This is a genomic window from Gluconacetobacter sp. (genome assembly GCF_047721585.1).
In the GTDB taxonomy this organism is placed as follows: domain Bacteria; phylum Pseudomonadota; class Alphaproteobacteria; order Acetobacterales; family Acetobacteraceae; genus Gluconacetobacter; species Gluconacetobacter dulcium.
Genome location: NZ_JBDNXE010000002.1, coordinates 68,204 through 108,656, shown reverse-complemented (window position 1 = coordinate 108,656; position 40,453 = coordinate 68,204). Strand labels below are relative to the sequence as shown.

General features: G+C 58.9%; 55 protein-coding genes and 1 pseudogene. 38 read left to right on the top strand and 18 right to left on the bottom strand.

Translation table 11 applies throughout. The annotated features are described in order from the left end of the window. The 5 genes from ABF821_RS01195 to ABF821_RS01175 form a co-directional block, all read left to right on the top strand. Window positions 1–771, top strand: a 771-nt coding sequence (locus ABF821_RS01195) for an MBG domain-containing protein (RefSeq protein ID WP_415528792.1), incomplete at its 5' end; no start/stop codon positions are given. A gap of 12 nt (window positions 772–783) precedes the next feature. Further along, window positions 784–2,559 (top strand): ShlB/FhaC/HecB family hemolysin secretion/activation protein, encoded by a 1,776-nt coding sequence (locus ABF821_RS01190; RefSeq protein WP_415528791.1) that lies wholly within the window; start codon window positions 784–786, stop codon window positions 2,557–2,559. Between the two features lie 335 nt (window positions 2,560–2,894). Beyond that, entirely contained in the window at window positions 2,895–3,704 is an 810-nt protein-coding gene (locus ABF821_RS01185) for a hypothetical protein (RefSeq protein ID WP_415528790.1), read from the top strand. A gap of 130 nt (window positions 3,705–3,834) precedes the next feature. Next, entirely contained in the window at window positions 3,835–4,686 is an 852-nt protein-coding gene (locus ABF821_RS01180) for a phage Gp37/Gp68 family protein (protein ID WP_415528789.1), read from the top strand. A gap of 36 nt (window positions 4,687–4,722) precedes the next feature. Continuing rightward, window positions 4,723–4,989: a hypothetical protein gene (locus tag ABF821_RS01175; protein WP_415528788.1), complete on the top strand. Its 267-nt coding sequence runs from the start codon at window positions 4,723–4,725 to the stop codon at window positions 4,987–4,989. Window positions 4,990–4,997: 8 nt separating this feature from the next. Here the strand turns inward: ABF821_RS01175 and ABF821_RS01170 are convergent, their stop codons facing one another. Genes ABF821_RS01170 through ABF821_RS01155 form a run of 4 tightly spaced genes read right to left on the bottom strand, consistent with a single transcriptional unit; the run spans window position 4,998 to window position 10,635 of the window. Continuing rightward, window positions 4,998–8,171 (bottom strand): error-prone DNA polymerase, encoded by a 3,174-nt coding sequence (locus ABF821_RS01170; RefSeq protein WP_415528787.1) that lies wholly within the window; start codon window positions 8,169–8,171, stop codon window positions 4,998–5,000. After that, entirely contained in the window at window positions 8,164–8,412 is a 249-nt protein-coding gene (locus ABF821_RS01165) for a hypothetical protein (protein WP_415528786.1), read from the bottom strand. The genes ABF821_RS01170 and ABF821_RS01165 overlap by 8 nt, the downstream gene beginning before the upstream one ends. Then, window positions 8,412–9,944: a DUF6504 family protein gene (locus ABF821_RS01160; RefSeq protein ID WP_415528785.1), complete on the bottom strand. Its 1,533-nt coding sequence runs from the start codon at window positions 9,942–9,944 to the stop codon at window positions 8,412–8,414. Before ABF821_RS01160 ends, ABF821_RS01165 begins: the two co-directional genes overlap by 1 nt. Next, a complete protein-coding gene (locus tag ABF821_RS01155; RefSeq protein ID WP_415528784.1) occupies window positions 9,835–10,635 on the bottom strand; it encodes an ImuA family protein in 801 nt (266 codons plus the stop codon). Before ABF821_RS01155 ends, ABF821_RS01160 begins: the two co-directional genes overlap by 110 nt. 138 nt (window positions 10,636–10,773) lie before the next feature. Between ABF821_RS01155 and ABF821_RS01150 the strand changes: the two genes are divergently transcribed. Further along, the gene (locus ABF821_RS01150; protein WP_415528783.1) at window positions 10,774–11,418 is read left to right on the top strand and encodes an SOS response-associated peptidase; all 645 of its coding nucleotides are present in this window, start codon (window positions 10,774–10,776) and stop codon (window positions 11,416–11,418) included. A gap of 100 nt (window positions 11,419–11,518) precedes the next feature. On the opposite strand, the gene ABF821_RS01145 is transcribed toward ABF821_RS01150, so the two are convergent. Further along, complete coding sequence (locus tag ABF821_RS01145; protein WP_415528782.1) at window positions 11,519–12,121, bottom strand: hypothetical protein; 603 nt, start codon at window positions 12,119–12,121, stop codon at window positions 11,519–11,521. A 420-nt stretch (window positions 12,122–12,541) separates the two neighbouring features. Here ABF821_RS01145 and ABF821_RS01140 point away from each other — a divergent pair, with 420 nt between their 5' ends. From ABF821_RS01140 to ABF821_RS01130, 3 genes are read left to right on the top strand one after another with little or no spacing between them, the layout of a single operon-like run. Then, window positions 12,542–12,994, top strand: coding sequence for a hypothetical protein (locus tag ABF821_RS01140; RefSeq protein ID WP_415528781.1), 453 nt, complete (start codon window positions 12,542–12,544; stop codon window positions 12,992–12,994). Beyond that, the gene (locus ABF821_RS01135; RefSeq protein WP_415528780.1) at window positions 12,991–13,815 is read left to right on the top strand and encodes a hypothetical protein; all 825 of its coding nucleotides are present in this window, start codon (window positions 12,991–12,993) and stop codon (window positions 13,813–13,815) included. Before ABF821_RS01140 ends, ABF821_RS01135 begins: the two co-directional genes overlap by 4 nt. Window positions 13,816–13,818: 3 nt before the next feature. Next, on the top strand, window positions 13,819–14,127 hold the full coding sequence (locus tag ABF821_RS01130) for a type II toxin-antitoxin system RelE/ParE family toxin (RefSeq protein ID WP_415528779.1): 309 nt from the start codon (window positions 13,819–13,821) through the stop codon (window positions 14,125–14,127). A gap of 38 nt (window positions 14,128–14,165) precedes the next feature. Here ABF821_RS01130 and ABF821_RS01125 read toward each other — a convergent pair whose 3' ends face one another. From ABF821_RS01125 to ABF821_RS01105, 5 genes are all read right to left on the bottom strand, one after another. Further along, on the bottom strand, window positions 14,166–14,390 hold the full coding sequence (locus ABF821_RS01125) for a hypothetical protein (protein ID WP_415528778.1): 225 nt from the start codon (window positions 14,388–14,390) through the stop codon (window positions 14,166–14,168). A gap of 25 nt (window positions 14,391–14,415) precedes the next feature. Next, window positions 14,416–14,673: a hypothetical protein gene (locus ABF821_RS01120; RefSeq protein ID WP_415528777.1), complete on the bottom strand. Its 258-nt coding sequence runs from the start codon at window positions 14,671–14,673 to the stop codon at window positions 14,416–14,418. Window positions 14,674–14,695: 22 nt separating this feature from the next. Next, window positions 14,696–15,265 (bottom strand): hypothetical protein, encoded by a 570-nt coding sequence (locus ABF821_RS01115; protein WP_415528776.1) that lies wholly within the window; start codon window positions 15,263–15,265, stop codon window positions 14,696–14,698. 310 nt (window positions 15,266–15,575) lie between these two features. Continuing rightward, a complete protein-coding gene (locus ABF821_RS01110; RefSeq protein WP_415528775.1) occupies window positions 15,576–16,121 on the bottom strand; it encodes a hypothetical protein in 546 nt (181 codons plus the stop codon). Window positions 16,122–16,258: 137 nt separating this feature from the next. Then, a complete protein-coding gene (locus ABF821_RS01105) occupies window positions 16,259–16,525 on the bottom strand; it encodes a hypothetical protein (RefSeq protein WP_415528774.1) in 267 nt (88 codons plus the stop codon). 298 nt (window positions 16,526–16,823) lie between these two features. On the opposite strand from ABF821_RS01105, the pseudogene ABF821_RS01100 reads away from it, so the two are divergent. Beyond that, window positions 16,824–17,033 (top strand): annotated as a pseudogene (locus ABF821_RS01100) (transposase); the annotation flags it as partial. A gap of 58 nt (window positions 17,034–17,091) precedes the next feature. Here the strand turns inward: ABF821_RS01100 and ABF821_RS01095 are convergent. Further along, window positions 17,092–17,724: a hypothetical protein gene (locus tag ABF821_RS01095; protein ID WP_415528773.1), complete on the bottom strand. Its 633-nt coding sequence runs from the start codon at window positions 17,722–17,724 to the stop codon at window positions 17,092–17,094. Window positions 17,725–18,173: 449 nt separating this feature from the next. Continuing rightward, window positions 18,174–18,395: a hypothetical protein gene (locus tag ABF821_RS01090; protein WP_415528772.1), complete on the bottom strand. Its 222-nt coding sequence runs from the start codon at window positions 18,393–18,395 to the stop codon at window positions 18,174–18,176. A gap of 137 nt (window positions 18,396–18,532) precedes the next feature. Between ABF821_RS01090 and ABF821_RS01085 the strand changes: the two genes are divergently transcribed. After that, entirely contained in the window at window positions 18,533–19,228 is a 696-nt protein-coding gene (locus ABF821_RS01085) for an autoinducer binding domain-containing protein (protein WP_415528771.1), read from the top strand. A gap of 74 nt (window positions 19,229–19,302) precedes the next feature. Next, window positions 19,303–19,932: an acyl-homoserine-lactone synthase gene (locus tag ABF821_RS01080; RefSeq protein WP_415528770.1), complete on the top strand. Its 630-nt coding sequence runs from the start codon at window positions 19,303–19,305 to the stop codon at window positions 19,930–19,932. An 835-nt stretch (window positions 19,933–20,767) separates the two neighbouring features. Here ABF821_RS01080 and ABF821_RS01075 read toward each other — a convergent pair. From ABF821_RS01075 to ABF821_RS01060, 4 genes are all read right to left on the bottom strand, one after another. Next, the gene (locus ABF821_RS01075) at window positions 20,768–21,340 is read right to left on the bottom strand and encodes a hypothetical protein (RefSeq protein WP_415528769.1); all 573 of its coding nucleotides are present in this window, start codon (window positions 21,338–21,340) and stop codon (window positions 20,768–20,770) included. Between the two features lie 98 nt (window positions 21,341–21,438). Continuing rightward, window positions 21,439–21,687: a hypothetical protein gene (locus ABF821_RS01070; RefSeq protein ID WP_415528768.1), complete on the bottom strand. Its 249-nt coding sequence runs from the start codon at window positions 21,685–21,687 to the stop codon at window positions 21,439–21,441. 16 nt (window positions 21,688–21,703) lie between these two features. Further along, window positions 21,704–22,120 carry a hypothetical protein gene (locus ABF821_RS01065; protein ID WP_415528767.1) on the bottom strand — a complete coding sequence of 139 codons (417 nt, stop codon included), beginning with the start codon at window positions 22,118–22,120 and terminating at the stop codon, window positions 21,704–21,706. 89 nt (window positions 22,121–22,209) lie between these two features. Further along, window positions 22,210–22,434, bottom strand: coding sequence for a hypothetical protein (locus ABF821_RS01060; protein WP_415528766.1), 225 nt, complete (start codon window positions 22,432–22,434; stop codon window positions 22,210–22,212). Between the two features lie 139 nt (window positions 22,435–22,573). Here ABF821_RS01060 and ABF821_RS01055 point away from each other — a divergent pair, with 139 nt between their 5' ends. From ABF821_RS01055 to ABF821_RS00935, 25 genes are all read left to right on the top strand, one after another. After that, complete coding sequence (locus ABF821_RS01055) at window positions 22,574–23,212, top strand: recombinase family protein (protein WP_415528765.1); 639 nt, start codon at window positions 22,574–22,576, stop codon at window positions 23,210–23,212. Window positions 23,213–23,234: 22 nt separating this feature from the next. Then, on the top strand, window positions 23,235–23,849 hold the full coding sequence (locus ABF821_RS01050; protein ID WP_415528764.1) for a hypothetical protein: 615 nt from the start codon (window positions 23,235–23,237) through the stop codon (window positions 23,847–23,849). A 259-nt stretch (window positions 23,850–24,108) separates the two neighbouring features. Continuing rightward, window positions 24,109–24,801, top strand: coding sequence for an NYN domain-containing protein (locus ABF821_RS01045; protein ID WP_415528763.1), 693 nt, complete (start codon window positions 24,109–24,111; stop codon window positions 24,799–24,801). 467 nt (window positions 24,802–25,268) lie between these two features. Further along, window positions 25,269–25,907: a hypothetical protein gene (locus ABF821_RS01040; RefSeq protein ID WP_415528762.1), complete on the top strand. Its 639-nt coding sequence runs from the start codon at window positions 25,269–25,271 to the stop codon at window positions 25,905–25,907. Window positions 25,908–26,382: 475 nt separating this feature from the next. Next, the gene (locus tag ABF821_RS01035) at window positions 26,383–26,751 is read left to right on the top strand and encodes a hypothetical protein (protein WP_415528761.1); all 369 of its coding nucleotides are present in this window, start codon (window positions 26,383–26,385) and stop codon (window positions 26,749–26,751) included. A 178-nt stretch (window positions 26,752–26,929) separates the two neighbouring features. Beyond that, entirely contained in the window at window positions 26,930–27,103 is a 174-nt protein-coding gene (locus ABF821_RS01030; protein ID WP_415528760.1) for a hypothetical protein, read from the top strand. A gap of 105 nt (window positions 27,104–27,208) precedes the next feature. Further along, a complete protein-coding gene (locus ABF821_RS01025) occupies window positions 27,209–27,484 on the top strand; it encodes a type II toxin-antitoxin system RelE/ParE family toxin (RefSeq protein ID WP_415528759.1) in 276 nt (91 codons plus the stop codon). 9 nt (window positions 27,485–27,493) lie between these two features. Next, window positions 27,494–27,817, top strand: coding sequence for a HigA family addiction module antitoxin (locus ABF821_RS01020; RefSeq protein ID WP_415528758.1), 324 nt, complete (start codon window positions 27,494–27,496; stop codon window positions 27,815–27,817). An 847-nt stretch (window positions 27,818–28,664) separates the two neighbouring features. Continuing rightward, window positions 28,665–29,696 (top strand): DUF4365 domain-containing protein, encoded by a 1,032-nt coding sequence (locus ABF821_RS01015; protein ID WP_415528757.1) that lies wholly within the window; start codon window positions 28,665–28,667, stop codon window positions 29,694–29,696. Between the two features lie 578 nt (window positions 29,697–30,274). Further along, a complete protein-coding gene (locus ABF821_RS01010) occupies window positions 30,275–30,598 on the top strand; it encodes a hypothetical protein (RefSeq protein WP_415528756.1) in 324 nt (107 codons plus the stop codon). 206 nt (window positions 30,599–30,804) lie between these two features. Then, the gene (locus tag ABF821_RS01005; protein WP_415528755.1) at window positions 30,805–31,047 is read left to right on the top strand and encodes an AbrB/MazE/SpoVT family DNA-binding domain-containing protein; all 243 of its coding nucleotides are present in this window, start codon (window positions 30,805–30,807) and stop codon (window positions 31,045–31,047) included. A gap of 1 nt (window position 31,048) precedes the next feature. Further along, window positions 31,049–31,378: an endoribonuclease MazF gene (gene mazF / locus ABF821_RS01000; protein WP_415528754.1), complete on the top strand. Its 330-nt coding sequence runs from the start codon at window positions 31,049–31,051 to the stop codon at window positions 31,376–31,378. 9 nt (window positions 31,379–31,387) lie between these two features. Further along, a complete protein-coding gene (locus ABF821_RS00995) occupies window positions 31,388–31,837 on the top strand; it encodes a GNAT family N-acetyltransferase (RefSeq protein WP_415528753.1) in 450 nt (149 codons plus the stop codon). 162 nt (window positions 31,838–31,999) lie between these two features. Beyond that, entirely contained in the window at window positions 32,000–32,275 is a 276-nt protein-coding gene (locus tag ABF821_RS00990) for a type II toxin-antitoxin system RelE/ParE family toxin (protein ID WP_415528752.1), read from the top strand. A gap of 9 nt (window positions 32,276–32,284) precedes the next feature. Continuing rightward, on the top strand, window positions 32,285–32,620 hold the full coding sequence (locus ABF821_RS00985; RefSeq protein WP_415528751.1) for a HigA family addiction module antitoxin: 336 nt from the start codon (window positions 32,285–32,287) through the stop codon (window positions 32,618–32,620). Then, complete coding sequence (locus ABF821_RS00980; RefSeq protein WP_415528750.1) at window positions 32,620–32,820, top strand: hypothetical protein; 201 nt, start codon at window positions 32,620–32,622, stop codon at window positions 32,818–32,820. Before ABF821_RS00985 ends, ABF821_RS00980 begins: the two co-directional genes overlap by 1 nt. Continuing rightward, window positions 32,810–33,049 carry a hypothetical protein gene (locus ABF821_RS00975; RefSeq protein WP_415528749.1) on the top strand — a complete coding sequence of 80 codons (240 nt, stop codon included), beginning with the start codon at window positions 32,810–32,812 and terminating at the stop codon, window positions 33,047–33,049. Before ABF821_RS00980 ends, ABF821_RS00975 begins: the two co-directional genes overlap by 11 nt. Further along, window positions 33,039–33,473, top strand: a complete 435-nt coding sequence (locus ABF821_RS00970) for a hypothetical protein (RefSeq protein ID WP_415528748.1) — start codon at window positions 33,039–33,041, stop codon at window positions 33,471–33,473. The genes ABF821_RS00975 and ABF821_RS00970 overlap by 11 nt, the downstream gene beginning before the upstream one ends. Next, the gene (locus tag ABF821_RS00965) at window positions 33,454–33,744 is read left to right on the top strand and encodes a hypothetical protein (protein WP_415528747.1); all 291 of its coding nucleotides are present in this window, start codon (window positions 33,454–33,456) and stop codon (window positions 33,742–33,744) included. The genes ABF821_RS00970 and ABF821_RS00965 overlap by 20 nt, the downstream gene beginning before the upstream one ends. After that, complete coding sequence (locus tag ABF821_RS00960; protein ID WP_415528746.1) at window positions 33,737–34,024, top strand: hypothetical protein; 288 nt, start codon at window positions 33,737–33,739, stop codon at window positions 34,022–34,024. Before ABF821_RS00965 ends, ABF821_RS00960 begins: the two co-directional genes overlap by 8 nt. Window positions 34,025–34,219: 195 nt before the next feature. Beyond that, window positions 34,220–34,603, top strand: coding sequence for a hypothetical protein (locus ABF821_RS00955; protein WP_415528745.1), 384 nt, complete (start codon window positions 34,220–34,222; stop codon window positions 34,601–34,603). A 196-nt stretch (window positions 34,604–34,799) separates the two neighbouring features. Beyond that, on the top strand, window positions 34,800–34,988 hold the full coding sequence (locus tag ABF821_RS00950) for a hypothetical protein (protein WP_415528744.1): 189 nt from the start codon (window positions 34,800–34,802) through the stop codon (window positions 34,986–34,988). Window positions 34,989–36,623: 1,635 nt separating this feature from the next. Next, window positions 36,624–37,097, top strand: coding sequence for a MucR family transcriptional regulator (locus ABF821_RS00945; protein WP_415528743.1), 474 nt, complete (start codon window positions 36,624–36,626; stop codon window positions 37,095–37,097). A 326-nt stretch (window positions 37,098–37,423) separates the two neighbouring features. Continuing rightward, entirely contained in the window at window positions 37,424–37,693 is a 270-nt protein-coding gene (locus ABF821_RS00940; protein WP_415528742.1) for an HU family DNA-binding protein, read from the top strand. Further along, window positions 37,694–38,512, top strand: coding sequence for a hypothetical protein (locus ABF821_RS00935; protein WP_415528741.1), 819 nt, complete (start codon window positions 37,694–37,696; stop codon window positions 38,510–38,512). It abuts the gene before it with no gap. Here ABF821_RS00935 and ABF821_RS00930 read toward each other — a convergent pair. Beyond that, window positions 38,465–39,634, bottom strand: a complete 1,170-nt coding sequence (locus ABF821_RS00930) for a hypothetical protein (RefSeq protein WP_415528740.1) — start codon at window positions 39,632–39,634, stop codon at window positions 38,465–38,467. The two genes, ABF821_RS00935 and ABF821_RS00930, sit on opposite strands and share 48 nt — an antisense overlap. A 62-nt stretch (window positions 39,635–39,696) precedes the next feature. Beyond that, on the bottom strand, window positions 39,697–39,954 hold the full coding sequence (locus ABF821_RS00925; protein WP_415528739.1) for a hypothetical protein: 258 nt from the start codon (window positions 39,952–39,954) through the stop codon (window positions 39,697–39,699). 301 nt (window positions 39,955–40,255) lie between these two features. Between ABF821_RS00925 and ABF821_RS00920 the strand changes: the two genes are divergently transcribed. Next, a partial coding sequence (locus ABF821_RS00920; protein ID WP_415528738.1) for a hypothetical protein occupies window positions 40,256–40,453 on the top strand: 198 nt, incomplete at its 3' end.

Genomic DNA, 40,453 nt, shown 5'->3' with positions numbered 1-40,453 from the left:
AACGGTGACACCGTGTCCAGCGTTTCGCTGGCCACGGCCGCAACCGGCGCCAGCAACGTCGGCGCCTATGGCATCACGGCCACGGGCGCGACCGGCAGCGGTCTGACGAACTATGCCGTCACCTACCGGCCCGGCACCCTGACGATCGATCCGGCTGCGCTGACCATCACCGCTCTCGACCAGACCAGCACCTACGGCCAGGCCCCGGCACTCGGCACCAGCCGCTTCAGCACGACCGGCCTCGTGAACGGTGATGCCGTCTCGGCCGTCAATCTGACCACGGCCGCCACGGGCGCGAGTACCGTCGGAACGTATGCGATCGCCCCCAGCACAGCGACAGGCACCGGTCTGAGCAACTACCACGTCAGTTACCGCCTGGGCTCCTTGACCATTGTGATGGGACCGTCGTCCGCTACCGCAGGATTGTCGGCAGATCTCCGGTCACAGGGTATCGACTCCCTCACCGGCATCGTTAGCCAGGGCCTCAATACGGCGTTCGTTGCCGATCATGTCAGCGCGATTGCGAATCTTTCTGGAATCTCATCCGCTCACGAAAATTCAGGAAGCTCGACAGTCGTGTCGCCACTTGATAGCGCGGCTCCTGACGAGATTCAGAAACCAGCAGCCAGATCGATCCTCACTCGACCCTCTGGTGCGGCGCGGACTGCGGCGCCGGCACGCGCAGTCTCGCTGTCTGCCAGGCTCACTTCCCGGAATAACGGGAACATCGTCACCCCACGCCCGTCCGCTCGCAACCAGATCGCGCGGTAAGGAAACAATCTCATGCCAACTCTAAAACGGGCCTTATTGGCGACGTGCGCGGCTATTTGCCTTGAAGCACTCAGTAGCCCCAACGCCTTTGGTCAAGCCTATGAACGCGACAAACCCAAGACTCCTATGCCTCTATCGACATCCGATCAGATCCAGGAGCCTACACGGGAGGGCAACGTCCTGCCTGATACTAACAAAGTCGTTGTCTCCCGACTGGTAGGAATAGCCTTCTGGGATAATCCGGAGCGAATGCACAAGGAAGGGGCTCTCACGCGTCCCTATGGTATTTGGCACGATACAGGCCTCGGACTCCTCGATACTTCTTCTTTCCGAACCGAAATAGGGAAGTATCTTCAGAAGCCGCTCACCCTTGCCGATTTAAATAGCATCGTCTCGATTGTGAGCGATCTATACCGGACGCACGGACGGCCTTTCGTCTATGTTGCAATTCCGCCCCAGTATCTTGGAAACGGTGTAGTCCATTTCGTTATAATGGAGTACCGGTTGGATAAAGTCGGTGTACGCGGGAACCGCTGGTTCTCAAGCGAGCAGATTATCCGAACGAGCGGTTTGAGGTCGGGTAAGAGGCTGACGATCTCCGACGTTCGATACGGAATCGAACGCCTGAATGATAATCCGTTCAGGACGGTAAATGCCATTTTCTCCCCAAGTGCAATAAAGGGCGAAACTGACGTATTGCTCCAGACAACTGATCGCTTCCCGTTGAATTTATATGGCACCTTTGACACGGGTGGATTGCCGACCCTGGGGCGCGAGGAATGGGAACTGGGTGGAACATGGGGGAATGTCTTCGGTCTGGGCCACACGTTGTCCTATCAGCTGACTCATTCAGTGAGTGAGCTTTACAATAGTCATTCCCTCAATTACTCCGCTCCGCTTCCCTGGGGGGATCAGATCCATATATTCGGATCCTACGCGTGGAACCGTCCCCGTGAGAATCTGAACGGGACCGAGTTCGTCGAGAACGGCCACTCCGGACAGGCGAGTTTTCGTTATGTCCACGACGTCCATCCAATTGAGCTATTCGGCCCAAAGGCAACACTGTGGCAACAGATGTCGGCGGGTTTTGACTATAAGACGACGAATAACTCTGTCGAATTCGGAGGGATTTCAGTCTATGCCACCAACGCTGAGACTGTTCAGTTTCCGGTCGCATACCGCCTAACGATACGCGATGCGTTTGGCGAAACTCAGATCCGAAATCAGGCGACATTCAGTCCGGGTGGGCTCACGAACGGCAATCACCGGCACAATTATTCGCTGCTCGTTCCAGGCGCTAGCCCCCGCTACATTTACGATACCATGACACTGGCTCGGACTACCTGGCTACCATACGATCTTTCGTGGACGGTGCAAGCAACCGGGCAAATCTCGACGAGCAACCTGATGTATGCAAATCAGATCGGGCTTGGGGGGCTCTATACGACAAGGGGATACTTCACGGACACGATCCTTGGATCTGAGGGGGTGACCGTCGCGAATGAGGTCCACTCGCCGGCGTGGCATCTTTTCCGTGCTCAGGACCTTGAACAGGTCGGGGCCTTCTTTGATTACGGCCACGTCTCCCAGGTGCGCCCAATCCCCAATCAGATCAATTCGCTAGACCTCTCGAGTGTCGGATTGGATCTTCACCTTCAAGAGTCGAGTTACCTCAATCTCTCATTCAATATCGGATGGCGCCTACGCTCGCTGCCTGCCGTCAAGCGCAATGAAGGCTACGGAAACAAGGGGGCGTTCGGCAATATTTCTATCACCGTAGGGTATTAATGAACGCGGTTACCCCTGACTGGCGGCCTGCTTCTTTTGTTCATCTTCGGCAAGCTGCGCCTCTTGGCGCTCAAGTTCGCTTTCAATTGCGCGGCGGATGAACTCAGCCATACGTCTTGGACCCACCAACGCTTCAATCCTTTCCCGAAGAACGTTCGGAAGTCGGACATTTGTGGAGCGAAAGTTGAGTGGTGGGCGTCCCATGTGCGGACGCTATGCCCCAGCGCCCGTTCCGTCAATCTTCCATAAACGGCACCGTTTATTGACATGGATAAACGGTGCCGTTTAATCTCTCCATGTCTTCACTGCCCATGGCTATCCAAAGGAACCTTCGTATGCGTCTTCAGAGTGCTCCGCTCCTCCTTCTTGCCGGCTCGGTCTTCCTCCTGAGCGGTTGCGGCAGCTCAACACCAGCGCCGGAGCCTGTTTTGCTCAGCCAGTTCAGCGCGAACACGGACCGCTTCACCGTCGTCAGCTCCGTCGGCAAACCCGACGGCTCTATTCAGAAGGATGGGCGCAACTGCGACATTTACCGGCTCTATACGACCGGGCTGACCTCGGGTGGCCGCGCCGCGGTCAAGGCCGCAGAGGTGTTGACGAGTGTCGCCACATTGGGCGTCGCTCAGATCGGCTGGGCGATCGGCAAAGCGGGCACGCGACCGCAGGTTCACACCGTCCTTTTCTGCTTCGCGAGCAACGACAAACTTGTCGATATCTACGACAAGGATCCGACGAATACGTCTATTGCAGTCCATCGCATCGTGAACCGTGAGGCGTACAGTGCGCCGATCGTAATGCAGGCGGCTTCGTCGCCGAGTACGATTGCCGAGGTTGCGGCATCACCAGCGGCGCCCTCCTCGCCGGATGCGGGCTCGACGACGGATCGTGAACGGGCGGGCACCACTGTCACGACCGATCCCTCAACGGGCGCCGAGGTGATTCACGAGAAAGCCGTGGCGCCGAGACAAGCCGCCGAGGCCGGATCGATCAGTTTGGGCAACGTATCGCAGGAAGCAACGACCGGGCTCGCGCAAGTGCCCACGGAAAAGGTGTTTGTGAAGGCCGACGCGACCGCGGACGACCTCAATGACGTCAGCGCGCGCCAGTCGGAAGTCGCGAATAAGGCCGCGTTGCACAGTCGGTGACTGGCGAGGCTACTGCCGATAGCTGGGGTTCGGGGAGACACAGAGGCGATCTGCTCTCTCCGATCTTTGCTACTGTGCCAGAATAGAGACGTCGAAAACATCGCATGGATTTCTTGATCGAGAGATTTCAATGGGAACGAACTCGGGGATCGAATGGACAGATCACACTTTCAATCCGTGGGTAGGCTGTACGAAGATTAGCCCTGCCTGCGATCACTGCTATGCCGAGGGGTGGGCAAAGCGTGCTGGCGATCCCGGCCTTTGGGCTGGCCGACGCCGCCGGACCTCTGAGAAGAACTGGAGCCTGCCGTTACGATGGAACCGGGAGGCGCGGGCCTCAGGGACACGCGCGCGCGTGTTTTGCGCCAGCCTTGCGGATGTTTTTGACAACCAGGTGCCGGCTGACTGGCGGACCGATCTCTGGAAGCTCATTGATGCGACGCCGTGGTTGGATTGGCTGCTGCTGACCAAGCGGCCGCAAAATATCTCGGGGATGCTCCCGCCATCGTGGTTCGAAGGGCCATGGCCGAACGTGTGGCTGGGTGCGACGATCTGCAACCAGGCGGAGGCGGATCGGAATGTCCCCCATCTCACTGCGATCCCCGCCACTTTGCGTTTCCTCAGTATCGAGCCGTTGCTCGGCCCGCTGAGCTTCCGCTGGGCCCGCTGGGTGAACCAGGACTCCACGTTGCGGCGCTTCGGCCGGATCAACCATCTCGAAGGGCTCCGCGGGATTCATTGGGCGATCGTTGGAGGAGAATCCGGGTCGCATGCGCGACCGATGGATCTCGCGTCGGTCAGGGGGCTTCGCGACGAGTTTCTGGAGGCGGGAACCGCGTTCTTCTTCAAGCAATGGGGGGAGCACGATGCGGACGGCATCCGCGTCGGAAAGAAGCGCGCCGGCCGATTGTTGGACGACCGCATTTGGCAGGAGGCGCCCGGGCGTCAGTCGGTGATGACGTTGCCGCGTGGGGGAGATTGATGATAAGAACATATAGGGAACAATGGAGCCGGACCCATGACAGCCTCGGTCGAGACGAAGATTCTCTTTCAGCCCTATCAGTGGAAGAAGCAGAAACGTGGTGCGGATCGCCTGGAGGCAGCTCCCGCCATCGAATGCAAGGTGATCGGTGACGGGCTGCGCAGGATCGAAAAGATCCGCGCCGGCGTCACCGGGTTCGCGGGAGCGCAACTCGTACGCATCACGGTCGATGTCGAAGCCGGGGATTACGGCGAACCCGAATTTCTTGATGAGGCGGGGGATGTACCGGCCCGGGAAGAGTAGCCACCTTTTTACCGGAAGTCCCGAGCGCGTTGGAGGATTGTGCTCGAAGGGAAACCGTCGTCCCGGCCGATCCGACCGAGGTCGGCCGTGAGGTCCTCGAAGCGCACGGCGACGACATGGATGACGTCGCCCTCCCGCTGAAGAAGTCCATGCACGGCGACCATGGAAGCGCCGATTACGATACGCCGTTGCGCTTCCATGCGGTCCTTCCACACGACCAGATTGGCGGTGCCAGTCTCGTCCTCGATCGTCATGAACAGCACCCCCTTGGCCGTCCCCGGGCGCTGCCGCATCAGAACGATGCCCGCGACGGACACGCGGCGTCCATCGCGCAGCGTGCCCAGGGCGCCGCAAGGGGTCAGCCCGCGGCTGGCCAAGCTCTCGCGCAGAAAGGCAACCGGGTGCCGGCGGAGACTCAACCCGACCGTTTGGTAATCCTCGACAACCTCTCCGCCTTCGGAGAGGTCCGGCAACACGAATTGCGGCTCGATGATTTCCGGCTCGGGCCGGTTGCGTAGCGCGTCGGCCGCGGCGAACAGCGGCAAGGGATTGTCGGCCAGCCCCTTGATCTCCCATAGCGCGGCCCGTCGATTCAGACCCAGGCTGTGCAGGGCGTCCGCCTCCGCAAGCCGTTCAATCGCCGAGACCGGGATGTTGGCCCGCCGCCAGAGGTCATCCACGCTCTCGTAGGGCGAGGTCCGGTTGGCAACGAGTTGTGCCGCATGGTCGTTGGACAGTCCCTTTACCAAGCGAAAGCCGAGGCGGACCGATTGCCGTGGGCTACCCGGCCGGCCTTCGAGGTTACAGTCCCAGCGCGACCGGTTGACGTCGATCGGCCGGACATCCACCCCATGCTCGCGAGCGTCACGAACGATCTGCGCCGGCGCGTAGAAGCCCATCGGCTGGCTGTTGAGGAGCGCGGCGCAGAACACATCGGGGTGGTGGCATTTCAACCAGGCCGACGCGTAAGCCACCAGTGCGAAGCTGGCCGCGTGACTCTCCGGGAAGCCGTAGCTGCCAAACCCTTCTAACTGGCTGAACGTGCGCTCGGCAAACGACTGCTCGTAACCCCGATCGACCATGCCCTGCACCAGTTTGTCGCGAAAAACCGAAACGCCTCCGGTAAACTTGAAGGTCGCCATAGAACGGCGAAGCTGGTCCGCCTCTCCGGGCGTGAAGCCCGCGCAATGGATCGCGACCTGCATCGCCTGCTCCTGGAACAGCGGCACGCCAAGGGTCTTCCCGAGAATGGCTTCGAGGGCTGGCGAGGGGCAATCGGGGTCTTCCAGTCCTTCGCGCCGACGGAGATAGGGATGAACCATGTCGCCCTGGATCGGCCCAGGCCGGACGATCGCCACCTGCACGACCAGGTCATAGAATGTCGTCGGCCTCAGGCGCGGCAACATCGACATCTGCGCCCGGCTCTCGATCTGGAATGTGCCGAGCGTGTCCGCCCGGGAGATCATGGCATAGGTCCTGGCGTCCTCGGGCGGGATGGTGGCGATATCCATCCTGATCCCGAAGCGGTCATCGAGCATCTCGAAACACCGGCGCAGGCATCCCAGCATGCCGAGACCCAGCACATCGACCTTCATGAAGCGAAGGACATCGATATCATCCTTGTCCCAGGTGATGATCTGCCGGTCTTCCATGGCGGCCGGCTGCACCGGGACCAGTTCGTCGAGCCGATCCCGCGTCAGCACGAAGCCACCCGGATGGGTGCCAAGCTGCCGGGGGAAGCCGATCAGCTGGCGCGCCATGTGCAATGTCAGCGCCAGACGGCGATCACGCAGGTCGAGATTGATTTCCTGCGCCCGTGCGTGAAGCAGATCGGGATCGTCCAGTGCCGAGCCAAGATGCTTGGCCAGTTGCGCGGTCACGTCCTCCGGCAGGCCGAGAACCTTGCCAACCTCGCGTAGCGCGCCGCGAGGCTGGTAGCGCATGACCGTCGCACACAGCGCCGCGTGGCTTCGCCCATAGCGCCGGTAGATCCACTGGATCACTTCCTCCCGTCGGTCGCTTTCGAAATCGACGTCGATATCGGGGGGCTCATTCCGCTCGGCCGAGACGAAGCGCTCGAACAGCAGGCCGCTGCGGACGGGATCGATCGCGGTGATGGCCAGCACGTAACAGACCGCCGAATTGGCGGCGGACCCGCGCCCCTGGCAGACGATACCGAGTGAACGCGCGTACTGGACGATCGTGTTCACCGTCAGGAAATAGGGCGCGTAATCCAGCCGGCCGATCAGATCCAGCTCGTGCTTGAGCTGCACCAGGACATTCTTCGGTGTGCCGACGGGATAGCGGCGCGGCAAGGCTTCGCGGACCAGGCGCGTCAGTGTCGCCTGCGGCGTCTCGCCGGCGACCTCGCTCTCGGAAGGATACTGATATTTCAGATCCGCCACGTTGAAGCGGCACCGCGTGGCGATCGTGCGCGTGGCTGCGAGCGCCGCCTCGAAGCCAAGGTAGAGGGCCACCATTTCGTCCGGCGATTTCAGGTGCCGGTCCCTGAAGGGCTCACGGTCGGCCCCGAGCCGATCGAGCGGCGTTCCCACCCGGATCGCCGTCAGCACATCCTGCAGGATATGGCGCTGCGCGTCGTGATACAGCACGTCGCCGATGACCACGGTCGGCACACCCGCGCCGCCGGCGAGATCCATCAGGGCATGGAGGCGCGCCAGATCCCCGGGGCGCCGACGCAGGGTCAGTCCAAGATAGGCGCTGGCGATCCCGCCTTTCCGCTCCAGGTCCCCGAGGCGGCTCAGGGCGCGGGTCAGTTTGGCATCCGGCATATCCGGGAGCAGGATGACGACGAGCCCGGCGCCGCCGGCCTCCAGGTCCTCCCAGGTCAGGGTGAACATCTGCCGCTCGCCCCGCTTGTGCCCAAGCGTCAGCAGACGGCATAGGCGCCCCCAGGCGGCCCGGTCGGTCGGGTAAGCAAGGAGCGCATTCCCGTCCGTGAGGTCGAGATGCACGCCCGGAACCAGGCGCACGCCGTTCTCCTCGGCCGCCACATGCGCGCGGATGATCCCGGCGACCGAGTTGCGGTCCGTGACGCCCAGAGCGTCGTAACCGAACGCGGCCGCCCGGCCGAATATCTCGTGCGGGTGGCTTGCGCCTCGCAGGAAGGAGAAATTGGTCGCGACCTGCAGTTCGACATAGGGTGCAGCGCTGTCAGCCATCGCCGGGCTGGCGGTCGGTGTTCGGATGGCGATGCTGGCTGGTATCGGGCAGCGCGGCGCCGGTGCCGCACCGCACCAGCCGGAAACCGCAACGACGCAAATGCTCGACCAGCCGCTCGGCGACGATGCGGGCCATCAGCTCGTCAGCGTCATGGACACGCCGTCGGCCGTCATAGCGCAGCGCGTGGCTGAGGGCGTCCGCGATCTCGGTCGGATCCGCCGGCTTCATCTCCTCCGCCATCAGAGCACACCATGGACGAACCAGGAGAGGTCGCCTGACCATCCATGGACACCATCCCCTTGCCGGAACAGCCAGAAACGGCATCCCTCATCGTCCTCGACGACCCAGTAATCGCGGACCGCGCCATATTCGTCGGCGTCGTGCCACCATTCGCCATGGATCCGTTCCGGGCCATCGGCCGCCCGCACCCGATGGCGCTCGCCGCGCCACACGAACAGGCGTGGCGGGTCGGCCGGCAACGTGCCCAGCACCAGGATCGGTTCGGGTGGAGAGAACAGCCGGGCAGGGCGCTGGGCGCTCCATTGCCATGCAATCGGAGTCCTCTTCCGCCCGCTCGCGTCGGGCAGCGCCACCCGAACCTGCGTGCGCTCAGGGAGATGTGAGCCGGCCTCAGTGAGGCGATAGATCTGCTCTATACCCTCGCGATTCCGCAGTCGATCGATCAGGCAGCCAAGATCCTCCGCCCCCTGTTCCGCAGCCAACAGCCCTCCCATACGGCCGTCGGCAGGGATCGGCTCGATCCGGACGACGACGAGCTGCATGGCCTCAATTCCGAATCCCGGCTCGATCGTCTCGATCCGCTCCCGCAGCAGCCGGGCAATATGCGCCGCTTCATGGGCCGGCGCGGCCAGGCCGACCCGACAGACCTGCACCGAGGCGTCCACGCGTTCGCATGCCAGATCGATCAGCCGGGCACCCATGCCCCTCTGCACCAGTTCCTGCGCGGCATCGTCGACCAGGACGTCGATCACCGTGGCGATCGCCTCGGCCGTCCCGATCGGCTCGACGAAACTGCGCCGCGGCGCAATCGCATCCCTTGGGCGCAGCGGCCGGATCGGCTCGAAGACGGTGCCCATCGCCTGGTCCAGACGCCGCATGAGGTCGGCACCAAAGCGCCGCGCCAGGGGCGCTCTCGGGGCGGCCTGCAGGGCGCCGATGGTGCGCAGGCCGAGCCGTTGCAGGCCCTCTTGCGTCTGGCTGGCCAGACGCAAGCCCCCGACCGGCAACGCGGCCAATGCGGCGCCCTGGCCGCCGGCTGGCAGGGTGATGCGGTCGTTCCGCCCGTAGCGGGCAAGTGCATGCGCTGCGCCCGGCGTCTCGGCGAGGGAAAGGCGACAGGTCAGCCCCAGCGAGGCCAGACGACCGGCCAGCGTATCGAGCATCGGGGCTTCGCCGCCGTGCAGGTGATCGCATCCCGTACTGTCGATCCAGATCCCATCGGGCGGATCGATGGCAACCAGGGGCGACAGCCACAGACACCATTCGGCAAGGCGCTCAAGAGCGCCCGCATCGGCGTCTGCATCGAGCTGGGGCGTGGACAGGTCCGGAACCAGCGCCCGGGCGTGCGTCAACGCCATCCCGGGCACGACCCCGGCCGCCCGCGCGACGCGGTCCGCCGCAGCCACAACATGCCGGCGTCCATCATGCGTATGCAGCGCCAGTCCCGACTCTGCCGGCTCGTCCGGATTGCGCCGGCGCCATAGGTCCGTGTGCCAGCCCGGGAGCCAGAGGGAGATGATGCGGCGTGACATAAGGAGGAATCTCACAGGACCAGGACGCGGAACGGCCGCCGCGTTGACGCAGCAGCTCGATCGTCCAGCGCTCGGGACCAAGGGGAAGGGGGGCGGTCGACGCTGAGAACGGCAGAACGCAGGGCGCTCCGCGAATCCGCCAACGGGTCTGGCAGGCACTTGGCGGCAGGCGGCCGGTATCGGACGGCGCGGACTCGCGGTGCAGCAGAAAGCCGCTCGTGCTGCCCGCTTCCGCAGCCAGTTGCAGGCGTCGCGAAGCCGTCAGCGAGAGCGCGGTGTCGAGATCCGCGACGACTGCCGTCACCGCCCGTTCGCGGAGAATGTCCTCACACAGACCCGGCACGTTTTCGGGCCTGGTCTCGATGCAGATCACCCTCCCGGCGTCCAGTCCGGCCGGCCTGATGCCCGCCAGATGCAGATCCAGGTAACGTCCGGAGATCCAGACGATCTGTCCCTCGGTATCCGCCAGGATCGAGGCGATGAAGCGGGATGGCTTGGCCGCCACACGCAGGTCGCTGCCGGCGCCGTAGAATTCATGCACGACGCCACATGGCAGGCCGCCTCCGAGGTGCCGGTCGACGTCGGACAGACCGGTGCGGAGATGGCGTGCGGCGTCGGATACCCTGGATCGGCGTTCGATCCGCGCGATCTGTTCGCGCAGCAGTTCCATCGTCTCTGTGTGCTGGTTCATCGCCGCTCGCTCCCGCTCCCTCAGGATCGGGCGGATCATAGACAGGAACAAAAAGAGAACACAAGCGATTCATTCGATGGACGGCGACGCCGGAAGTACGCTCTGCTCGTCCAGGCCGCAGCCGGAAGAGGTGGGACGATGTGCAACCTTTACGCCATGGAGAGTTCGTCATCGGCGATCCGCGCGGCCGCAGCCGCGATGACTGATCGCACTGGCAACCTGCCGACGATGCCCTCCATCTATCCCGACTATGCCGCACCGATCGTGCGGAACGGTCCGGACGGCCGGGAACTGGTGATGGCCCGATGGGGTATGCCCTCTCCGGCCTTCGCGCTGAAGGGTCACAAGGTCGATCGCGGCGTCACCAATATCCGGAACACGGAATCACCTCACTGGCGCCGCTGGCTTGGGCCGCCGCATCGCTGCGTGGTGCCGTTCACGGCCTTCGCGGAAAACGGCCTTCTGCCTGACGGGCGGATCCAGCCGGTCTGGTTTTCTGCCGCGGAAAGTCGCCCCCTGCGGTTCTTTGCCGGCCTGTGGACGTCCTGGACCTCTGTTCGGAAAGTGCGCGAGGGAGAAATTACCGCCGATCTCTTCGGCTTCCTGACGACGGAAGCCAACGCTGTTGTGGCGCCCGTTCATCCGAAGGCGATGCCGGTCATTCTCGAGACGGCCGAGGAGATCGCGCTCTGGCTGGACGGGCAATGGGAGGAAGCCGCTGCTCTTCAGCGCCCTCTGGACCCGGACCATTTGGCGCGTCTCGACGTCGCGTCCACCCCTTAACCGTGTCGTCGTGCGCCAATTCGGACACAAACCCATTCCCTCAGTCGGATTGCCGGACGCCTTTCCGCGCTGCGCGGGTCGTTGGATGCCCCACCCATGATCAGAAGCCGTCGGACAACGGTTTCAAGGTATCTTCGGGGTAGCGGCCACCCCTCGCGCGAAATGCCATCCAGGTTTCATATCCAAGAGGGCTGATCCCAAGAAGATCGGGCGATGTGTGCAACAATTGCAGGAGCCCGAGCCGGAGCAGAGGCTGGATTGTGCGATCCCCGAACTCGTCGGTAAGATTCCGCGAACCTCCGACGATCAATCGCCAGCCAGGTGTCCCGCGAACCGTCGTGATCGGTTGCAGACAGCCGCTTGATTCTACTTGCCCATCCTCGCCCAGGATAAACAGGCAACACGTCCAGAAGGCATTGCGAGGGCGAGGCGGAATCAGCAACCAGTCTACTGGACCATCACGTCCTGACTTGGTCGGCCCTGACTTGGTCGGCACAGCCGACGCAAAGGTTTCATCAGCTTCGTGCGCGGCGATGAAGCCTTCTCGAAACGCGCGTTCCAGCGCTCTCGCGATAGCACCGGCCGTATCTACCGAGAAACCGTCCCGCCGGTCATTGCGATCCTTCGCAACGATCCCTCGGGCAATGTCCCGGAACTGCGCGGTTCGGTAAGCGTCCCTTCTGGGACGGCGGCTCTCAGCCATGCGCCCCACCATGACAATCTGATCGGACGCATCGTAAGTCGATCGAAAGCCTCGCGGTCAAGATCGAAATGAGGTTCATTGAAAAGCGAGGATCTTCCTTGGGGTTCGGGTGCCAGACCGGCGCAGCGACGGGAAGCGCCGCAATCGCCATTTCACTTGTGTCCTCAACGGTCATCCGTGCAGTCGCAAAATTGCCGCCCTTGGCCCCTGTACCGAGCGGCGCTGAGGGCATCGGTCAGTGCGATGTTCTTCCCGGCCTGATTTGTGGTCCAGGCGGCAGAGTTCAGGGCGATCATGCGGGCCACAACGTGCATGCTTCAAATGACAAGGGGACGGGTTTCATAGATTGCGTTTGCATGTTTTATAGATCCCATGCACATTGAACCAAGATATTATCACCTCCCTATAAGGAGTTCAGTCATGCAGACCATGACGCTTGAGCAGCTTCGCGCCGCAAGCGATTCCGGCGGAGTGGACGGCGTGACCCTGAAAGGGCGGGGCGGGGCGTTCCTCGTGCAGATCGCCACACGCAGCGGGGCCACCGCCTTGCTGGCGAAGGCCCGCAGCAACGAGCCGCGCCGGTTCGGTAATCCCGTTGCCGCCTTGAACGTCCTGCGCGACGTGGGCATTACCTTCGGCCAGTTCGACGCCAGCGAGTGGAACCCGGCCGAGAAAGAGGAAACCGCCGGCAACCGTGGCCGGGCCGAAGCGATGCGCAAGGCGCACCAAGCCGCCGCCTACACGGGATGGCTGGCCGCCGAGATTCAGGACGCCATCGACGACCCCAGGCCCAGCATCCCGAACGATGACGTCATGGCGGGGATGGATGCCCACATTGCACGCCACAAGACAGCAGGAGGGCAGCGCGCATGAGCTTCGATGTCTTCGCCGCGCTCGCTCAGCCCGGCGCCTCTGTCACCGTGCACAACGTCCGGCTGATCGATGTGCAGCCGGCCGAAGGCGGCCATGAGTTGCTGACCATCGAGCATGCCGGCACCACGCGCGAACTGATCGGCGGCGGGCCGTGGAGCCACGAACACAGCCACGGCAATGTGGGGAGGTTCGGCTACATCGTGCCGGCGCAGCCCTTCGGCCGCGAGCTACCGGCCGGCGCGTGCTACTTCCGCGACTACATCGACCAGAGCCTGCAGCGCGTGCCCGAGCTGGACAGCCACGAGCGGGCGACCCGTGACGACGGCCCCGCTTTGGACGTCATCGGCTGGCGATGCGATGCACGGCCGAACGGATTCCGCGCGCCTGTCGGCATCATCCCCGGCGAGGCCGGGCGCTTCGTGCCTGATGAAACCGTGGTCGTTACGCTGCGGGTGCCGCCGGAGTTCGTGCGGGAGTGCCGGCGCGTGCAGGTGACGCCCCAGGAGCTGCTCCGTAGCTTTGCGGGCGATCTCGCCGGCATTCAGAACTTCGTCGCGTGCCCGCGTGCAGACGGGTACGGCAGCAACGGAAGTGATGAACGCGAATACGCCGGTGCCTGGCTGCACCGAGCGCACGCCGTAAACGCTATCGACCTGGACGAGCAGGAGGCACGCCAGGCCGAGGCCGAAGAAAAGCAGCTCCAACGCGACGACTTCGCGGCCCTGCTGGACGATTTCGAGAGCTACGGCGGCAAAGCCGATGACCTGTTCGCGACCGTTCAGGCGCTTGTCGATAAGCAGGCCGAGACGGACGCCGATTGATCGATGGCGAAGGCCAAGTCCCCTTTCCGCATCGTATGGCGTCCGATGGCAGAGGTCGATCTGGACACCATCATCGACTCCATCGCCCGGGATAACCCGACCGGGGCGGAGATGTTTGGCCAGGATCTGCGCGGCAAGACCTTGCCGCTTTCGCAGCAGCCGAAAATGGGCCGCACCGGCCGGCCGGACTTGCCCGCCTTCGTGCATGAGCTGGTCGCCCATCTGAATTACATCGTGTTCTATCGCGTGCTGGACGGCGCCGGCACCGTGGAAGTCTTGCGGGTGAAACACGCGGCGCAGCAAATGCCGTGACGCGGTGACAAGCGGAACTCGCCGGCGGGGTTTCGGTGTCAGGTCAACATGATCGAATGAATATAGAGACCCAAGAGGATCGATGACGCCCCTACCATTGAGAGAGATAACCTCTGGCGCGGCCCTCGATTCGGCACCACGAGCACAAGGACAAGCGCGGTAAGTCCGATCCCCATCATGGCCCACGGGAACCACGCATATGCGTGAGTATCAATCCGGCAAAGGCTGACGCCGTTTTCGATATGGCAAAGCGAATCCTTCATTGTCATTCTCCGGGGGGTTAGGTTGTCAGGCGAGTTCGGGCACGGACCAGCCGCACGCTTTTTGGCGCTCCAGCCCCCACACACGCATGACGTCGCGTGTCGTCTCGGACGCTTTTGGGACGTGCGGGCGGTCGGCACAGGCGACCTTCGTGCCTTTGATGATGCGGCACATCACCACGCGCTCACCCAGCTGCACGATCCGGTTGCAGCTGACGCAGCAGTGGCGGTGCTGCCGCCGATCTGCGGCATAGTTGGCTTCCCATATCGGCTCAGGGCGGCGCATGGTACGTCTCCGGATGTTTTGATTACGCGGGTCGAGACACAACAAAGGTGGCGGGTTCGCCGCCCGCCACAGGCGCCTCGAATGAGACAGTTTGACCCAGCGTCAGGATAATCACGTTTTCATACCGCCTGCGATCTGTAACGGGTGCTTGGATCGCATCATCTCCCACCTTTGTGGTATCAATCCGCTCCAGTTTCACGGTCTCATATCGGATCTTCACGAGCACTTTGCCGTCCCGAAGGGGCGTAGCTCTATACACGGCCGTTTCACCCGTCACCGCGACCGCCGGCGTAATCGAGGTGCTGGACCCTCCGCCTCCAAGGAGCTTTCTGGAGGAACCTCCGATGTATGTGATATCTGCGCCATTTTGGATGACAACATCCTGGCCATCGACATTAACTGAAAACTTGATCTTCCCTCTTGGACCATCGGGGCGCGTTTCGGTCACCGAAACTAAACCCACGTCGGGTGCGACATCGGGTGCGCTCAACGAGGCGAGTTGACAGCCGGCGCCCCCCGCGCGGGCCGAGTAACTTGCCACAGCCCCTCCTAAGACGAGCGTCAAAGCAAGCAGAATCTGCAGATTACGCATCTTGAGTTCTTTCGTTTTCGTGTCGGCCAAACGCCGTATCCGACAGTCTACGTTTGCCGTTTGTGACTACAGTCCAACGGGCGATGAACGCAGAGAACGAAGAGCAGTCCTGCGTGGGACCAAAGGGGTTTTCTGGGGGCGCACAGAGTGTAAACCGCCAGCGCGCGCCGATTGGGGTTGGATTGTCAGGGACACGGCGCACTCTCGGCCCGCGTCCGTCACGACCGTCTTGCCGCATTCGGCGGCGACCAGGCTGCGGTCGCGCAGCGCGCGTTCCGTCTGGCCAGCCGCACCGTGCATCTGTCTAATGCTAGCCGGGCTGGGGCAGGGTCATGGCGCTCCAGGAGACTGTCCCGATCGTCTTGCCACCAAACGCAAGTGGGGCAGACTGCCCGTCGGCAAGATCAATGGTCCCATGGAATTCCACGATATTTGTTTCCGGCGTGTCGATGGCCAAACCGTTCGCTGCGGTGAAATGGCCCATCTTGACCAGAGTGGTGTCCTCCAGGTCGATCTTCAGAGCAACGTGCCCGTTCTGCTGTCCCACGGCGCTGATTTCGCCTGACACACCGTCATGAACGAACGCTTTCTCCTTCATCGGCTTCTTGCCGAGATCGCTGGAAATGCTTGCAATGTACGGGATTGCCGTAAACTGCTTCCATGGTGCCGCAGCCTCTCCGAGCACAATAACGGACGAATGAGTCTCAAGTCCGGAGCGCAGGCTGATTGTGGCGGTGCCATAGGTCACCGGCGGGCGGTGGGCGACCTCATGTGCCGCTTCCGCGGCGCTAGCCGGCGGGCACGCTACAACGCTGACAATACCGGCGGAGACGGCAAGGACGGACAGAATACGCATACTGAGACTCCCTCTGTAGTCGATTGGACAATCCAACCACGTCACCGGGGCCGCAGCCCCGATGCGGTTGGGTGGACCCCTCCCAGCCTTTATGGGCCCACCATTTGTGACCGCAGCACCGACCCGGGGTTAGGTTGTCAGGCGAGTTCGGGCACGGACCAGCCGCACGCTTTTTGGTGCTCCAGCCCCCACAGACGCACGACGTCGCGTGTCGTCTCGGATGCTTTTGGGACGTGCTGGCGGTCGGTACAGGCGACATGTGCGACCTTGGTGCCTTTGGTAATGCAGCACATCACCACGCGCTCACCCGACTGCACGATCCGGTTACAGCAGACGCAGCGATGGCGGTGCTTCCGCCGGTCTGCGGCATAGTCGGTTCCCCCTATCGAATCAGGGCGGCGCATGGTCTGTCTCCGGGGTTTGGGTGTTAGGTCAACATGACCAAATGAGTATAGAGACCCAAGAGGATCGATGATGCCCCCACCATTGAGAGAGACAACCTCTGGCTCGGCGCCCGATTAGGGACCACGAGCACAAGGACAAGCGCGGCAAGTCCGATCCCCATCATGACCCACGGGAACCATGCATATGCGTGAATATCAATTCGGCAAAGACTGATGCCGTTTTCGATATGGCAAAGCGAATCGTTTATTGTCTTTCTCCGGGGCAAAGTTTCAGCAGGGACTGGCTCATGTCTGCCGTTCTGTGAATGTCGAGATCGTGCGGCGCTGTAATGTCGGAAAATTCGTGGTATTGCCCAAGCGCTGGATCGTGGAGCGCACCATCGCATGGTTGAACCGCTGCCGACGCCTGAGCAAGGATTGGGAGTGCCTCAATCGCAATGCACTCGCTTTCCTCCGATGGGCGTCAGTTCGATTGATGCTCAGCAAGATCTGTAATCAAAAACAATGATCTCGGACGGACAGTTAGGGGCAGGACGTACCGTTACGGCTGATATCAACGGGTGGGCCTAACGTGCTTCGATAATCGTTTTTGCTTTTGCATAATCGCTTTCAAGCTGAGCATATTCTGCGATGAGGTCCGGTGACAGAGTGCCGCCGGCATTTCCTTGTTCAGCACGTTTTGTGATCTGTAGTAGAGGAGAATGTCTTATCTCAATAGCGGCCCGACCGGTAAGATATGTATCAAAATACGAATGAATACGATTTTCCTCTTGATCGTCAATACTGAATGAGTCAATCAGTTTATTGCCATTTAAGAACGCATTAACCGCTGCGGCTAGGTAATACCTTGCATGAGCCGAATTGATAACGATTCCTGCGCCGCTAGATGTCGCTCTGGCTCCCCCTGGAATTCCCGGATAGGTCGTAGTTACTTCATATATACTATCGTTCACGCTCTTGCACATTGTAGATATAATATTAAAAATGTGCTGCTCACGAGTCAAAGAGATGGTTTTTTCCTGAATTCTATTTGTGGTGTCGGAGGCTCTCTTGGCCAGGACCAAAGCGGCCAGCGCTAGAATCGCGGCCATCCAAGTACCAACGGCATCAAACCAATCTGCGTAACTCCCTTCCTCCATCTCATTTCCAAAATGCCTCAATACGAAAACGAGAAAGATGGGGAATACCACATAGCTCAATATCCACACCAAAACGTGGGGCCATATAGTATTATTTGTTTTTGATCCGGAGCTCATCTCTATAAATCTCGATCTATGCAAAATGATATGAAGGTTCTGTTTTAACCGTCGCGTGCCGCAGGATTGCCGAACCGCGTGGGCATCAGGATTATATGATTTTTGCTATTCGAGGTTCGTAAGCTCCCGTCAGTTCGTAGTGCCCGAGCGTATTGGTCTTGGGGGCTTCCGGCATTAGCTTGTCACCAGCACCTCGCGCAAGGCGAAGCGCTACTCTAAATGGCCAAGCTCACGCGGAGACAAAGGGCAGCATGATCGCAAGGCCTCTACCGCCACCGACGCAGAGCAGCGCAAACATTGAATTTATTGGTCGGACCGATCGGACCAGAGCCGACCGACGCGGGCAGGTCATGGCACGCAAATGTCAACCTGCCCGCAGTCGGCGATGCCCATCAGACCCCCAACTTCTCAAGCGCCTCGATCTGAGCATGCAGACGGGCGATCCGCTTCCGCCGCTGCTCGATTGCCTTTTCTTTCGCCTCGCCAGGCGAGCGGAATGCCTCGCGGCCGAAGAAAAAGGTTTTGCGCCCATTGCATACCCACAATTCGTGGACAAGGAGGCGCGTGTTGGGACGACAGGGTTCGATCTCTGCCCAACCTTCGGTGGCCATCATATCGGGTCGATAGAATCTCTCGCGAGGCATTGTATGACTCTAACCTTCCGCCGAGAGGAATGACGTGGATTGTTACTACTTGTGCGTATCCGAAAACAATGTCACTTGACAATGGAGGCATGCAACGGACGAATCGAATGATAGATATTGTCACTGCATCTGACTGCATGGAATCGATGTGCTCGACAAAAGAATTATTGACAGCATACCATAGTTTTCTGAGCGATATAAGCGATGTATATTTCGCATTAGGTCGATTTGACCGCTTCAATAAGCGGGATAATGAGATAATTAGCGTAAATTATCCAGAAGAATGGGTGTCGCGCTACACGGATAGGAAGTATATATTTGAAGATCCTACGATTTCACAATCGGCACAAACCCAAATCCCTTACCTCTGGCATGAATTCCGCGACCTTCGACCATCGCAGCGAGCCATCTTCTCGGATTTGTCGGATTTCGGTGTGCAGGCTGGCTACACGATCCCACTCCATGCACCTGATGGCATGACGTTTGTCGCCAGTTTTGCTTTCAGGCGTCCGGTCATACCGGCTGTCGATCGCGTGGCCATCACGGCACTGACCTCGCAATTTTATTTCCGCTACAAGCGGTTGTTAAGTTCATCCTCGAGCCAGAACGTTCTGTCGGAACGTGAAAGGGAATGCCTTTGCTGGGCGGCGCGAGGAAAAAGCTCATGGGAGACTGGGATGATTCTCGGCATCACCGAGAACACTGTTAATTTCCACATCAAGAATGCTCTGGGTAAACTGCAGAGTAACAACCGTATCGAAGGTGTGGTTCGAGCAATATGCCTCGGTCTGATTTCTCCCTGAACCTACCAGATCTGATAGCTGCCGAATTTTACGAAACCCTAATACTCCACGAGATGTTCCGTGGAGTATCGAGAATGATCGATTTATTAACCATCGAGACTGCCCATCACATGGGAACTGCATTAATCGAGCAATATAAATTCCGATACCGGCAATTTGTCCTGCGTGAAAAATGGGACGTTCCGAATTATAATGGAATGGAATACGACCAGTTCGATACTCCCGCCGCGGTCTATCTGGTTTGGCGCGACGACCGTGGAGCCGTTCGCGGTCTGGTTCGCCTTCTGCCGACGACGCAGCCCTATATGATCGAGAGCCTGTGGCCCGAGTTGATCCCTGATACCGGCGCACCGCGCAGTAACTCAGTCTGGGAGAATACTCGGTTCGCAGTCGATCGTGATCTCCCCCCAGCGGTGAGAAAGCAGGTGACGGTCGAACTGATTGTTGCGTCGATGGAGTTCGCGTTACAGCAGGATGTCCGCTCGTTTCTCATCGTTTCGCCGCGGGCGATTCTGGAGCGTACCTTACCGAGGGCCGGCCTTCAGCCCGAGGTCCAGAAGAGTACGCTCCTGCCATCGGGCCATGCTGTCTCCTCGGCCTATGTCAATGTGTCGATTGATCGTCTGATGGCGGTCCGTCACAAAGCCGGCCTTCAGCGGCCGGTTCTCCGTAACCATCCACGAGAGCATCAACATGCCGCCTGAGTGTACGCTGTCATTCAGCCAACGAGAGGAGAAAGCGCAGCAGATCGCCAGCGCGCTTGCCTATTTACGGCTTGAGGCTGCCGACGCCGGATTTTCCGACACCGTCTCAGGCCTTGAGGATCTGCAGAAGAGGGTCGTGCATGAGGCACAGACGATCGTGTTTCAACATAGCGGAAACGGACCACCGATGAGGAGTAAATGATGGCTCTTCTATTTTCAGACGTATTTCCAAACGGGCACGATTACACAAGAATCCCTTTCGAATTCACAGACAGTCCTGAGATCATCGCGCACGTCGTCAAAGGAGTAGAAAAATCCTGTCCCGAGGCTATCGATCTCATCGCTGGCCTGCTCAATCGGCTTGATAGCCGCGAAGTCGGGCTCCAGCATATTTGCGCCCATAGTTTTCAACAGGAGCAGATGAATTAGACCGCAGGGGCTTCCTTTTCTGGGCTGTGTCTCTGCCCCAGGCAGACTACCGGGCTGCCTGGGGCACCTTAAACCTCTCCCTAATGTCTGGCCTGGTCTGATGAAAACACTCGACCATCACGTCGATCGCCAAAGCGGCAAGACATCCACGTCTTTTACCACCAGCGATCGCCAAAAGTCGGTGAAGGTGTGTGGCACGGATGCATAGCACGAGGGACCAGGCATATGGGGGCGCCCGTCTGGACGGATGCAAGCGCTCTCCTCTGGTTTTTGGTGAGCTTCAGCGCAGTCTTACGTCATCAGGACGAATGCGCCGCTTTGATCGCCTGACTGGATGCCGCCTCCTGCACACGCGAGGAGGCTAGCATTGTGCGATCGCCAGTCCAGCCGACGGGCCTTTGATGGATCACGCCACGGGGAGGGAGAATCGGGGAAGAGCCGGCACCGCTCGATGAAGCACGTCATCGGGCTCCGGCCTTTCGGATAGCCAGCGAGAAACGGGCTCCTGGGCGATCCGCATCGCATCCTGCAGGGGTAGGAGCCGCTTGCCGGAATCAACCAGGTCGCCGCGATCCCACAGATCGAGAATGAAGGCGAATGCGGCCGTAGCATTGTCGGGTTCCGCATCCGAGATGACCTGCGCGTCCATACTCTCGATCATCTGACGGGCTTCGGCCTCTGCGAGGCCGGGCCACCTCGCGAGAGCGACGAAGCCGTTCTTCTCATGATCGGCGACCGTCAGAATTATATCCACGTCGGTTCCCTTCCACTTTTGTGGATTGCAGGCGGGGCAAGGCTGCCCGCGCCGGTTCTCAGTGATGGTCCATTCGTCAGCGATCCAGCCGGTGTCATGTCCGCAATGGGGGCAGACGAAGCGGATGCCCTTTGTGCCCGGAATGTGCCCCGCGTCCGCGACCCGCATTCTCCTGACCGGCGGGCGCCGAGGCAGATCGGCCTTGGCAAACAGCATCTCGACCACAGAAGCCTCCGAGGGTAAAATGCGGAAGCCGATTGCGCCCGAGCAATAGCAGTATCGCGTGCATGATGGTTCTTTCCTTCGGGGGCGGCGTTAGGTTGTCAGCGGTGCGAACCGCTCGCCTGTTTCCGGGCATCCCGCAGAGCTGCCTGCATGGCCAGCCGGGTCGGATCGTTGTCATCGCGCCACAGGGCGTTGCGAACGATCCGCTCCAAGTCCGCCTTGCGCTGCTTGGACACGCACGGCGGACAGATGGACTGCATATTGCGAAGTGCCTCAACCAGCACTGGCTTGCTGTCCATCATGAGACGAGAGGCCCGACGGTTCTCGCGATACTCGAAGCGGGTCATAGTCGTTTCTCCGGGATTAGATGGCCGGGCGCGGAGCAGGGCGGGCGGTCCCCATGGCGAGCCATTCGCGCAGTTGCTGCCTGTGATATCCGATACCGCCCCCGTCTGTTTCAGAAATCCCGAATTGGCGACCGATGGCGCGACGCATCGTCTCTCGATAGACCGCACCTCCAGCTAAGAGAATCCTACTGGCGGCCAGTGCTTCGGTCGCAAAAGCGACATGATTGGACGTCGGAAGGTGCAGCAATTCATTGGCCCGCTTCGGAGTCAGGCGATCCTCATAAAACGAGATCGGCATTTCCGCCTGCTGAAAGCCGTAACGAGACGAAAGAAACCAGACGTTGACCGACTGTCGGGCCGCTTCCGACAGTTCGGCCAGCGCCGCGCGGAGTGTGCGCCACATCACACCATCATACCGTTCGATGGCAGGCATCAGACCACGGGACGGCCGCTTCGTGGCGGAGCAAGCCATTACCAGAAGGGACGGGTTACTCAAGTGCAAGGCGTGCCTCCTTGGTGGGGTCAGTGGGACGCGACCAGAGCCGCGCTACCGGCATCGGTCAGCACAGCATTCTTTCCGTCCTCATTTGTGGTCCAGGCGGCCAGGCCCAGGGCGATCACGCGGCCCACAACGCTCGGGTGGATCGGACCCATGATGCGCCACGAGGCATACCCCGTGTTCCTCATCGTGACGGTTCCCTGTTGGATGGCCGTAAGCGCCCTCTTTTGATTCTCGGTCAGCGTCATCGCTGCGGGCCTCCTGGGTTTGATGGACTACCTGACGGCCAGTCCGGTTGTCCGTATAACTATCCATAAATCGCTCTATTGCGCTTGTCCAGAAATAAATCCATAAAATCCATGTCGGATTTCGGAGCGCGTAGATAAAGTGGCTGGCAAGACGGTAGGAAGCGGCAAGATCGGATATGCGCGGGTCTCCACGGACGCGCAAAATCTGGACCTGCAAATCAAGGCCCTCACCGACTATGGCGTTAATCCAAAAGCGATCTTCACCGACAAAATGACTGGGGGGACGCAAAAGCGTCCCGGCCTTGCTCTTGCCTTGAAAGCCGCCAATAGCAAGGACATTGAGTTTGTCGTCTGGAAGATCGACCGTCTCGGCCGCTCGGTCCTTGGCGTCGCCGAGACCCTAAAATTGCTGCGGGACCAAGGTGTTACGATCAAGAGCTTGACCGAACCGATCGACACTAGCACTCCGATGGGTCAATTCGTCCTGAATATGCTGATCTCCCTGGCGCAGATGGAACGCGATCTCATCCGCGAGCGGACGATTGCTGGGGTTGCTGCGGCAAAAGCGCGAGGGGGACGGCACGGTCGTCCCCAGGTAATGACCGAGGCCCGAAAAATGCTGGCGGCGGAGATGCTGGCGGACGGCCGGCGCGGGGTCGAAATCTGGGATGCTGTGAAGGCGCTTCCGGGTCCGACCGTGGGCCGATCAGCTTACTACAATTTCCAGAAGGATTGGCTGCTCAGCCAGGATCCTGTCGATCCGACTGATGAAAAATGATACAAAGCCGGAGATATATATCATGATTTCTGCTGAAGTGAGAACTATTTGCGATCATATTTATCGTCGACACTGTAACTGCGTCAAACTTGAGCGCGCCCTCCTCAGGGAAGGAGAACTCAGCACCCATTCCTCTAGTATTTATCATTTTTTACTTTCGACAATAAGTCGTTGGGATCAACGCCTCTCGGCGACATCGAATGCACTCGATGAATTTATATATGAATATCAAGCCGAGACCCGCGACGAGATTAAATTTTTCCTATTAAGACTTGTTTTCCGAAATTACTTTCTACTAAAAGATGAATTGCGCACGATATCTGCGGAAATAAATACCATCAGGAACATAAGCGCGAGCGATTTTAAAGAAAATGATGACGCGTTTTCTTTCTGGATTCATGTGGTGAATATGCGGGAGAGATTTACAAAAAATTGGCCTCTCGCCTTGTCGAATAACCCCCATTCAACCTCAGATGAAATGGAAATACCAGAGCGCAGCGGATTCGATATTGTGAACGTGTACGAAGAAAAAGTAAGAAATTACGACGATATCCTTGCTAAGGAGTTCGCTAAGCCAGCCTTGGTGGATCCAGGCAAGCCCACTACCCAGGAGAGATCCGTAATAGAGTCCATTTAAGAAAAATCTCACCATGAGAGTCAGAGTTGTTGGGCGGATTTTGCTTGACCGCAAATTCGTCACTCGAATGACTTCACCCATGCTGGCAGTTAGAGCTGCTCACTCAACCCTCAAACTCGGCAAGACTAACCTGGCGATGATCGCTACTGCACCGAGCGTCCGTGCTTCATTCTACGGCGCTTCTCTCACCCGGGCGGGATAGAGCCACGACCACGGCGCATCGCTCTATCCATCTAACCAGAAACAGGAATCAACACGCATGAACACTTCCGTAGAGAAGCCCCATATTGGAAAAACCCATATTTTCATGGACAACTCAAATATCTTTGGCGGCGCACAGCGCACAGCACGAGAAAAAGAAAGTGCACCTTGGAAAAGCGTGAGGATTGATTACCAGAAATTGTTCGCAGTCATAGGAAGGAAGCGCGCTTCTTTAGGAACCTCAATGCTGGCCGGTTCGGTTCCCCCGGGCAACGATGCACTTTGGGAGGCGGCGCAAACGGCCGGCTTCGACACAACTCTGCTTCGCCGCGTAGAGAGCGATGATGGGCGGCTGATTGAGCAAGGAGTGGATGAAGCACTTCATTTGAAAATCGGCAATATCCTTCTCGACGAAGACCAGCCGGGAACAATAGTTCTCCTGACTGGGGATGGTGCAACAACTGAGCAGGAATGCAGTTTCACTAAGCAGGTCGAGCGAGCCGCAAAGCGAGGCTGGAAAGTAGAGATTTGGTCTTGGCGCAGTCAACTCTCCCCTAAGCTGCGTGACATGAGACTCAGGTTTCCGGATCTGGTAACGGTAAATTACTTGGATGAATGGTATTGGGGATTGGTATTTCTTAAAGCAGGAGAATACGACGTGAAAGGTGATCTAGTCGTCGTACAAGGGCGGCGCACGCAAGGCATCGATTTGACCGACAGCGCATTTGCAGCAGCCAGGGAGACAACGTAGTCCGCAATGGGGTTGAGTTTCAGTAGCGACCCAACGACCGACAAGCAAGTTCACCTAGAACCAGCAGGTAGCAGACGAGCTCTTCATGCCTGCAAACTAGACGACGGCAGCGCGTGCATCGTATCATATGATCCCTGACCAAAACATGTCTGAGCGCACGACGGCCGGACGGGACCCGGCCGTCGTGGGGCGTGTCATGGCCTCGTGGGTTGCGCAGCGCGCCACAGATGAAGGCGGGAAGAACGCGGCCTTAACTGACGCTGGCCGGGCCACCCCAGCGACGTCAACCTAACCCCAATCTGAAGCGCGCTGGCGGTTTGCACGCTGTATTCCGCCAGCATACTCCTCTGGTCCAACGCAGGACCGATCTTCGCTCCCTGCGTTCATCGCCCACCGGACTGCAGTCACAAACGGCAAACGTAGACTGTCGAATACGGCGATTGGCCGACACGAAAGCGAGGAAACTCATGATGCGTATACTGCTCCCCGTCTCGATGGTGTGCTTGCTTGCTTGCACGACGGCTCATGCGGCGAAGGCCGATAAGATATCTGTGGGCGACAAATGCGCCCGGGACGGATCGATTTCTACGAACGGTCCTAACGGGACAGGTATCGTGCTCACGTGCGAAGACAGCGTCTGGCGCGCTCCTCCAACGGCTTTTGGTGCTGTTACGTTCAACATGCCCGGCGGGCGTGTTTATTCCCAGGTTGTCGGGATCGGCGGCAGTGCGGAGGCATTCGCGTTTTTCAAGATAATTCCCTACACGGCTAGCGTCTCTATTACTCCGGGAAAATCTCCCGTGAAGACCACGTCGTTTGTTCATGATGGCATTTCTGGTGCAATTCGCGCTGTCGGTCAGCTTAACGGGCGGGTGGCTCTGAAGATCGATCTGATGAACACCACGCTGACCGAAATGGGGCATTACACCTCCTCTGACGGTATGACCATCGACACTCCAAAAACGAATTCCCAAGAACTCCATGGAACCCTTGACCTTGTCGATGGCCAGTCCGCACCGCTTGAGGTCGGCGGAAAGACGAGCGGCAGCGTGTCATGGAACAGCATAAATCCCGCTTCATCCGCTGGCGGCGCCGGCCACACATAAAGCGACACCCTAAGGGTGAAGATCTGACCGAATTGCTTGAGGCCGTCAGCCAGGAAGGTCAGAGGTCGCCACACAGCACCGTTACCGGGCGGAAAAGTTCCAATTGGCGAATAACATGATCACGGAGGTGGCGGCTACCGACAGGGCTCTAGCCAGCCGGGAGCCTGCCCCCTTGGTCAGGTGAAGATTCAATGGATACATAGAAATGGAGACATAATAATGCGGGATATACCTAAATTACTGACGCAAATAGCTCAAGCTCAGTTTATTAAGGGATCATCCATCATTAGCGTAATCGCTAGAGGCGCTTTCCAGTTATTAGAGTGTTTTCTCGCGCTTCATATTTCGATAGAATTATTCAAGTGCGTTTTGATCTTCGGGTTGCCTCATGTAGTATATATCGCGTACTGCCTGATGGGGATCGTAATCCTTACCCTAATTTATGCACTCGGACAGGCACGGGAGCCTTCTAGCGATGACTAGCAAGGATGCCGCCGGGCGCGGCATCCTCAAGCACCCGAAATCCCTGTACGGATTCGAGGTCATGGATGACGTGCATAGAACGCGAGATGACCGACAACCAAGGGGCAGTGCGGATATGACCGCTGACAACCAGACGGCCCGAGAAAAATGGCTCCCTCACGCCATTGTAGGCGCGCTGTCCGGAATAGCCGGAAGCATGATCGTTCTCTATGCGATGTCGATAGGCGGGCACGCTGAGCGTCCCCGCCTATCGACGGTAGCATCGGCGTCATCATACCCCGCCTTTGATGCGATGGACCAAAAGCAGAAAGAGTTGGCGGACCGCATGGTCGCAGCGGTCGTGCAAGGTATCAAACCATGACTGAAAACCGGACGACCAGGAAAGGCAGCCTCACAATGGGAACGTGGATCACTGGCATGGTCCTCGGCATAGCCACGTTTGCGCTCGCCTATCATTTTGGCGCGCTCGACTCGATTATCTCGACCTGGACGCCGGCAGACCATCAAGGCACTCGCGCCCAACTGGAGTGGGGATGACGATGACTGACAACCAGACGACCCGCAAACGTGTCACTGAATGGCTTTGCGAGACAAAGACATACCCGAACGGCGCGACGTTCAGCCGCAAGCAAGCTCTATTGTGGACGACGTTGACGCTGGCAGTTGTGCCTCTGGTCGCGGTCAGCTTCACCATCTTGCTGAAATATGGCTGACAGCGAGACGACCGGATGTTGAGGGCTCGCCGGGAGCCCGTAAGGCAGCCGCCTGTGTAAGCTATTAGTTGACAAAAGTAAGCCGATAGCTTACATGGGGCGAAGATGATCAAGACCTTCGCAAACAAGCAGCTCAAGGCGCTGTGGGAAACGGGGAAGTCGAAGATCGATACCCGGTTTCATAGTCGAATCCTGCGTCGACTGGATGCACTCGACGCATCAACAACTGCAGAGGACATGAATCTCCCTGGGTTCGATTTTCATGCTCTCAAGGGTTATACACCGACCCGCTATACAGTTCATGTGAACGGGCCCTGGTGTATTACCTTCGAGTTCAAAGGCGGCGATGCTTATGTTCTTGATTTCGAGCAGTACCATTAGGAGATGACCATGGCTCGCGTCGTTAGTCGTTGCCCGACCCATCCAGGCGAATTGCTCCGCGAGGAGGTGATCCCAGCCACGGAGCGGAGCAAGGCCGAGATTGCACGGCTGCTCGGAATTTCCCGGCAGCATCTTTATGACATCCTGGCCGAGCGGAAGCCGGTGAGTCCGGAGGTCGGGGTCCGCTTGGGCAAGCTCTTTGGGAACGGACCCGGTCTTTGGATCCGGATGCAGGCCGCCTACGACGAGTGGCAGGCAGCGCGCACCGTCGACGTGTCGAACATCCCAACACTGCATGCAGCGACGTCAGCTCACCATGGCGCATCGACGTAGGAGAGCGCCTGATGCCTGACAACGATACGACCGCGGTCAGTGAGTGAACGTCCAAGAAAGGAGTGATAAAAGTGGTAGCTATCTGGGTTATAGCAAGCATGATCTTCGCCGCTGCCATGTCGATTTTATTTTGGCAGCTTTAGCGAAAATTGCTCGGGCGCCGCAAGCCGGCCTCGCGGACCAAAGGAAATCGCTCGACTGGCGAGCCCGAGGCACCAAGCAGAAGGGGCAGGTTTCGGAAACAGAACTCACAGAAATCCGGGCCAAGGCCCGCGCATTGATCGGGAAATAGGAGTCCCAGATGACTGACAAGCAGACGACCGGACTCGTTCGTTCAGTCCGACAGGTTTCAATCGCACTTGCCATAGGCTTTTGCTTGTGCGGTGTTCCAGCATTTGCAGAGACAAGCATCTTGCAGAGCCTTGGAAACGCCGTAGAGAGCGCGTTACCGTATCACACTTCTCCGACCACTGTTCTTCCTCCCGGCCTGTTGCTGGTGTTTGGCAGTAAGAAATACGCAATCTTTGGAACCGATTCATGTCCGTCCGACCCGATGGATACATCAGGCAGACGGGATTCCGAATGTGTGGAAATGACGCCCGGCATGGTCAAGTCGGTCGTTCTCGTGCCTGTCGGAAGCAAAGCCGCCCTCCACGCCAGGGTCGCGATTACCCGGACGGGTCAAGCGACCATAGTAGAGCTTACGTCGTTACTTTATCCTGACGGGCGCGCGCAGAGCATCACGCCGCCCCTGGTTGGGCGGGATGGTTAGTGATGGGAGCCTCGGACATGCCTGACAACGATACGACTGTATTGTCCCAGATGTGCAATTGGTGTTTCAATAAACATGGCTAAGCAACGATCTGATACCCATCTCCAAGAGGCTAGCTCGGAAGATATTGTAAGATCACACATTCCTGAGGAATGGTGTATCCGTAAATTACATCCCGATTACGGGGTTGACCTATCAATCGAGGTATTTGAGAGGAAAAATGACGGTATTCCAACCATGGGTGAATTTCTATATATTCAGCTAAAATCGACAAAAAAATTGCGCAGAAAGTCGGTGACACTGCGGGAGAGGTTAAACGTAGAGAAATTTCCGTTGTCTCATCGTTCCATCACCGGATCTAGTGACGAGAGGTATGAATTAGACGTCGTATCATACTCAATAGACATAGATACTCTCGACAACGCGAGATTGATGAGTGCGTCAACCCCATTGATGTTGTTTCTAGTTGATTCAATACAAAAGGACGTATATTTTATATGTCTCACTGATTATTACGAAAAAATTCTCCTTCCTAAAAATTTAGATTTTTCAACCAGATCTAGCGTGACTATTTACATACCTGTATCTAATCGACTCTCCGATTCCACGATAGATTTTCTTAGGCTATATGCCTCCAGGGCAAAACTGTATTCAATGTTTAATATCTGTAAATACCAGTACAACGAAATGAATTCATTACAATATCACTTCATCGAGACCTTTAACGAAAGGGAACTCTCAATACTTGAAGCAGACATCAACATAATAAGGCGTTTTTCGCAACGCGCCGCGTCCCTTCCCATCTGGGAGCGAGCACATCTATGGCCCCACTTGATGCACGCAAGAAGAACTCTTGAAGCCACGATCTTAGAGTTAGAGAAAAATACAATTGAGGTGATTAAAGCGGAGATGCCCAATGGGAACATTATTTCGGCTGACCATAGCAAGCTTCTCCAACACTGTAGCTACTCTTGGAAACTGTTGGCAAATTTGGGAAATGTATTCGAAGACATATGTCGCGAGTGGCTGATTCCTACTATACTTGGACAACTTTGTAGCGATATCTCGTCAGGAACTACGTTCCGCAAAATAGGAGATGGAGCTTGAACAATGCTGTATCCGTGCGGCGCCACTGTTGGCCGCGACCGGCCTAAGCTCACCCGCGTGAAGCGGTGTTCCCTGTGCGATGGTACAGGACGTAGAAATTACGTTACCTCCGGACGCGAAATCACACCGCCCCCGTTCGATATCGCAATACTTGGCGCGCTGGACGAACTGGGTGGGTTAAATACCGGCTACATTGCACGAGCGGTTGATCCTTGGGGATATGACTACAGCGCCCGTATATCCTCCGGCGGAGTACGGACCAGCTTGACGCAGATGCAGCGTGACAGGCTGGTCACAAATCTTGATGGCCAGAAGCCGGTCTACTGGGTCGGAACTCCGAAGGGCACCACAGCATACGAGGTAGCAAATGGCTGACAACGAGACGACCCCACCCCAGAGGCTCGGAACTGAACTGGCTATTACCATTCTCGGTACGCTAGCCGTCGGTAGTGGTCTGATTTTTCTCTCCGCCTGGTCCGGCTTAAATTTTGTGGGCTTCGGCGGGGCCATGCTCATGGTCGCGGGGGTTGGGCACGCGGGCCGCGTTGCAAAGCAGATTATCAGAAGGGAAGCATGACGTGGCCGACAACCAGACGACCGAACTTGTTGAATCATCAGACATAAAAGGCAGTGATAAATGGCTGCTCGGACTGCTTCCGATTGGTCTGGCCGGGTTGCTGCTTATCCTGTCATTCGGGCTTGAGCATCGACGTTATATGAATCTTGCTGTCGGATTAATCTGTGGCGCAGGTCTGATCTCTATTCTAGCATCAAGGATATTGCGGCGGAAAGGTTCACCACTAGCCGAAGACACTGCTCTTATATTCGGGCTAATGGCGGGTGTTATAATACTATTTGTTCAGCATTTGCTGTTCGCGGGTTTACTCGGCGCTCAGCGATGACCAGAGACAACGATACGACCGGGCACCGCTCGATTTTGGACACAACGTCACGCCGCACGCCAACGTGCCTCTCGCAGGACCCATAGGAAACCGACCGAACCGTTCAGAGCCTCTCGGCGCGGAGGGTCGCCTCGAATGTCGATACGACGTTGACACGCGGCACCGCAGGAGATTAGTATCAACACAGTTGATACTTGAGGTCGAATATGAGAGCCGTCGTGAAAAAATGGGGAAATAGCGCATCTATCCGCATCCCCGCCTCGGTGATGGTCGCTGCAGGCCTGAAGCTGGACCAACCGGTCGATGTTCGCGAGGAAAGCGGACGCGTGGTTATTGAGCCGGTCAGGCAAGCCGAATATGACCTGACAGAGCTGCTTTCGGGCATCACTCCGGACAATATCCATGCGGAAGTCGAATTTGGCTCGCCGGTCGGCCAGGAACGCCTCTGAGATGGCGGCGTATGTGCCTGACGCCGGCGACATCATCTGGCTCGAATTCTCGCCCCAGGCGGGCCATGAGCAGGCGGGTCATCGCCCCGCAGTTGTCCTGTCGCCGGCGACCTATAACCGCATTGGCCTGCTTTTATGTTGCCCGCTCACGACCAAGCGAAAAGGCTACCCATTTGAGGTGCCCATCGACAACGACCGCCAGAGCGCCGTCCTCGCCGACCAGGTGAAATCGCTCGACTGGCGAGCCCGGGGCGCCAAGCGCAAGGGAGAGGTTTCGGAATCAGAACTCGCCGAAATCCGGGCGAAAGCCCGCGCGCTGATCGGGAAATAGGAGTGCGAAATGACTGACACGCAGACGACCATCTCCGATATAAAAATAATTTATCCTGCCGCAGAGGTATTTGTTCTATCTTTTCAGCATAGGTTGACCGCGGAGCAAGCACGAATTGGTAGCGGTGTTACCCAATTGGTCAATCCCGTACCTATCCATCCTCCCGTGTCCACCTGTTACATGGTAGCCATGTATAATGGAGAAGTCGTCGGTGTGGCTACTATCAACCGTGCAGAAGAGATGTGCGAACTGTACAGGTTATATGTCTTGCCAGAATATCGACGTCATCATGTTGGCGCCACTCTTGTCGAGAGAGTGATCTTTGAAATGCAGTCCCAAGGTCTAAAGAGGATGAAGGTAGAGGCAATTCATTCAAGCGCACCGTTTTGGGAGAAAATGGCTCAGCGACACAGGTTTGCCGACGATTCCTGCCTCCAGAATATAATATTCATCCTGTAAATAATGCCCTGCTGTACGACGTTCTTCTTTCTGCTGGGGACAAACTTATGACCGACAGCAAAACGACCGGATGCTGAAGGCTCGCCGGGGGAGGCCGTAAGGCAATTGTCTGCGTAAGCTATCAGTTGACAAAAGTAAGCCGATAGCTTACATGGGGCAAAGATGATCAAGACCTTCGCAAACAAGCAGCTCAAGGCGCTGTGGGAAACGGGGAAGTCGAAGATCGATACCCGGTTTCATAGTCGAATCCTGCGTCGACTGGATGCACTCGACGCATCAACAACTGCAGAGGACATGAATCTCCCTGGGTTCGATTTTCATGCTCTCAAGGGTTATACACCGACCCGCTATACAGTTCATGTGAACGGGCCCTGGTGTATTACCTTCGAATTCAGAGGCGGCGATGCCTATGTTCTTGATTTCGAACAGTACCATTAGGAGGTAACCATGGCTCGCGTCGTTAGCCGTTGTCCGACCCATCCAGGCGAATTGCTCCGCGAAGAGGTAATCCCGGCCACGGAGCGCAGTAAGACCGAGATTGCGCGGCTGCTCGGAATTTCCCGGCAGCATCTTTATGACATCCTGACCGAGCGGAAGCCGGTGAGCCCGGAGGTCGGGGTCCGTTTGGGCAAGCTCTTTGGGAACGGTCCCGGTCTTTGGATCCGGATGCAGGCCGCTTACGACGAGTGGCAGGCAGCGCGCACCGTCGACGTGTCGAACATCCCGACACTGCATGCGGCGAGCTCACCTCACCATGGCGCGTCGACGTTGGAGAGCGCCTGATGCCTGACAACGATACGACCCCTGATCCAGCCGCGGATGCGAAAGCCGGGACCGCCTTTCAAGATGTATTCGACGAGGCGTTGCGACCCAACTCGCGCGCTGGACTGAATTTCTTCGCGGTCACAAAGGGCCTTGGCGGACATATGAGTAACGCCGCCCTGCGTTTACCGCGCGGAAAAGGAGGCAATAATGGCCAGTGACAACGAGACGACCGAGGTGCAGGACCTCATCGAAAGCGTGCGTGACGCCAGTCCCGCAGCGCGGGACGCGATCATGCGGGCGCATCTTGAGAAGCACTCGAGCGGAAACCTGCCGCTCATGCTGGGTGAGTTCTGGCCACCCGAAATGCAGTCCGAAGTGGACGCGGCGATCAGTGCGGCCCGCGCTATCATGCCGCCGTTCAAAGTGGGTGAATACGGTGGATATTGAACGCGCGATAGAAGTGGCGCTCCAGGCTCACAAGGGGCAGCGCGACAAAGGGGGGGCACCGTATATCCTCCATCCGCTGCGCGTCATGTTGGGCACCAGAACGCACGATGAACAAGTAGTAGCTGTGTTACACGACGTGGTTGAGGATAGCGCCTGGTCGCTCGACGAGTTGACGGCTTACGGGCTTACACCGGTCCAGGCGGTTGCCTTGGACGCGCTTACACGGCGCAGCGGCGAGACCTATGAGCAATTCATAACCCGCGCCGGGAAAAATTCGATCGGACAGGCGGTCAAAATCCTCGATCTTCGTGACAACATGGATTTGTCACGGATACCCCACCCCAGCGCGGCGGACAGAAGGCGGATCGAAAAATACCAACGCGCCCTGACCGCTCTCGTCGACAATGGAAGTGGCGATGTCTGACAACCAGATGACCCGCAGGAAGTCCATGATCCGTTCGGTGATCGTTTTCCTTCTTTCTCCTGTGGCGGCGAGCATCGCCCTCATCGTGGGGGTGCTGCATATGGCGACATATGTAGGCCCCGATCTTCGACAATTCGATCCCGAGACGGAAATGGGATTGCGCGTCTTCGGTTTGGCTGTTCTTGGCATCGTCGGAATCTATCTGGCAGGCCGACGCAGTGCGGCCGCACGCGACAAGAGGCAGGCGGAAGAAAGAACGGGCCATGCGTGATAAGCACACGCCTGGCAGCGGGCCGAAAGCGTTTCATGTCGAGCGGCAACATGCGCTCCGGGAACGGTTGCCGATGTGGACGGTCTGCCGTCCTACCACAACCGATTTTCAGGGCATGTGGCTCGCGCGCATGCACTTGTCATTGCCGTCACCCGAGCCGACCGAGCTGCTGATTGTCGGGGAGACTTTGGAAGCTGTCAGGGAACAATTGCCGGGCGGCCTGACGAACATCGGCCGCCAACAAGGCGACGATCCCGTCATTCATGAGGTGTGGCTATGACTGACGCCAAAACGACCGGGACCCGCCTATTATCTCACGCGAGGTCCTTTTCCCGAAGCTTCACAGATCTTTTCGACCTGTCGGCGCCGGTACGAGATTACTCAGTCGGAATGGAGGAAGATATTTCGACGGCCGCTTGGAAGGCGACCGGTCAGGCGATGCGGCAGGCGATGGGTGATGTGCAAGGTGCCGGACATGACTGACAAACAGACGACCGATAGGAAGAGCATCGAGGAGAAGAGACGCGAGTTCGCGCAAGCAAATGCACGAGTTCGCGGCGACGATTTGGCGAGGGCATTCGAAGCGAAACATGGTGTGCCTATGGAGCAATGGAAACGCACAAAAATAGCGTTCGGAATGCCCGAACAAAGTGCAAACAATACTGCCACTGCTATGGCAGAAGAAGCCCTTAATAGGAAAAATGAGGAAGACAGACAACCCGCAGAGGATTTCGCCGCTGGAATTGAGAAAAGTCAATCTGTACAAAGGACTCTTGGAGAGAGCCGGGCGAGGTTATCTGGAGAGACAGCAACCGAAAGGGGCGAGGCGAATGACTTGCAGGAAAACGACCACCAATAACATGCCGACCAAGATGTCTCGGGATGCTGCGCTCATTGAACTCAACGGCGAGACTTTCGTCCTCAACTTGTCTTCCACAGCCTGGCAGGAAATTCTGTCGATCACAGCGCGAGACGCTGGTGGTAATTTGCCTGTCGCAAGGGTGCCGAACCAATCCGTCCTTGATCGAATTTCCTCCTAATAGGAATGATTACAAATGCCTGACAAGCAGACGACCATGACACTGACAACAAGAGAAAGCCTTGGATTTCTCTGCCTACCGATCGGCATATTCGGCGGCCCATTGTTGTATTGCATTGCTCACAGCATGTTTGGTGCCGCTTCGATCATCACTGGGTTCGTGCTGGTGGCCAGTGTTCTGCTCTGTCGGGGCTTCAATAAATGACTGACAACGATACGACCGGCCCACGGCCTTGGGGGATGCCTCGAAGCTGCGTTCGTGATAGCACTGGGCCTACCGGCCGACGTAGTCGAGCACGCCAACGCCGGCGACCAGGACGCGACGAGGGCGCTCAACGCGGATTTCCGCGATGCGGGGGGCAACCGATCCGTTCGTATTACGTGCCCGTCCGACCTTGATATAGGTATTAGAAATATTGACTAAATGGCTCAGATGAAAGGCTTAAATATAAAATACGAATTGAATCAGATTCTTACCCTTTTGGGCAAAGCCAATCTGGCATTTTCCGGATTTGTAGCTGCCATTGCAGGGAGCTCTTTTCCAACATATCATGTATTAATGTTCTCATCGAAATGCGGTGAGCGTATGCTGGCACGGATAGCATATGATCATTTTTCTCTCGCAATTGGGTACAGCTTTTTTTCATTTATACTATCAGTTGTATTTTTTATATTTAAAACGCTTTTTGGGCGCAACATCGGAGTATACGTTCTTCTAATTTGTGTAGTCCCGCTCGGCGGTGCGATATATTATAACTATAAGGCATTAATTCCGTGCGTCACTTTCATCGGTTCCAGTACGCCTCATGCCATTGCACAGTCACACCGATGTGCCCCAGAGCCATTTAATGACCGGCCCAGCGCCGATTGAAGACGCTTCGGAGTACGCCATGTGGCTCCAGGCACGAGGTAAGCAGCAAGCGGAGTTCGACCGCACGATTGGGGGTTCCGAAAGTCGACAAAGGCTATCGTCTCAAAGCGATGGAATCGCATGTCGGCTACGACAGAGTGACCAGTAGGTTGGAGGCGCATCGTGACTGACAAGCAGACGACGGTGACGAAATTTCCCCAGCCAGCCGATCGGTTAGCGACCGTCTGCATGCCGTGGCATGCACGCGAAATCAGAGCTAATTTTATACGGGCAGCGAAATGCTTCGTGTGCGGGCGGGATGTCGCCGCTCCCACACAGGCTTGCCGATCGATTTGCCTCTATTGTGCAATGGAGAGGGGTCAAATTGAGCCCGTGGAGAAAGAGCCTCCAGAATGGAGATGAAGGTGTAAAGGCATGACCGACAGCCATACGACCGGGAGACAGGAGCAGTGAGCCTTGCCCGCGCCATTCTGATCCGCCGGGAGCGCCAACGGCGAGAAGGAGCCAGTCGAAGGGAAAGGCTCTCCGTCTCGCCTCTCCTCCGGAACACTTTTGCCGCCGACAAGCAGCTTCAGCGAGCATGGAGGGCGGGCGGCGTGCCCTTTTGGAGGCGCCTGCTTCGGGCCTTGTTGATTCAAGGATGACGGCCAGTGCAGACAAGCAGACAGCCGGAGAACGGGCACAATGAATGTGGAAACCGTGCCTGATGACTGGATACACAGATGGTTTGATCCGCCAACCGGCCATGTCTGGGCTGTAGCGATGGCGATGGTGGCTGTCTGACTGGGCTTTGTACGGTGCTGGCCGAATATCCAGAAACTACGCAGGAGAGCTGGTGACTGACATGCGTACGACCGCCCTACCGGGCCGGTGGCGCGACCGTGGTCCACCCAGCCGGAACTGCCGGGCATCGCCCGGGATGACGCCACGCCCCACCGCATACCTCGCGAACAGAAGTGAGAAGTATCTTTGTCCACGCAATTGCATGTTCTGACCGCCAAAATCGCCGCCGCCTATGTCTCTCACGTCAAGATGCCGCCTGACGCACTGCCGCGCTTGCTGACATCGCTCTATGACACGCTCGCTGGCCTGGGCGCGGCGCTCGAGGTTCCGCCGGCGCGTACCCCGGCGGTGCCGCCGAAGGAATCGGTGTTCCCGGGCCATATCATCTGTCTGGAGGACGGTCGGCCGTTCAAGACCCTGAAGCGTCACCTGATGAGTGCCTACAACCTGACCCCGGACCAGTACCGGGCGCGCTGGAACCTGCCGGCCGATTATCCGATGGTGGCGCCGAACTACAGTGCTCACCGGACCCGGCTGGCCAAGGCCGCGGGGCTCGGCGGCGCGGCGGCTCCGCCAGCGGAGACCCCACCCGATGTCGTCGAAGGCCTGGTGGTCACCAGGATCCCTGCCGCCCGGCGCGGCCGGCGGCGAAACGCCTGATCGCGCCGCCTGACAGCGGGCCAGATCGCCGCACGTCCTCGGCTGGGCGCTACAACGGTTCGCGACCAGATCGGTGATGCCCTGTTCGCCCGGGGGACGCCGGCCCCGCTGCCCGTGGATATGTGCATCGTCCTGCGGACCGCGCTCTGCCCGTGGACAGTCCGTGGACAACATGACGTTGCCCACCGATTGCCCGCGGGCGCCACGCTCGACGCACATCTCCACCGGCACACCAGCAGCAGGATCTTGTTTTTATTAACCTGACGTTTACCAAGATGGCGCAGCCTTTGGCTGCGGCATCTCCTGTCCCAATTCCGAGCAGAGCCATGAGCAAAGCATTTATCGCCGCCGTCCTTCAGGATTCCCTCGACTGCACCGGCGTTGCAGCCGCCCGCGGCGCCGAAGCGCTCCTCGGCGCGATCGTCGCCGAACTGCAGAACGAGGGAAGCTTTACGTTACCGTCCTTCGGAACCTTCACGGTGCGCGAGACCAACGCACGCCGAGCCGTCAATCCCCGCACCGGCGAGCCCGTCTCGGTCGAGGCCGGGCGGACGGTCCGCTTCAAGGCCAGCCCGCTGCTCAAGAAGGCAGTCTGAATGCTGCCCGGGACCGGGAGTGGGCCAACAATCCCCAGCCCGCCTCTGGTCCTGGTCGTCCGCCCGCGCCGCGCACCTGACGCACCGCAACTCGCCCGGATCCTGATCAATCAGGAAGAGAGCCGTGTCCGCGACGAAGCTGGTGCGGTCGTCCGGGCTAAGCTGACCATCACCTATCGCCGTCTCGCCGACAATCCGGAACGCCACCCACACCCGACCCGGCGGTTCCTGGCGTGCTACGCACGCGAGTGGGACGACCGCGCCCGCATCAGCCTAGCTTCGCACAGCCCCACAGGGGGCGCGATCTTGCTCGACCTGGAGGGGCTGGAGGGCAACCGCATCGGCTCCTTCCTGATGAATCTGGTCGTCGCCTGGGCCCGGCAATGGCCGGACGCCGAGGTGAATCCGATCATCCTGCTTGCGCATCAGGCACATGGCGACAATACGATCCGGCGCAACCGGCTCTACGAGCAGTTCGGCATCGTGTTCGCCTATACGGACGATACCAAAGCAGCGGGTACCGCCAGGGAGATGCGTGCCGCCCAACTCCAACCTTGGGCGCATCTGCCGGAGAATCTGTCGGTGCTCCCACTCAAGTCGGCGTTCGACGAGCAGCATCGCGAACTCGACGCCTTGCGTCAGTCCCAGCAAACGATGCAGCTGCGCGACCGGGCTCTCCGCGGTGAACTCCAGCGCGCGATGGCGCATCCGCTACGCTTCGCCGCCCGGCGGATCTGGTATCGTCACGCCGCGCTGCTGGTCGGCGCGGCATCACTCGTGGTCCTCGGCGGCCTCTCCCTGCTGGCGCGGGTGCGCTGACCCGCTCCGCCCTCCAAGCCCCCCGAGGCCCAGGGCTTCCAGACGGCTACCCGCATTGCGTACCGCCTGATCCGCCGCCGCCATCGCCGCCTCGAGATCCGCATAATCCGGTTGCCAGCGCGCCAGCGGTGACAAGGTAGTCGGCACCGGCGCTTCCTCGACCAACGCCTCCTCGACTGCCGCCACGCGGATCCGGCCGGCGCCGCGCCGCGCCCGCCGCGGCAGGGCCACCTCCTCGGCCAGCGGCGCCAGCCCCTTCAGCCCGAACAGCCGACGCGCGCTACGATGAGTGACCTCGACCACCACACCCTGATCAGCGAACCGGTCGAGCAGCGCCAGGGCGTTCTTCGGCGCCATTCCCAGGCGGTCGGCCAGCGTGCCGGCCGAGATCAGCGGCGCGGCCGCAATCAGATCCAGTGCCGCCGGCGCCCGCGAGTTCCGGCGCCGTCCGGTCGCGACGATCTGGCGCGCCTGGCGCCACGCCTGTTCCAGCAGACCGAGCTGGCGCAGCGCGTCGCGCGCCTCTGCGGCCAGCGCCTGCAGGAAGAGCGGCGCCCACGCGGCAAAGCCCCACGGCACGTCCGCCTGCAGCGCTGCCGCCCCGGTCAGCGGCAGTGGTGTCCGCAGCAGCGTGGCGCCGAGATGGCGCACGATCGCAGTGCGCATCGCCGGCCGTGCATGACCGGCTTCGAGCCAGTCATGCAGCCCGCGCGCGACGCCCAGCAGCGGGCTTTCAGCCGGCGCGCCACGCGTGAGGAACGCCATCGCCTCCTGCACCGCGCCTTCCTGGTCGAAGTCGGGGGCCACCAGCCACTGATACTGGACAAACGCATGGCGGGCCGCCTCGAACACCCCGCCACGGTCCTCATCGCCGAGCCGCAACGGCAGATGCTCGATCACCGCCGCCAGATGCCAGGGGTCGATCGCATAGCCGTCGACCGCCGCCTGCCGGCGCACCGCATCCAGCCGCAGTCGGTGCAACGAAGCCGGCAGCAATGGATGGCCATGCAGCGCCTGGTCGAGCCGGCCGAGGGCAAATGCGGCATCAGCGACCGCAGCCATGAGCGATACCATGCTGGTCGGCCTAAATCTGGCGCCGCCGCTGCGGCAGCGCGCGATCATGCGCTTCCAGCGGGGCGAACAAGGAGTACGACATGAAGGGGGGTCCGTGCGCCAATGCGATGTCACCGCCGCTGTCGCGTGAGTTTCTCAATTGGAACGGTCAGCACCTCGTTAAGCGGATAGTCGCCCGTGGCCACGGTGACCTGGACCTGCGCAAGCCATGCTTCTGTGGCGACATGCCACCGCAGTTCAATCAAGGACACGGGAACCGCACTCTTGCGATCAGGATGGAAGAGCAGAGTATCTCTTCCGGAGATCAGTCCTTCCACCTGAAGAATTGTCTTAACTGTGTACGGTATCGTCGTTTTCCCATCTTTCATTAATCGATACCTGCTGTCTCTCTCTCCGTCCATATGAGAACAGCGAAACCCGATACCACCCGTGATGGCCCAGGGCTCATATTGATCACACGGGGCAAGACGCCGCCCCATGATCTGCGGCGTGCGATTAGCGGATCGAGATTACGCTATCTTGCATCTAGGGTAAATCTCGGCGGACGCCTGCAAATCAGCCCCCTCCCCCGCCTCTACTTCCGATAATTACACTTGTCGGAAGTAGGTGGCGGGCCGGCCCATTCGCTGCTACATCACGCTTTACCGCCCACCTGGAGCCCGTCAGCCGATGTCGAGCATGGATCTGTCTGCCATCAGTATGCGCGGCCTGAGCTATCAGTCCGGCCTGGACGCGATCCGCCTCGCTGCGCGTACCGCGCAGCACGGCCTGCTGATTTATATGTCGGGCGAAAGTAAGGTTCAGGCGGCCTACGCAGGCGCGTGCGGATTGATAGGTGCAAGTGAGGACCGGGATATGCTGTGGGGA

Excerpts from the sequence above, each read along its gene's own strand:
- ABF821_RS01185 (WP_415528790.1), top strand. The coding sequence starts at position 2,895 with ATGCGTCTTCAGAGTGCTCCGCTCCTCCTTCTTGCCGGCTCGGTCTTC.
- ABF821_RS00990 (WP_415528752.1), top strand. The coding sequence starts at position 32,000 with ATGATCAAGACCTTCGCAAACAAGCAGCTCAAGGCGCTGTGGGAAACG.
- ABF821_RS01150 (WP_415528783.1), top strand. The coding sequence starts at position 10,774 with ATGTGCAACCTTTACGCCATGGAGAGTTCGTCATCGGCGATCCGCGCG.
- ABF821_RS00975 (WP_415528749.1), top strand. The coding sequence starts at position 32,810 with ATGGCCAGTGACAACGAGACGACCGAGGTGCAGGACCTCATCGAAAGC.
- ABF821_RS01180 (WP_415528789.1), top strand. The coding sequence starts at position 3,835 with ATGGGAACGAACTCGGGGATCGAATGGACAGATCACACTTTCAATCCG.
- ABF821_RS01140 (WP_415528781.1), top strand. The coding sequence starts at position 12,542 with ATGCAGACCATGACGCTTGAGCAGCTTCGCGCCGCAAGCGATTCCGGC.
- ABF821_RS01145 (WP_415528782.1), bottom strand. The coding sequence starts at position 12,121 with ATGGCTGAGAGCCGCCGTCCCAGAAGGGACGCTTACCGAACCGCGCAG.
- ABF821_RS01155 (WP_415528784.1), bottom strand. The coding sequence starts at position 10,635 with ATGAACCAGCACACAGAGACGATGGAACTGCTGCGCGAACAGATCGCG.
- ABF821_RS00940 (WP_415528742.1), top strand. The coding sequence starts at position 37,424 with ATGAGCAAAGCATTTATCGCCGCCGTCCTTCAGGATTCCCTCGACTGC.
- ABF821_RS01175 (WP_415528788.1), top strand. The coding sequence starts at position 4,723 with ATGACAGCCTCGGTCGAGACGAAGATTCTCTTTCAGCCCTATCAGTGG.
- ABF821_RS01020 (WP_415528758.1), top strand. The coding sequence starts at position 27,494 with ATGGCTCGCGTCGTTAGTCGTTGCCCGACCCATCCAGGCGAATTGCTC.
- ABF821_RS00980 (WP_415528750.1), top strand. The coding sequence starts at position 32,620 with ATGCCTGACAACGATACGACCCCTGATCCAGCCGCGGATGCGAAAGCC.
- ABF821_RS00960 (WP_415528746.1), top strand. The coding sequence starts at position 33,737 with ATGCGTGATAAGCACACGCCTGGCAGCGGGCCGAAAGCGTTTCATGTC.
- ABF821_RS01050 (WP_415528764.1), top strand. The coding sequence starts at position 23,235 with ATGATTTCTGCTGAAGTGAGAACTATTTGCGATCATATTTATCGTCGA.
- ABF821_RS00925 (WP_415528739.1), bottom strand. The coding sequence starts at position 39,954 with ATGAAAGATGGGAAAACGACGATACCGTACACAGTTAAGACAATTCTT.
- ABF821_RS01035 (WP_415528761.1), top strand. The coding sequence starts at position 26,383 with ATGACTAGCAAGGATGCCGCCGGGCGCGGCATCCTCAAGCACCCGAAA.
- ABF821_RS01105 (WP_415528774.1), bottom strand. The coding sequence starts at position 16,525 with ATGCGCCGCCCTGATTCGATAGGGGGAACCGACTATGCCGCAGACCGG.
- ABF821_RS01025 (WP_415528759.1), top strand. The coding sequence starts at position 27,209 with ATGATCAAGACCTTCGCAAACAAGCAGCTCAAGGCGCTGTGGGAAACG.
- mazF (WP_415528754.1), top strand. The coding sequence starts at position 31,049 with ATGGCGGCGTATGTGCCTGACGCCGGCGACATCATCTGGCTCGAATTC.
- ABF821_RS01030 (WP_415528760.1), top strand. The coding sequence starts at position 26,930 with ATGACTGACAACCAGACGACCCGCAAACGTGTCACTGAATGGCTTTGC.
- ABF821_RS00955 (WP_415528745.1), top strand. The coding sequence starts at position 34,220 with ATGACTGACAAACAGACGACCGATAGGAAGAGCATCGAGGAGAAGAGA.
- ABF821_RS00930 (WP_415528740.1), bottom strand. The coding sequence starts at position 39,634 with ATGATCGCGCGCTGCCGCAGCGGCGGCGCCAGATTTAGGCCGACCAGC.
- ABF821_RS01065 (WP_415528767.1), bottom strand. The coding sequence starts at position 22,120 with ATGCCTGCCATCGAACGGTATGATGGTGTGATGTGGCGCACACTCCGC.
- ABF821_RS00950 (WP_415528744.1), top strand. The coding sequence starts at position 34,800 with ATGCCTGACAAGCAGACGACCATGACACTGACAACAAGAGAAAGCCTT.
- ABF821_RS01090 (WP_415528772.1), bottom strand. The coding sequence starts at position 18,395 with ATGATGGCCACCGAAGGTTGGGCAGAGATCGAACCCTGTCGTCCCAAC.
- ABF821_RS01120 (WP_415528777.1), bottom strand. The coding sequence starts at position 14,673 with ATGCGCCGCCCTGAGCCGATATGGGAAGCCAACTATGCCGCAGATCGG.
- ABF821_RS01115 (WP_415528776.1), bottom strand. The coding sequence starts at position 15,265 with ATGCGTAATCTGCAGATTCTGCTTGCTTTGACGCTCGTCTTAGGAGGG.
- ABF821_RS01135 (WP_415528780.1), top strand. The coding sequence starts at position 12,991 with ATGAGCTTCGATGTCTTCGCCGCGCTCGCTCAGCCCGGCGCCTCTGTC.
- ABF821_RS01005 (WP_415528755.1), top strand. The coding sequence starts at position 30,805 with ATGAGAGCCGTCGTGAAAAAATGGGGAAATAGCGCATCTATCCGCATC.
- ABF821_RS01110 (WP_415528775.1), bottom strand. The coding sequence starts at position 16,121 with ATGCGTATTCTGTCCGTCCTTGCCGTCTCCGCCGGTATTGTCAGCGTT.
- ABF821_RS01040 (WP_415528762.1), top strand. The coding sequence starts at position 25,269 with ATGATGCGTATACTGCTCCCCGTCTCGATGGTGTGCTTGCTTGCTTGC.
- ABF821_RS01070 (WP_415528768.1), bottom strand. The coding sequence starts at position 21,687 with ATGACCCGCTTCGAGTATCGCGAGAACCGTCGGGCCTCTCGTCTCATG.
- ABF821_RS00935 (WP_415528741.1), top strand. The coding sequence starts at position 37,694 with ATGCTGCCCGGGACCGGGAGTGGGCCAACAATCCCCAGCCCGCCTCTG.
- ABF821_RS01080 (WP_415528770.1), top strand. The coding sequence starts at position 19,303 with ATGATCGATTTATTAACCATCGAGACTGCCCATCACATGGGAACTGCA.
- ABF821_RS00995 (WP_415528753.1), top strand. The coding sequence starts at position 31,388 with ATGACTGACACGCAGACGACCATCTCCGATATAAAAATAATTTATCCT.
- ABF821_RS00985 (WP_415528751.1), top strand. The coding sequence starts at position 32,285 with ATGGCTCGCGTCGTTAGCCGTTGTCCGACCCATCCAGGCGAATTGCTC.
- ABF821_RS01045 (WP_415528763.1), top strand. The coding sequence starts at position 24,109 with ATGAACACTTCCGTAGAGAAGCCCCATATTGGAAAAACCCATATTTTC.
- ABF821_RS01170 (WP_415528787.1), bottom strand. The coding sequence starts at position 8,171 with ATGGCTGACAGCGCTGCACCCTATGTCGAACTGCAGGTCGCGACCAAT.
- ABF821_RS00965 (WP_415528747.1), top strand. The coding sequence starts at position 33,454 with ATGGAAGTGGCGATGTCTGACAACCAGATGACCCGCAGGAAGTCCATG.
- ABF821_RS01015 (WP_415528757.1), top strand. The coding sequence starts at position 28,665 with ATGGCTAAGCAACGATCTGATACCCATCTCCAAGAGGCTAGCTCGGAA.
- ABF821_RS01190 (WP_415528791.1), top strand. The coding sequence starts at position 784 with ATGCCAACTCTAAAACGGGCCTTATTGGCGACGTGCGCGGCTATTTGC.
- ABF821_RS01165 (WP_415528786.1), bottom strand. The coding sequence starts at position 8,412 with ATGGCGGAGGAGATGAAGCCGGCGGATCCGACCGAGATCGCGGACGCC.
- ABF821_RS01085 (WP_415528771.1), top strand. The coding sequence starts at position 18,533 with ATGATAGATATTGTCACTGCATCTGACTGCATGGAATCGATGTGCTCG.
- ABF821_RS01160 (WP_415528785.1), bottom strand. The coding sequence starts at position 9,944 with ATGTCACGCCGCATCATCTCCCTCTGGCTCCCGGGCTGGCACACGGAC.
- ABF821_RS01060 (WP_415528766.1), bottom strand. The coding sequence starts at position 22,434 with ATGACGCTGACCGAGAATCAAAAGAGGGCGCTTACGGCCATCCAACAG.
- ABF821_RS01125 (WP_415528778.1), bottom strand. The coding sequence starts at position 14,390 with ATGAAGGATTCGCTTTGCCATATCGAAAACGGCGTCAGCCTTTGCCGG.
- ABF821_RS01130 (WP_415528779.1), top strand. The coding sequence starts at position 13,819 with ATGGCGAAGGCCAAGTCCCCTTTCCGCATCGTATGGCGTCCGATGGCA.